The organism is Micromonospora sp. NPDC049645 (assembly GCF_040675155.1).
Classification (GTDB): Bacteria; Actinomycetota; Actinomycetes; order Mycobacteriales; family Micromonosporaceae; genus Micromonospora.
In genome coordinates, this window is the sequence record NZ_JBFAOI010000007.1 from 172,036 (window position 1) to 227,440 (window position 55,405).

Consider the following 55,405-nt stretch of genomic DNA (forward strand, 5'->3'; position numbering starts at 1 on the left):
AGCAGGTCGATCCAGGCCAGCCGTTTCACGGCGAGGTCGACGTCGGTCAGGTGCTCGCCGATCGCCGCCCGCTGGCCGTTCGGCAGCTCGGTGTAGAGCATTCGCCAGCGCAGCGAGCTGTCCCGCGCGTGGATGGTCCGGGGTTTGCCGTCCTGGGCCTTCTCCTGCTCCTCGAATCCGGCCGCGTCGCTCGGCCACGGCGGCAGGTCCGCCGTGGAGAAGCGGGAGCTGTCGTACGCGAACTGCTTCACCTGGCCGGTGGTCGTGCTGGTCAGCACGACCACGTAGTCGCTGGGCAGGGAGACGACGTTCGACGAAGGCATCATGGACTGGATCCGGCCCGCCGAGTCGCGCAGCTCAAGATCAATCTGGTCGACCAGGTAGTTGTGCAGGAAGTACGCGGTCGAAACGCTGATCACCACCAGCGCCCCGGAGACCAGCGCCAACACCGAGGCGACCAGCTTGATCCGCAACGGAACGCTGCGCACCCGTCCCTTCGCCTGCTGGACCGGGTTCACGCCGCCGGCTTGCGCAGGACGTACCCGACGCCACGAAGGGTGTGGATCAGCCGGGGTTGGGTGGTGTCGACCTTGCGGCGCAGGTACGAGATGTAGGACTCGACGATGTTGTCGTCGCCCCGGAAGTCGTAGTTCCAGACGTGGTCGAGGATCTGCGCCTTGGACAGCACCCGGTTGGCGTTGAGCATCAGGTAGCGCAGCAGCTTGAACTCGGTCGGCGAGAGCTGCACGCGCTGGCCGGCCCGGTGCACCTCGTGGGTCTCCTCGTCCAACTCCAGGTCGGCGAAGGTGAGCCGGGACGGGGCCTGCTCGCCGGTCGTCGTGCGGCGCAGCACGGCGCGGATCCGGGCGGTCAACTCCTCCAGGCTGAACGGCTTGGTGACGTAGTCGTCGCCGCCCAGGGTCAACCCGCGGATCTTGTCGTCGGTGGCGTCCCGGGCGGTCAGGAACACCACCGGGGTACGCGTGCCGCCCTCGCGGAGCATCCGGATGACCTCGAAGCCGTCCAGGTCGGGAAGCATCACGTCGAGCACCACCAGGTCGGGCCGGTGGTCCTTGGCGGCGTTCAGCGCGGCGCTCCCGCTGGTCGCGGTGGCCACGTCGAAGCCCGCGAACCGCAGGCTCGCGGAGAGCAGCTCGAGGATGTTGGGGTCGTCCTCGACGACGAGAAGTCGCGCCTCGGTCTGGGTAGCGGGCATGGGCCCATCATCGGTGACCTCACTGCGTCAGCGCTGGACGCTTCCTGGAAAAAGGCTGTGAGTCGCCGTCGGTCAGCGCAGCAGCCGGCGCAACCCGTCCAGGGCGCCGTCGAGCAGCCGGATCGCGGTGCGCAGCTGGGTGTCGCTGAACTGTCGGGCACGCATCAGTCGGCCCACCTCGGCGGTGAACGCGGCCAGCCGCTTGTCGAGTTCGTCGAACAGCTCGGCCTGCGGCCCGGGTGGCGACGCCGGCCGGGGTGGCGGTGCGGGCGCCTCCCACCGGGGGGCCCGCCGGGTCTGCCGGGTGGCCTCGCTCAGCTCCCGCTTGAGGTCGCGGACCGAGCCGCGTACCTCGCTGCGGATCTCGCCGGCCAGGCTGGAGAGATCCGCCACGGAGGCCGCGATGTCCGTCTCCAGCGCGGTCAACTCGCTGGCCCGCTGGCGCAGCTCCGCCCGTCCGGCGTCGGTGATGTCGTACGTCTTGCGGCCACCGGCCGCGGTGTGGCTGACCAGACCCTCGGCCTCCAGCCGTTGCAGCCGGGGGTAGATGGTGCCCGCGCTGGGCGCGTAGAGGCCGAGGAAACGGTCCTCCAGCAGGCGGATCAGCTCGTAGCCGTGCTTCGGGCCGTCGTCGAGGAGCTTGAGCAGGTAGAGCCGGAGCCGCCCGTGGCTGAACACGGCGGTCACGGCAGCTCCTCCCCGTCGTGGTCGACCGCTCGGGCGAGCAGGGCGATGCTCCCCGAGGTCGCGGAAGCCCAGAGCTTACCTTCGCCGGCGCCGAGCACTCCCGCGCTGCTGGGCAGTGGGAACCTCGAGGTGCGCACCTGCGGAAAGCCGCTGGTGATCCGGCCGGAGGCGGTGTTCAGCTGGACGGCGAGGTCGCTGTCCTCGCGGATCCGGACGGTGATGCTGCCCGAGATGGTGGTCAACCTGATCTCGCTGCCCCGGGGGTTGTCCAGGTCGCAGGTGATGGCGCCGGAGACGGTCTGTGCGCGCACCCGGTCGGCGGCGCTGTCGGCGAGGATCACCTCGCCGGAGACCGTCTCCAGCGCGAGGTCCCCCCGGACGCCGAGCGCCTCCACCGGCCCCGACGTGATCGTCGCGGAGGTGCTGCCGCGCAACCCCATCAGGGTGATCTGGCCGGCGACGACGTTGACGGTGGTCTGCCGGCGCAGGCCGGAGGCGACCAGGGAGCCCGCGACCAGGCCCAGGTCGGCGAGGACGTCGGCGGGCACGGCGATGGAGACGTCCACCCGGGGATAGCGGTGGATCATCCGGAACCAGCGCAGGACGTCCGACCAGCCCCGACCGCGCTCCTGGCGGATGTTGAGCCGACCGTCGGTGTGGTCGATCAGGACCGGCCGACGGCCGACCTGGGTCACGTCGATCCGGGTCGGCCCGTCGGTGGCGACCACGTTGAGCCGCCCACTGATCAGTCGAACGTCCAGCCGGACGACCGCAGCGTCCAGGGTGAGCCGTTGCGGGCTCTCGACCGTCCAGCCGGCCATGGCGTCCCCCTCTCGACGACGCGCGGGAGGCACGCCGATCAGGAGGAGACTGTAACGCGATACATCGCGACACCACAAGACAGGTCGCGAGTTGGTCGCCGACCCGGCGTAGCTCCCCTCAGGCCGCCAGGTCCAACTCCTGTTCGGCGACCGGCGGCGGCGCCGCAACGGCCGGGGTGGCGGTGGGCACCGGGCGCAGCCGGGCCCGCGTCACGGCACCCACCGTGGGCACCAGGTGTACGGCCGACTCGGCGGCACGGGCCAGCAACCGCCGATCGGCGTCCCGGGCCGGGTGCAGCGCGGCGGCGATCGTCACCGACACCACCAGGTCCCGCGCCGCGACCACCCGTGCCACCGACCGCAGCAGGGTGTCCGCGCCGAGAAAGGCGGTCGCCGTGGTGGTCGTCCCGGTGGCGTCGCAGCGGTAACTGAGTCGCAACGGCACCACCGGGCTGCCCGTGTCGATGGCCGCCTGGAACGTCGCGGGCCGGAAGCCGCCGCCGGGGCGGCAGTCGGCGGCGCTGTCGCCCGCGCACCACGTCGTACCCTCCGGAAAGACCGCCACCGACCGGCCGGCGCGCAACGCGTCGGCCACCCGCCCGACGGTGGTCGGCAGCGCCCGCGGCCGGTCGCGGTCCACGAAGACCGTGCCCGCCGCCGCGGCCAGCAGACCGACGAGCGGCCAGGCGCGGATCTCCCGCTTCGCCACCATCCGGGTGGGCGCTACCGCCAGCACCGCGAGGACGTCCAGCCAGGAGACGTGGTTGGCGACCAGCAGCGCCCGCCGCCGGGGCAGCCGACCCCGGACCACGAGACGGACGCCGAAGGCGCGCGCGGTGGCCCGCGCCCAGCCGCTGACCAGCGCCTGCCGCTCCCGGGTGGGCAGCACCGGCAGCAGCAGCACCACCGCGATCCCGGCCAGCAACATGCCGAGCGCGGCGACCAACCGCAGCACCCGGCGGGCCACCGACACCGTGGGTACCTCGCCGGCCGCCGGTAGGCAGCCGTCGTCGCAGCCCGAGGAGGGCCGCCACAGGTCGTGCGGCACGGCGGTCACCGCTGCTCCTCGCCCAGGAAGTGCCGCAGGTAACGGGGGTTCATCCGGTCCAGCGAGAAGAGGACGTAGAAGTCCGCGCAGCCGAAATCCGGGTCGTACGACGGCTCACCGCAGATCCACGCGCCGAGCCGGAGGTAGCCCCGCAGCAGCGGCGGCATCACGACCCGTCCGGCCGGGCCGGCGGCGGTCGGGCCGGCGGCGGCCGCCGGCTCGCTGAACCAGGGCCGCAACGGGCGGACCCGCAGCGGCGGCGGCGACAGGTGCCGGGTCTGGGCCTGGGCCCACACCTCGGCGACCGTACGCCCACCGTCGGCGACCGGCACCGACGCGCAGCCGCCGAGCCAGCGGGAGCCACGCAGGTGCAGGTAGCGGGTGAGACCGGCCCACATCAGGTTGATCACCGCACCGGAGCGGTGGTCCGGGTGCACACACGACCGGCCCGTCTCGACCAGGTCGTCCCGGAGCGGGTCGAGCGCGCCGAGGTCGAACTCGTCCTCGGCGTAGCGCCGACTGGTGCGTCCCGGCGGCAGCAGCCGGTACGTGCCGACCACCTCGCCGGTGCTGTCCTCGCGGACGATCAGGTGGTCGCAGTACGCGTCGAAGGGGTCCACGTCCAGCCCGGCCTCGCCGGGGCGGAGGGTGGCGCCGAGCTCGGTGGCGAACACCTCGTGGCGCAGGCGTTGCGCGGCCGCGACCTGGGTGGGGTCGTCGGCGATCAGCAGGGTGTATCCGCTGGTCGTCAGGGGTGCGCCAGCGGCATGCAGAACGGCCATGGGATCTGTGTAAGGGCCCGGGTTGCCATCCACGGGGACCACCGGTGTCGATCGGATGAACGCATGCCGGCGGATGCGCCCCACGCCGGCCGTGCGAGGCTCGCGGGACGAACCGGCGACGGCGCCGGGGCGCCCCCACCGGAGGTCGACGATGCGCATCGAGTCCCGCTACAACGGCCCGCCCAGCTCGGGCAACGGCGGCTGGAGCGCGGGGATCTTCGCCGCCGCGGCGGGCGGCGACGCGCCGGTCGAGGTGACCCTGCGCCGACCGCCGCCGCTGGAGACCGAGCTGACCCTGACCGACGGCGAGGTCCGGGACCCGGCTGGCGACCTGGTGGCCGAGGTACGCCCGGCCGGGGCGATCGACGCCGTCGTACCCCCGGTCGACCTGGCTGCGGCGGTGGCCGCCGCGGCCCACTACCCGGGCCTGGTCGAGCATCCGTTCCCCAGCTGTTACGTCTGCGGGCCGCAGCGGACCGACGGGCTGCGGATCTTTCCCGGCCGGCTGCCGGACGGGCGGACCGCCGCGCCGTTCCGGGTGCCCGAGCGGGTCAGCCAGGCCACGGTCTGGGCGGCGCTGGACTGTCCCGGCGGGTGGGCGGTGCTCGCGCCCGGCCGCCCGTACCTGCTGGGCCGGATCGGCGCCGTGGTCGCCGCGCTGCCGGAGCCCGGCGACGAGTGCGTGGTGACCGGCGCGCTGGTGCGCGTCGATGGCCGCAAGGCGCTGGTGCACACCAGCCTGTACGGGCCGGACGGGGTGTTGCTCGGCGCGGCTCGGGCCACCTGGATCGCCCGCTGAACCCGGCCGGGAGCCCCCGCTGAGCCCGGCAGTCGTTCGCAGGGAGGAGTCGCCTCCACCGCGCGACGGAGGCGAACGTACGGACCGCGCCTGATTGACCTTGTTGCCACGGACCGTCACGCTGTGCCACGGCGTACTCGACGCCACACGGGAGGAGAATGATGACTGACGGGCAGCGAAGCCCCACCAGCGACGGTCAGATCGTGGTGTCCGGTCTGACGAAGCAGTACAAGAGCGTCCGGGCGGTGAACAACCTGTCCTTCACCGTGGCGCCGGGACGGGTGACCGGCTTCCTCGGCCCGAACGGCGCCGGCAAGACCACCACGCTGCGCATGCTGCTGAACCTGGTCACGCCGAGCGCCGGCACGGCCACCATCAGCGGCCACCGGTACGCCGACCTCACCGACCCGCTGCGGCAGGTCGGCGCGGTGCTGGAGGCGTCCAGCGCGCACAAGGGGCGCACCGGCATCAACCACCTCCGGGTCATCTGCGCGGCGGCCGGGCTGCCCAAGCAGCGGGCCGACGAGGCGCTGGCCCTGGTGGGGCTCAGCCCGGCGGCGAAGCGCAAGTTCAAGGGTTACTCACTGGGCATGAAGCAGCGGCTCGGCATCGCCGCCGCGATGCTCGGTGACCCCCGGGTGCTGATCCTCGACGAGCCGGCCAACGGGCTCGACCCGGAGGGCATCCGGTGGATGCGCGGGTTCCTCAAGAACCTCGCCCACGAGGGCCGCACGGTGCTGGTCTCCAGTCACCTGCTGTCGGAGATGCAGCTGCTCGCCGACGACGTGGTGATCATCGCGGCCGGTCAGCTGGTTCGGCAGGGTCCGGTCGACCAGGTGCTCGGGTCGATGGCGCAGGGTGCCCGGGTCCGGGTCCGCACCCCGCAGGCCGAGGCGCTGACCGCCGCCCTGAAGGCGCAGTCGGCGACCGTCGACGTCGACGTCGACGACCAGGGTGTCCTGCTGGTCGGCGGGGTGGACGCCCCGACGATCGGCCGCGCCGCCCTCACCGCCGGGGTCGAGCTGCACGAACTGACCACCGAACGGCCCGATCTGGAACGGGTCTTCCTGGAGCTGACGGCCGGAAAGGCGGGCATCCGATGAACCTGGTCCGATCCGAGCTACTCAAGATCCGCACCACCAACACCTGGTGGATCTTCGCGCTGATCAGCCTGCCGCTCTGGGCGCTCACCCTGCTCATCAACTGGTTGCAGGCCGACGCCCTGACCAGCAACACCATCGGCGATCTGTCGGCCGAACAGTCCGCCCAGTTCGAGGCGGCGGCCAGTCCGGACGCGCTGTCGTCGAACCTCTTCACCACCGGGCAGTTCTTCGGCCTGCTGATCGTGATGCTGCTCGGCATCATCGTGGTGACCAGCGAGTTCTTCCACCAGACGGTCACCACGACGTTCCTCACCAACCCGCACCGCACCGCCGTGATGACCGCCAAGCTGGTCGCGGCGGGCGTGCTGGCGCTGCTGTTCTGGCTGGTCACCACCGCGCTCAACCTGGTCGCCGGTTCGGCGGTGTTGAGCGCGGTCGGGATGGACTCCCAACTGGGCAACGACGCCGCCTGGCGGGCGATCGGGCTGAACCTGCTCGCGTACCTGCTCTGGGCGGTCTTCGGCGTCGGCATCGGTGTGCTGATCCGCAGCCAGATCGGCGCCACGGTGACCGGCATCCTGCTCTACCTGGGCGGCTCGATCGGCGCGATCTTCGTGATCGCCATCCTGGCCGAACGTTGGGGCGACTGGATCAACAACCTGCAACTGCTGGTGCCCTCGCTGGCCTCGTCACTGATGGTCACCGGGGCGGACATCCCCGGCAACCCGCCCCGCTGGGCCGGCGCCGCCGTGCTCATCGGGTACGCGGTGGTGACCGGCGTGGTCGGCACCCTGCTGATGCGTCGACGCGACATCTCCTGACGGACGGTCCGGGGTGGCGGCGGCACGGCCCGCCACCCCGGGCGATCCCTTAGCAGTCGTCGATCGGGCACGCAGGCGTTGCTGAACTTCTGGCATCTTCTGTGAAACCGGCCACGGGACCGAGGCGGAAATGCCTGCGGGATCGGTACGGCGTAGCCTGGAACCCGTCCTGTCCGCGCTCGTTAACGGGCGCGGCGGACACACCGCGTGACACACAACCCGCGTGAAAGAGGCGATTACCGGCCGTGTCGACCCAGCAGACTTCGCAGGAGAACCCACTGGCGGGTTTCGGCCCGAATGAGTGGATCGTCGAGGAGATGTACCAGCGTTACCTCGCCGACCCATCGAGCGTCGATTCGGCCTGGCACGACTTCTTCGCCGACTACCGGCCGGCCCCCGGTGCGGGCACCCCGCGCGCGGCCGAGTCCACGGACAAGCCGGCCGCGGCTCCCGAGCCGGACGGTCAGCCGGAGGCAGCCGCCAGCGTCACCCAGCCGAGCGCCCCGGCCAAGCCGGCGACCGCGAGCAAGCCGGCCGCCGCCCAGTCGACGCCGGCCAAGCCGGCCGCGCCGGCCGCGACCAAGGCCACCCCGGAGAAGGCCGCCCCGGCCAAGCCGGCCGCCAAGGCCGCCGCACCGGCCGCCGACGGCCCGCAGACCACGCCGTTGCGGGGTGTCGCGGCGAAGATCGTCCAGAACATGGACGCCTCGCTCAGCGTGCCCACCGCGACCAGCGTGCGCGCGGTCCCGGCCAAGCTGCTGGTCGACAACCGCATCGTGATCAACAACCACCTCGCCCGCGGCCGGGGCGGCAAGGTCAGCTTCACCCACCTGGTCGGCTACGCGATGGTCCGGGCGCTGGTCCAGCACCCCGAGATGAACAACTCCTTCGCCGAGGCCAACGGCAAGCCGGCGGTGGTCCGCCCGGCGCACGTCAACCTCGGCATCGCGATCGACCTGGCCAAGCCGGACGGCAGCCGCAACCTGGTGGTCCCCTCCATCAAGGGCTGCGAGCAGATGGACTTCCGGCAGTTCTGGCAGGCGTACGAGGACGTGGTCCGCCGGGCGCGGCGCAACGAGCTGACCATGGAGGACTACTCCGGCACCACGATCTCGCTGACCAACCCCGGCGGCATCGGCACGGTGCACTCGATGCCGCGGCTCATGCAGGGGCAGAGCGCGATCATCGGCGTCGGCGCGATGGAATACCCGGCCCCCTACCAGGGGATGTCCGAGGCCACCCTCGCCGAGCTGGCGGTCAGCAAGATCATCACGCTGACCAGCACGTACGACCACCGGATCATCCAGGGCGCGCAGTCCGGCGAGTTCCTCAAGGTGATGCACGAGCTGATCCTGGGCGAGCACGGCTTCTACGACCAGATCTTCACCGCGCTGCGCATCCCGTACGAGCCGGTGCGCTGGATGCGCGACGTGGCGGTCAACTCCGAGGGTCAGATCAACAAGACCGCCCGGGTGCACGAGCTGATCCACGCGTACCGGGTGCGCGGTCACCTGATGGCCGACACCGACCCGCTGGAATTCAAGATCCGCAAGCACCCCGACCTGGACGTCCTCCAGCACGGGCTGACCCTGTGGGACCTGGACCGGGAGTTCCCGGTCAACGGCTTCGCCGGCCGGCAGCGGATGAAGCTGCGCGAGATCCTCGGCGTGCTGCGCGACTCGTACTGCCGCCGGGTCGGCATCGAGTACATGCACATCCAGGACCCGGAGGAGCGGCGCTGGGTCCAGGAGCGGATCGAGCGCAAGTACGAGAAGCCGTCCGCCGACGAGCAGAAGCACGTGCTCAACCGGCTCAACGCCGCCGAGGCGTTCGAGACCTTCCTGCAGACCAAGTACGTCGGCCAGAAGCGCTTCTCGCTGGAGGGCGGCGAGTCGCTGATCCCGCTGCTCGGCGAGGTGCTGGAGTCGTCCGCCGAGAGCGGGCTGGACGAGGTCGTCATCGGCATGGCCCACCGGGGTCGGCTCAACGTGCTGGCCAACATCGTCGGCAAGCCGTACGAGAAGATCTTCTCGGAGTTCGAGGGTCACCTGGACCCGCGCTCGACGCAGGGCTCCGGCGACGTGAAGTACCACCTGGGCCAGAACGGCAAGTTCACCACCCCCGACGGCGAGCACGCGGTCAAGGTGTCGGTGGTGGCCAACCCGTCGCACCTGGAGGCCGTCGACCCGGTGCTGGAGGGCATCGTCCGGGCCAAGCAGGACCGGATCGACCTCAAGCTGGAGGGTTACACCGTGCTGCCGCTGGCGGTGCACGGTGACGCCGCCTTCGCCGGGCAGGGCGTGGTCGCCGAGACGCTCAACCTGTCGCAGCTGCGCGGCTACCGCACCGGCGGCACCGTGCACGTGGTGGTCAACAACCAGGTCGGCTTCACCACCGCCCCGGAGTACAGCCGGTCCAGCCTCTACAGCACCGACGTGGCCCGGATGATCCAGGCGCCGATCTTCCACGTCAACGGCGACGACCCGGAGGCCGTGGTCCGGGTGGCCCGGCTGGCCTTCGAGTACCGGCAGACGTTCAACAAGGACGTCGTGATCGACATGGTCTGCTACCGCCGGCGCGGGCACAACGAGGGCGACGACCCGTCGATGTCCAACCCACAGATGTACAAGATCATTGACTCGAAGCGCTCGGTCCGCAAGCTCTACACCGAGGAGCTGATCGGTCGCGGTGACATCACCGTGGAGGACGCGGAGGAGCTGCTGCGCGACTACCAGGCGCAGCTGGAGAAGGTCTTCAAGGCCACCCGGGACGCCGCCTCGGCGCCGCGCCAGCTCAACCGGCCGCGCCGCGAGGAGGAGCCGGAGCCGCAGGTCGACACCGCCACCGACGCGTCCGTGGTCAAGGCGATCGGCGAGGCGCACATCAACCTGCCGGAGGGCTTCACCCCGCACAAGCGGATCCAGCAACTGCTGGACCGGCGGGCCAAGATGTCCGTCGAGGGCAACATCGACTGGGGCTTCGGCGAGATCATCGCGCTCGGGGCGCTGCTGCACGACGGGGTCACCGTCCGGCTCGCCGGGCAGGACTCGCGTCGTGGCACGTTCGTCCAGCGGCACGCCTCGGTGGTCGACTCCCGCACCGGGGAGGACTACCTCCCGCTGAAGTCACTCACCGGCGACGGCGAGCGGTCCCGGTTCTTCGTGCACGACTCGCTGCTCAGCGAGTACGCGGCGATGGGCTTCGAGTACGGCTACTCGGTGGAGAACATCAACGCCCTGGTCGCCTGGGAGGCCCAGTTCGGCGACTTCGTCAACGGCGCCCAGTCGGTGATCGACGAGTTCATCTCGTCCGGTGAGGTGAAGTGGGGCCAGCGCTCCGCCGTCACCCTGCTGCTGCCGCACGGCCACGAGGGTCAGGGCCCGGACCACACCTCCGGCCGACCGGAGCGGTTCCTGCAGATGTGCGCCGAGGACAACATGCGGGTGTCCATCCCGACGACCCCGGCGAACTACTTCCACCTGCTGCGCCGCCAGGCCCTGTCGCCCAAGCGCAAGCCGCTTGTGGTGTTCACGCCGAAGTCGCTGCTGCGGCACAAGCTCTGCGTGTCCCCGGTGGAGGACTTCACCACCGGCACCTTCCAGCCGGTGCTGCGCGACACGGCCGCCCCGGCACCGGAGGCGGTGAAGCGGGTGCTGCTCTGCTCCGGCAAGGTCTACTACGACCTGTTCCAGGCCCGGCAGGAGCGCGGCGTCACCGACACCGCGATCATCCGGATCGAGCAGCTGTACCCGCTGCCGGTCGAGGAGATCCGGGCCGCCCTGGCGCAGTACCCGAACGCGGACGACTTCGCCTGGGTGCAGGAGGAGCCGGCCAACCAGGGTGCCTGGTCGTTCGTCGCGCTCAACCTGCTGGAGCACCTCACGGACGTCCGGCTGCGGCGGATCTCCCGCCCGGCCGCGGCTGCCCCGGCGGTCGGCTCGGCCAAGACCCACGAGGTCGAGCAGACCGCGCTGATCGAGGCGGCTCTCCCGCGACCGTGACCTGACCTGCGCGTGAGAGCCGGGGCAGGGCCGTTTCACCACGGTCCTGCCCCGGCTCTCGTAGGTCCCGTCGGCTGACCCACCCAACCCGCCCGGTCCGACCCGGGCCGAGCACGAGGACGTACCCATGTACTTCACCGACCGTGGCATCGAGGAGCTGGTCGAGCGCCGGGGCGACGAGCAGGTCACCCTGGAGTGGCTGGGCGAGCGCCTGCGCGACTTCGTCGACCTCAACCCCGACTTCGAAACCCCCATCGAACGCCTGGCCACCTACCTGGCCCGCCTGGACGACCCCGACGACGAAGACGCCTAACCCACCCCCACCCCACCCCGGCGCGTTGATCATGACGTTGTCCGCGGGTGTCGTCGGCGTGTCGGTCGACAACCTCATGATCACCGGGGCGAGGGCGGGCCGGCAGGTTGGGACGGCCGGCGAGGGGTCGGACCCGCAGGGTCGGACGGCCCGGGTGCGGGGCCTCGCGACCTTCTAGGGTGGGGCTGTGGCCCGAAGTGTGTATCTGACGAGCGTGGGGTCCGGCGGGGGCAAGTCGACGGTCGCGCTCGGGTTGGCGGAGTTGCTGTCCCGGCAGGTCGGGCGGATCGGCGTGTTTCGGCCGCTGGTCGCCGACCGGGGCCAGGACGCGATCCTCGCCCTGCTCAGTGAGCGTTACCGGGTCGAGGTGCCGCTGTCCGAGCTGGCCGGGGCGAGCTACGCCGAGGCCGCGGCGCTGGTCGCCGACGGCCGTCGGGAAGAGCTGATCTCCGCGATCGTCGAGCGGTACCGGGCGGTGGAGCGACAGTGCCCGGCGGTGGTCGTGGTGGGCAGCGACTTCGACGACCCCGGCGACCCGGCCCGCCCCCGTGAGCTGGCCTTCAACGCCCGGCTGGCCACCGAGTTCGGCAGTGTCGTGGTGCCGGTGGTGGACGGCTTCGGGCAGGAGCCGGCGGCGGTCGCGTCGGCCGTGCGGGGGGCGTACCACGATCTGGCCGACCTGGGCGCAACCGTGCTCGCGGTGATCGCCAACCGGGTGGCCGAGCCGATGACGCTGCCCGACCTGCCGGTTCCCGCGTACGCCATCCCGGAGGTGCCGAGCGTGTCGGCGCCGACGGTGGCCGAGGTGGCGGCGGCGCTCGGCGCCACCCTGCTGGCCGGGGACGACGCCGCGCTCGGCCGCGACGTGCTGGACTTCGTGGTCGGCGCGGCACATGTGCCGACCCTGCTGGACCACCTCACCGAGGGCGCCCTGGTGATCACCCCCGGGGACCGGGCCGACCTGCTCGTCGCCGCGAGCGCCGCGCACGTGGCCGGGCAGGTGTCGGTGGCCGGGCTGGTGCTCACCCTCGGCGAGCAGCCCGACCCCCGGGTGATGCGGCTGGTGGAGGGGCTGAACACCGGGCTGGCGGTGCTCTCGGTGCGTCTCGACAGCTACGACACGGTGGCCGCGTCCAGCCGCATCGAGGGCCGACCCAGCGCGGCCAATCCCCGCAAGGTGGAGGCCGCGCTCGGCGCGTTCGAACGCTGTGTGGACACCGACGACCTGGCCCGCCGGCTACGGGTCAGCCGGTCGACGCGGGTCACCCCACTGATGTTCGAGAACGAGCTGATCGACCGGGCCCGCTCGAAGCCCCGGCACCTGGTGCTGCCGGAGGGCACCGACGAGCGGATACTGCGCGCGGCGGAGATCCTGTTGCGCCGCGGAGTGGCCGAGCTGACGGTGCTCGGCCGGCCGGACGACATCGCCCGACGCACCCGCGAGCTGGGCATCGACCTCGGCGACGCGAACGTGGTCGACCCGGTCACCAGCGGGTGGCGCGACGACTTCGCCGCCGAGTACGCCCGGCTGCGCGCCCACCGGGGCGTCACCGCCGAGTTGGCGCACGACGTCGTGGCGCAGCCCAACTACTTCGGGACGCTGATGGTGGCCACCGGTCGAGCGGACGGCATGGTCTCCGGCGCGACCCACACCACCGCCGCGACCATCCGGCCGGCATTCGAGATCATCCGTACCCTGCCGGACGTGTCGGTGGCCTCCAGCGTCTTCTTCATGCTGCTCGCCGACCGGGTGCTGGTCTACGGCGACTGCGCCGTCAACCGCGACCCGGACGCGACCCAGCTCGCCGACATCGCCATCTCGTCGGCCGACACCGCCGCCCGGTTCGGCATCGAACCCCGGGTGGCCATGCTGTCCTACTCCACCGGTAGCTCCGGCGCCGGCGCGGACGTGGAGAAGGTCGCGGCGGCCACCGCGCTGGTCCGGGAGCGCCGGCCCGACCTGCTGGTCGACGGGCCCATCCAGTACGACGCGGCGATCGACCCGGCGGTGGCGGCGACGAAGCTGCCGGGGAGCCCGGTCGCCGGCCACGCCACCGTCTTCATCTTTCCCGACCTGAACACCGGCAACAACACGTACAAGGCGGTGCAGCGCTCCGCCGGGGCGGTCGCCGTCGGCCCGGTCATGCAGGGCCTGCGCCGGCCGGTGAACGACCTGTCCCGGGGCGCGGGAGTGCCGGACATCGTCAACACGGTGGCGATCACCGCCATCCAGGCGGCCACCGAGGAGGCGTCATGAGCCACGTGCTGGTGCTCAACTGCGGGTCGTCGTCGGTGAAGTGGCGCCGCTACGACGGTGACCGGGCACTCGACCATGGCACCGTCGAGCGGATCGGTGAGCCCGGCGGCGGCCCGAAGAACCACACCGATGCGGTCCGGCAGATCCTGGACGGGCTGGACCTCACCGGGCTGGTCGCGGTCGGGCACCGGGTGGTGCACGGCGGCCGGACGTTCAGCGCGCCGGTGCTGGTCGACGACGCCGTGCTGGCCGCGATCAAGGACCTGGTGCCGCTCGCTCCGCTGCACAACCCGGCCAACCTGGCCGGCATCGAGGTGGCCCGCGCGGCGCTGCCGGACGTACCGCAGGTCGCCGTCTTCGACACCGCGTTCCACCACACGCTGCCGGAGGCAGCCGCGACGTACGCGATCGACCGGGACACCGCCGAGCGGTACGACATCCGCCGGTACGGCTTCCACGGCACCTCGCACGCGTACGTGTCCCGCCGCACCGCCGAGCTGCTGGGCCGCCCGTACGAGCAGATCAACACGATCACCCTGCACCTGGGTAACGGGGCCAGCGCCTGCGCGGTGGAGAACGGTCGCAGCGTCGCCACCTCGATGGGTATGTCCCCGTTGGAAGGGCTGGTGATGGGCACCCGCAGCGGTGACCTGGACCCCACCGTGATCTTCCACCTGCGCCGGGAGGGCGGGTTGTCGGTGGACGACATCGACGACCTGCTCAACCACCGCAGCGGCCTGCTCGGGCTGACCGGCGCCAACGACATGCGCGAGGTGCTCCAGCGCCGGGCGGCCGGTGACCGGGCGGCACAGCTGGCCTTCGACGTGTACTGCCGGCGGATCACCGGGTACGTCGGGGCGTACTACGCGCTGCTCGGCCGGGTCGACGCGATCACCTTCACCGCCGGCGTCGGTGAACACGCGGCACCCGTCCGGGCCACCTCGCTGGCTGGCCTGCAACGGCTCGGCATCGCCGTGGACGACGCCCGCAACGACGGCGACGGCGACCGGGTGATCTCGCCCGCCGGCACCGAGGTGAGCGTCTGCGTCATCCACACCGACGAGGAGCGGGAGATCGCCCGGCAGACCCGGGACGCGGTCGGAGCCGCCTGAACGCACGCAGTCGCGCACCCCCGGGAGGCCCGGGGGTGCGCGACGCGATCAGTTGCTCGCCAGCCAGGCGACTCGACTAGTTGGCCGCCAGCCAGGCGACGAGTGCCACCAGCACGACGACGACCACCGCCACACCGATGATGAGCGGCAGGCGGGATGGCGCCTCCGTCTGTGCGGCGGCCTCCGGCGTGTGGGTGAAGGCGCGGAACGCCTCGGTGTTGCCGCTGGGGTCCGTGTAGTTCTCAGGCATGTCGGTGACCCTAGCGAAGCTGGTCACGCGGCACCGTCCCCGGCCCGCGACGTCCCAGGGGTGGGCCCGGCCGGCGGAGCCGACCCGACCGGGTGGCGGGTGCACCCGAGCCGGACGGCGGGGTCGCTACGCCCTCCCGGGCACCTACCGTGAAACGATGGGGGCGGGCCGGCTGATCGCCGTACTGGTGACAGCGCTGCTGGCCGGCTGCGCGCCGGCCACGGCGGTGGCCGGCGGGGCCACCGGGCCGGTGTCGGCGCGTCGGGCGCCCGAGGGGTCGTACGCCGTCGGCGTGCGTACGCTCACCCTCGATCCGCGCTCGGCGCGCCCCCTGCGGGTGACGATCTGGTACCCGGCGTCGACCGACCAGGTGGCGACCGGACGGTTCCCGGTGGTGATCTACAGCCACGGGTTGAACAGCCTGCCCGAGCTGCACGCCGGTCTGACCACCCGCTGGGCGGCGGCCGGTTTCGTGGTGGCCGCACCCGCCTACCCGCACACCCGGCAGGGTGCCGCGCACTTCACCCGGGCCGACGTACGCCACCAGCCGGCCGACGCCTGGCGACTGATCCGGTATCTGGGCGGCCTCGACCGCGACCGGGGCGACCCGCTCGCCGGGCACCTCGACCTGACCTCGATCGCCGCCGCCGGGCACTCGGCGGGCGGCTTCACCACCTCCGGAATGTTCAGCGCCGGACATTCCGCCCGGTTACGCGCCGGGATCGTCATCGCCGGCGGCGGGCTGCCGGGCAGCTTCGCCGGGCCGGCCGCACCGGTGCTCTTCGTGCACGGTACGAACGATCCGGTGGTGCCGGTGACGGTCGGCCGGGCCGCGTACGCGCGTACCCCCGGACCGGCCGCGTTCCTCAGCCTGCTCGGCCAGGACCACGGGGCGTACCTCACGCCGGGACACCCGGGCTTCACCCCGGTCCTCGCCACCACCACCGACTTTCTGCGCTGGACCCTCTACGGCGACCGGGCCGCCGGTGCCCGCCTCCCCGCCGACGCCCGCTCCCCCACCCTGACCCGTTACGAGTTTCGCCCGGCCCCCTGACGCTCGGAGTGTCCGATGCCCGCCGAGCACGCCGGCCGGACAGGGCACAATCGGATTCATGTCGCGTCGTGTTCCTCCCGCACTGCTGGCCAGCACCGTGCTCCTGGCCGGCCTGGTCGGCTGCTCAGCAGACGCCCGCCCGAGCGGGCAGGCGCCGCCGGTCGAGCCGAAGCCCGCCGCCACGCCGACACCGCAGGTCCCCGCCGGCAAGGCCCCGGAACGCGCCTTCGCGGTCGGCGTACGCCAGCTGAAGCTGACCCGGGACGGCCGCGCGCTGCCGACGACGCTCTGGTACCCGGCGTCCGGGCAGGCCGGCGGCGCGGCCAAGCGGTCGGCGACGGCGGCCGAGGGCCGGTTCCCGGTGGTGATGTTCAGTCACGGTCTGGGTGGACGACCGGACGACTACGCGACCCTGCTGACCCGCTGGGCGGCGGCAGGTTTCGTGGTGGCCGCGCCGACGTTCCCGCACACCTCCCGGGGCGCCGACAACAACGTGCTCGACGTGCTCAACCAGCCGGCCGACGTGTCGTACGCGTTGGATCAGGTGTTGGCGTTGGACGGCAAGGCCGGCGACGGGTTGCGCGGCCGGCTGGACGGCGAGCGGGTGGCCGCGGCCGGGCACTCGGCGGGCGGGGTGACCACCATCGGCCTGTTCACCGCGAGCCGGGACGAGCGGCTGGACGCGGGGGTGGTGTTCGCCGGCACGGCGCTCGGCGTGGGCACCGCGTTCGCCGGCGCGGCGGCGCCGCAGCTGTTCGTGCACGGGAAGTTGGACGAGGTGGTGGAGTACGCGGCGGGCAAGGCCGCGTACGACAAGGTGCCCTGGCCGAAGGCGATGCTCAGCCTGCCCAAGGGCGACCACGGGCGGGCGCTGCTCAGCGACGGCGCGACGCTGCGGGTCGTCTCGGACACGTCGGTCGAGTTTTTGCGCTGGTCGCTCTACGGCGACCCGGACGCCAAGAAACGCATCTCCACCGACGCGACGCGCGGCGACATCGCCACCTTCGACGACCACCTCTGAGCCGCCCGCCCCGCCCCGCCCCAGCCCGCAGCGGCGCGGAGGTCGCGCGGGTCAGGCGGTGTGGTCGATGACGACCTTGCCGAAGGCGTCGCCGGAGTGCAGTCGGGCGAAGGCGTCCTCCACCCGGCTGAACGGAACGACGCTGTCCACCACCGGGCGCACCTCGTTCTCCGAACAGAAGGCCAGCAGCTCGTACAGCTCGCCTGGGGTGCCCATCGAGGTGCCCAGGATCTCCAGCTGCATCGCGAAGACCCGGCGCAGGTTGACCGACGGCTCGTGCCCGGCCGTCGCGCCGGAGACCACGATCCGGGCCATCGGCGCGGCCGACTTCAGCGAGTGGTCGAAGGTGGCCGCGCCGACCGTTTCGATCACCACGTCGACCCGTTCCGGCAGCCGGGCACCGGGTTCCACGGCGGTGGCGCCGAGGGCCGAGATCCGGTCCCGCTTGACGGCGTCGCGGCTGGTCGCGTACACCCGTTTGCCCATCGCGACGGCGAGCGCGACGGCCGCGGTGGCGACACCACCGCCCGCGCCCTGCACCAGGACGCTGTCCGCGTCCGCGACGCGGCCCTTGGTGGTCAGCATCCGCCAGGCGGTCAGCCAGGCCGTGGGCAGGCACGCCGCGTCGGTGGCCGCCATGCCGTCGGGCAGCGGGATCAGGTTCGACCGGGGTACGGCCACCCGCTCGGCGAGCGTCCCGGGGAAGTGCTCGGAGAGGATGGAAACTCCGCGCGGGTCACCCGGGGTGACGACCACCGGGTACACCACCACCGGGTGCCCCTCCGGGTCCAGCCCGACGGCGTCGCAGCCGAGGATCATCGGCAGCTGGGCCGCGGTGAGACCCACCCCGCGCAGGGACCAGAGGTCGTGGTGGTTGAGCGAGGTGGCCCGCAACCGCACGGTCACCCAGTCGTCGGCCGGAGGGGTCGGCTCGGGCCGCTCGCCGACGGTGAGCGCGGCGAGCGGGTCGGCGTCGTCGAAGCGGGAGGCGAAGGCAGCACGCATGATCGGCACGGTAACAAGCTGAGCGCTCGTTAAGAAGCCGCCCGGCGGGCTAGCGGCGGGCGACGCCGTCGCGGCGGGCGGCTTCGGCGACCGCCTCGGCCACGGCCGGCGCGACCCGCGGGTCGAGCGGCGACGGCACGATCGCGTCGGCGGTGAGGGACTCCGCCACCACCCCGGCGATGGCGTCCGCGGCGGCGACCTTCATCGCCTCGGTGATCCGGGTGGCACCGGCGTCCAGCGCACCGCGGAACACCCCCGGGAAGGCGAGCACGTTGTTGATCTGGTTGGGGTAGTCGCTGCGCCCGGTGGCGACCACCGCGACGTGCCGGGCGGCCACCTCGGGGTGCACCTCCGGGGTCGGGTTCGCCAGCGCGAACACGATCCCGCCGGGCGCCATCCCGGCGACCGCCGCCTCGGGGATCTGCCCGCCGGAGACCCCGACCAGCACGTCCGCGTCGCGCAGCGCCTCGGTGATGTCGCCGTGCCGGCCGTCGGCGTTGGTGCTCGCCGCCAGCTCGGCCTTGGCGCCGGTCAGCTCGGTGCGGTGCCGGCCGATGATCCCCTTCGAGTCGCAGACCACCACCTGGTCGGGGTTGACGCCCCCGGCGATCAGCATCTTCGTCACGGCCACGCCGGCCGCGCCCGCGCCGCAGACCGCCACCCGCAGGTCACCGAGCTTGCGGTCGAGCAACGTCGCGGCGTTACGCAGCGCGGCGAGCACCACGATCGCGGTGCCGTGCTGGTCGTCGTGGAACACCGGGATGTCCAGCGCCTCGTCGAGCCGGCGCTCGATCTCGAAGCAGCGCGGCGCGCTGATGTCCTCCAGGTTGATCCCACCGAACGACGGCGCCAGCGCGCGCACCACGGCGACGATCTCGTCCACGTCCTGGGTGTCCAGGCAGACCGGCACCGCGTCCACCCCGGCGAACTGCTTGAACAGCACCGCCTTGCCCTCCATCACCGGCATCGCGGCGCGGGGGCCGATGTTGCCCAGCCCGAGCACCGCCGAGCCGTCGGTGACCACCGCGACCGTGTGCGAAACCCAGGTGTAGTCGTCCACCAGGGCGGGGTCGGCGGCGATCGCCTCACACACCCGGGCCACCCCCGGGGTGTACGCCAGGGAGAGGTCCTCCCGGCTGGTGAGCGGCACGGTCGAGGCGACGGCCATCTTGCCGCCCCGGTGCAGCAGGAAGACGGGATCAGCGGGGTCCACGGTGGACGAAGACATGGTGGTGACTCCAGGATCTGTCGAGCAGATGTGAGGCGGCCGGCCCCGCCGCGAGGTGGGCGGCGGGCGGTGGCACGCGGTGCGGGGGGTCACCCGGGCACTTTCCGAGCATAGTGTCGGCACCACCCCTCGGATGTGAGCAGGGTCATAACCGACGACGAGGCACCCGTCCGGGGCGTGGCCAGTAGCGGGCCAGCACCCGTCCGCGTACGTCGGCCACCCCGTAGGCCCGGGAGTCGTCGGTGATCAGGTCGTTGTCGCCCCGCAGCCACCAGCCGCCGTCCTGGGGCCGGACCGCACGCTTCACCACCAGCAGATCGGGCCGGGTCCGGAAGACCGCGACCACCACGTCGCCGGCTCGGATCGGGCGTCCCCCGGGGCGGACGAGTACCGCGTCGCCGTGCCGCAGGGTGGGCGCCATGGACGGGCCGGTCACCAGAACCGCGGTCAGCGGTCCGCGCAACCGGGGCGCCTCAGCCGGGTGATCGGTGGCCACTGGTTTCACCTCCACCCGGTTCGGGGAGCATTCCCAGGAGTAATGTCGCCTTTGATCATCGCAAACTTCCCATGGAGGATCCCGATGCGACTTCCGCGCATCCTTGCGCCCCGCGTCACCGCGAGCGCTCACTGCGACCTACCGTGCGGTGTCTACGACCCGGCCCAGGCCCGGATCGAGGCCGAGTCGGTCAAAATGATCTGCGAGAAGTACCAGTCGAACACCGACCCGGAGTTCCGCACCCGCGCCATCATCATCAAGGAGCAGCGCGCCGAGCTGGTCAAGCACCACCTGTGGGTGCTCTGGACCGACTACTTCAAGCCGCCGCACTTCGAGAAGTACCCGAACCTGCACAGCCTGTTCAACGAGGCCACCAAGCTCGCCGGCGCCGGTGGCGTCAAGGGCAGCCTCGACCCGGCCACCGCCGACAAGCTGCTCGCGAAGATCGACGAAATCTCGAAGATCTTCTGGGAGACCAAGAAGGCGTGACCTCTCCGGTCATCCCGACGATCCGGCCGGCACGTCCCGAGGACGTGCCGGCCGTCGTCGCCATGGTGCACGAGCTGGCCGAGTACGAACGTGCCCCGGAGCAGTGCCACCTGACCACCGAGCAGCTGACCTCGGCGCTGTTCACCAGCGCTCCGGCGCTGTTCGGTCACGTCGCGGTCGACGAGCACGACGAGCCGGTCGGCTTCGCGCTGTGGTTCCTGAACTTTTCCACCTGGGCCGGCGTGCACGGCATCCATCTGGAGGACCTCTACGTCCGGCCGGCCGCGCGGGGCACCGGGGCCGGCCGACTGCTGCTCGCCGCGCTGGCCGACATCTGCGTACGGCGCGGCTACCAGCGGCTGGAGTGGTGGATGATCGACTGGAATCCGGCGGCCGGTTTCTACGCCTCGATCGGCGCCGAGCAGATGAGCGAGTGGCTTCCCTATCGGCTCAGCGGCGACGCGCTCCGCGAGTTGGCCGATCACGCCACCACCGCCGGCACGCGTACGGGCGACTGACCGGGTAGAGTCCCCGACCGGGGGGATGAGGCGTGACTCAACTGACTGGCCAGCCAGTGACCGACGACGACGTGGTGCACCTCACGGTGCCCGCCGACGGCGGTTACCTCGGCGTGCTCCGCACCGCCACCGCCGGTCTCGCGGCCCGGTTGCAGTTCGCGCTCGACGAGATCGAGGATCTGCGGATCGCGGTCGACGAGGCGTGCGCCATGCTGCTCGCCATCGCCACCCGCGACGCCGAGTTGGAGTGCCGCTTCGCGGTCACCGAGGACGCGTTGACCGTGGAGGTGACGGTGCCGACCGTGCGCGGCGCCACCCTGCCCGCCGAGTCGTCCTTCGCCTGGAAGGTGCTCACCGCGCTGACCACCTCGGCGTCGGCCTCGTCGGCCGACGGTCGGGCCACGATCGCGCTGCTCACCCGACGCTCCGGCGGCTACTGACCGACCCGGCGCGGCGCGGGCCGGCACGGGTCACTCGAAGCCGAGGGCGCGGGTCGTCGGTGGGCTGATCAGCAGCCAACCCACGCCCAGCCCGAGCACCATCAGTGGCACGCCCAGCCAGCCCAGCCCAGCCTGGATCATGAACCACCCGATCGGCAGCAGCATCAGCTGGAGCACGATCGCGGGGGCGCGTGCGCCCGCCTGACGGCGCAGCAGCGCCCGGCCCAGCGCCCAGAGCACGACCGCCGCCCCGATGGCGAACGCGGTCACCAGCAACGCCGCCAGCAGGTCTGTGCGGGTGGCCGTGAGGTCGGCCCAGACCAGCCAGACGGCGACCAGCCCGACGACGGCCGCCTCCGCCCACAGCAGCCGGACCGCCCAGCGGAGCGTGACGGGGATCGGGTCCGAGTCGATGGTCACGCGCGCCACGATACCCGGGCTGCCGAGAGGTACAGTGCCGCCCATGCGGGCCGTCCTGGTGGTCAATCCGAAGGCCACCACCACCAGCGAACGCAGCCGGGACGTGCTTGTCCGGGCGCTGCGCAGCGAAGTCGACCTCAGTGTGCGCTACACCCGTCGGCGGGGTCACGCCGTGGCGCTGGCCCGGGAGGCAGCCGCGGAGGGGGTCGACCTGGTCGTCACCCTGGGTGGCGACGGCACGGTGAACGAGGTGGTGAACGGCCTGATGACGGCCGAACCGCCGGCTCTCGCCGTCGATGCCCCGATGGCCGAGCGGCTGCCCGCGCTGGCGACGGTTCCCGGCGGCTCGACCAACGTGTTCGCCCGCGCGGTGGGCCTGCCCCGGGAGTGGCCGGAGGCGACCAGCATGATCCTGGAGGGACTGCGGTTGGGCCGGAGCCGGACGGTTGGGCTGGGCCGCGCCGACGACCGCTACTTCACCTTCTGCGCGGGGTTCGGCCTGGACGCCGCGGTGATCCACCGGGTGGAGCAGGCTCGGCGCAAGGGCCGGGTGTCCACTCCGTCGCTCTATCTGCGCTCGATCATGAACCAGTACTTCTTCGCCTCGGACCGGCGGCACCCGGCGATCGTCCTGGAGCGTCCGGGTGAGCCGGCGGAGGCCGAACTGGCCACCGTCATCATCCAGAACACGGCGCCCTGGACGTATCTGGGCGACCGTGAGGTCAACCCGAACCCGGCCGCGTCGTTCGACCTCGGGCTGGATGTCCTGGCGTTGCGTCAGCTCCGGGTGGCTAGCACAACACGGACAGTGACGCAGTTCCTGGGTCGACAGCCGAATCCTCGCGGCCGGCAGGTGTTACGTCTTCATGACACAGCGGAGTTCACGCTGGTCTCCAGCCGTCCGCAGGCGTTCCAGCTGGACGGGGACTATCTCGGCGAGCGGGAGAAAGTCAGATTTACCTCCGTTCCCGCCGCACTGAGAGTAATCTGCTAGGTCTCGGGTACCGCCCTAGGTCGACACGGTGGCCACAACCGATCGACATGGTCGCCGCCACACCGAGGGGCAGGTGCCGGAAATGTCAGCAATGTCACGCGGACTGTACTATATTGATCCTCGACTGTGGCACGGCGGGTAACCAGGAAAGCACTGGAACCCGGACAAATGGGTTGTGGGCTTGCTCACCGCCCGGAGTTTTTCCGAGCGTCACCCTTGACATCACGACTGTTCGTGAAAGTATTCACAAGCGAACTTGAGTTACCGAGACATGGCCTGGATATGCTCGTCAGGTTGAGCTGTTCCAGCAGGTCCCCGGTGCTAACAGCCTGCTCACGCACTGCCGAATGGACGAACGCTAACTGTCACATCGGCACTGCGGATGCATATAGGAAAAGCACGACAAGCAATATTTGCCACCCATCCAGAATGAGGAGTGTTGCCGCCATGGACTGGCGTCACCATGCTGTCTGCCGCGACGAGGACCCGGAGCTGTTCTTCCCGATTGGGACGTCCGGACCGGCTCTCCTGCAGGTCGAGCAGGCCAAGGCCGTCTGCAGGCGCTGCTCCGTGACCGACCAGTGCCTGCAGTGGGCGCTCGAGTCCGGTCAGGACGCCGGCGTCTGGGGCGGAATGAGCGAGGAAGAGCGGCGCGCTGTCAAGCGGCGCGGCGGTCTCCGGGTGCTGCGCGCTCACTCCGCCTGATCCCCAACGACACAGCCGTACGCCCCGGTGGGTTCGCCCGCCGGGGCGTTCTGCTGTCCCGGCACCACGGATCACCACCGTGCCGACACGGTCACCCCGTCGACGCCAGCACCGGCCGGTCGTCGACCCGACGCAACACCAACTCGACCAGCTCCGGCGCGTCGGTCAACGGGGCGGCGACCGCCACCGCGCCCGCCGCCCGAGCCGCCTCCGCCACCGCGTCGTGGAACAGCCCCGGCGCCAGGAAGTACGCCGACACCGCCACCCGGCGCGCGCCGGACGCCCGCAGCCGGGACACCGCCACGCCGGCCGCCGGTGGAGCCGCCGACGCGTACGCCACCCGGCAGGGCACCCCGAACTCCACGCCCAGCGCGTCGGCGACCCGGCCCACCGAGCGACGCGCTCGCGCGTCCCGGGTGCCCGCGGCGGCCAGCACCAACGCGTCGAGGCGGCCCGGGTGCGTCTCCGCCAGCCGACGGCACAGCCCGGCCAGCAGCCCCGGATCGGGCGTCCCGCCCGTCGGGCCGAGCACATCGGTCACCCGTACCGCCAGCGGCGGGCCGGCCTGCGCCGCCGCGGCGACCGCCGCCGGGATGTCCACCCGGTGGTGGTACGCGGCGGTCAGCAGCAACGGCACCAGCACCGCCCGGCGGTGACCGGCCACGGCCAGGTCGCGCAGCACGGCGGTCGGCCCCGGCTCGGTGTGGTCCAGCCAGCTCGCCCACACCGGTGTGCCCGGTCGGGCGGCCGACACCGCCCGAGCCAGTGCCCGGGTGGCGTCGGCCGCTCGCGGATCACGACTGCCGTGCGCGACCAACACCACCGGATCCGCCCCGCCGGCCGCACCGGGGCCGGTCAGGGTCGTCGCCGGGGAGGTCAGACGTGCAGCCCGCACTCGGTCTTCTCGAACATGGCCCACCGGCCGGCCCGCGCGTCCTCGCCGGCCTTCGTACGGCGGGTGCACGGCCAGCAGCCGATCGACCCGTAACCCTGCTTGAACAACTCGTTGACCGGCACGTTGAAGCGGGCGATGTAGGCGTCCACATCTCCCTGCGACCACGCCGCGATCGGGTTGACCTTGACCTTGCCGCGTCGCGCGTCGAAGGTCACCACCGGCGTGTTGGCCCGGGTCGGCGACTCGTCCCGACGCAGCCCGGCGGCCCAGGCGTCGTACCCGGTCAGCGCCCGCTCCAGCGGCTCCACCTTGCGCAGCTGGCAGCAGTCGTCCGGCGACTTGTTGAACAGCCGGGGGCCGTACTGACCGTCCTGCTGGCCGACGGTGAGTCGGGGCCGGATCGACCGGACGTTCACCGGCAGCGTCCGGGCGACCTCGTCGCGGACCCGCAGCGTCTCGGGGAAGTGCAGACCGGTGTCGAGGAAGACCACGTCCACCCCCGGGGCCACCCGGGACACCAGGTGGGCCAGCACGGCGTCGGCCATCGAGCTGGTGACGCAGAACCGCTCGCCGAAGGTCTCCGCGGCCCAGCGGGCGATCTCCAGCGCCGGGGCGCCCTCCAGGTCCCGAGCGGCCTGCTCGGCAAGCGTCCGCAGCTCGTCCGGGTCGCGCCGGGTCGGGTCGGCCGGCGTCGCGCCGCCCGGGCCGACCAGGCGCAGGCTCGCGGCCGAGACGAGACTCACCCGAGCTGGCTTCTTTTCGCTCGCGGCTGCGGGGCTGGCAAGCTCACTCCTCGCGCTCACCGGGTCACCGTCCGACTGAGCAGCCCGGTGAACTTCACCGAGAAGACCCGGGTGCAGGCGTGGCACTCCCAGGCGCCGTGCCCCGCCTCGTGCGGCCGCAGGTCTTCCTCCCCGCAGTAGGGGCAGTACAGAGGTGCCGCTCGGTTCTCGCTGCTCACCGCAGTTCCTCCTCGTCGACTCTGATCACCCAGTTGGCGAACGTCTCGCCCTCGCTGCGGCCGGCCAGGTAGCGGAGGGCCAGCCGTTCCACGTACTCCGGAAGCTCCTCGGCGGTGGTCTTCAGGCCGCGCAGCTTGCGACCGAACCCGGCGGTCTGCCCCTGGGCCATGCCCAGCCCGCCGCCCAGGTGCACCTGGAAGCCCTCGACCTGCCGGCCGTCCGGGCCGACCACCAGTTGACCCTTCAGCCCGATGTCGGCCACCTGGGTACGCGCGCAGGCGTTCGGGCAGCCGTTGATGTGAATCGAGATGTCCGCGTCGAAGTCGCGCAGCCGCTGCTCCAGCCGGGCCACCAACTCCTCGCCGCGGGCCTTCGTCTCGACGATGGCGAGCTTGCAGTACTCGATGCCGGTGCACGCCATGGTGCCGCGCCGCCAGGCCGACGGTCGGGCCTCCAGACCGATCCCGCGCAGCGCGTCGACCAGCGACTCCGTCCGCTCCGACGGCACGTCGAGCACCAGCAGCTTCTGGTACGGGGTGAGTCGCACCCGGTCGCTGCCGTGCGCCTCGACCACGTCGGCCAGCTGACTGAGCTGCGCCCCGGAGACCCGCCCGACGACCGGAGCGGCGCCCACGTAGTGCCGCCCGTCGGCCTGCTCGTGCACGCCCACGTGGTCGACCGGCTTGGACGGCAGGATCGGCGCCGGACCGTCGAGCAGCGTACGGCCGAGGTAGTCCTTCTCCAGCACCTCGCGGAAGCGCTCCACGCCCCAGTCGGCGACCAGGAACTTCAACCGGGCCCGGTTGCGCAGGCGACGGTAGCCGTAGTCGCGGAAGATCCCGACCACGCCGGCCCACACGTCGGGCACCTCGGCCAGCGGCACCCAGACACCGAGCCGCTTGGCGAGCATCGGGTTGGTGGAGAGACCCCCGCCGACCCAGACGTCGAAGCCGGGCCCGTGCTCGGGGTGGTCGACACCGAGGAAGGCGATGTCGTTCGACTCGTACGGAGTGTCCACCAGCCACGAGATCGAGGTCTTGAACTTGCGGGGCAGGTTGGAGTACTGCTTGTCCCCCACGTACCGGGAGACGATCTCGTCGATCGCCGGGGTCGGGTCGAGCAGCTCGTCGCGGGCCACCCCGGCGACCGGGCTGCCCAGCACGATCCGCGGGCAGTCGCCGCACGCCTCGGTGGTCTGCAGGCCGACCGACTCCAGCCGGCGCCAGATCTCCGGCATGTCCTCGACCCGGATCCAGTGGTACTGGATGTTCTGCCGGTCGGTGATGTCGGCGGTGTCCCGCGCGAACTCCCGGGAGATGTCCGCGATCACCCGCAGCTGGGCCAGGCTGAGCTGGCCGCCGTCGATGCGGACCCGGAGCATGAAGAACTCGTCCTCCAGCTCGTGCGGCTCCAGCACGGCGGTGCGCCCGCCGTCGATGCCCGCCTTGCGCTGGGTGTAGAGGCCCCACCAGCGGAACCGGCCGCGCAGGTCCTGCGGGTCGATCGAGGCGAAGCCGCGGTGCGCGTAGATGGTCTCGATGCGAGCCCGGACGTTGAGCGGGTCGTCGTCCTTCTTGATCCGCTCGTTGGGGTTCAGCGGCTCGCGGTGGCCGAGCGCCCACTGACCCTCACCCCGCAGCCGGCGCGGCGCTCGGGCCGGGCGAGCCGTCGGGTCCTCGGATCGGGCCGGGGTGCTGCTGACCGCCATCGCGGCGTCCTCCGTTGTCTGCTGTGCCTCGGTGTACGCGGGGCGCGGCGGCCGGCCCGCCGAAGCGGGCGGGGACAACGGTGTCTTCAGACAGCCGGCGCGAGCGCGCCCGAGACGGATTGGTCGGGCGTCGTCAGTAGGCCGGACAGATCGCGCTGCGCACGCGGCCGTAATCAACGTGGCGACGTGCCACGAAGCGGCGGACGACTGCGGCGGTCATGGGCTCATGCTGCCACACCCCATGGGGGCCGGCCAATGTCTGCGTGCTGGATCCCACATCACGGGCCCAGAGGTCAGCCGACCAGCTGGTCACCAAGGACAGTTCGGGCATAACGCACAACCCGCCCCTGCCGTACGCCGGCGACCAGGCCGTTGTCCCGCAGTGTGGTGAGGTGGTGCGACGCGGTCGCCGGTGCGAGACCCAGCATCGCGGCCAGTTCGCCGGTACTCAGCGGCGTGTCGAGCAGGGCGAGCGCCGCCGCCCGCGTACCGCCGAGGAGAGCGCTCAGCGCCGCGCTGGGCGGCGGCGAATCCCACAGCCCGCCCAGCCCGGTGGGCGGGTAGCAGAGGGCGGGCCCGGCGTCGCCCTCCATGATCGCGTGCACCGTCGGCCCGGAGAACGCGGTGGGCAGCAGCGTCCACGGGCGGCCGTCCAGGCCGGCCGGCCGGGTCGCGCCGACGGCGACCCGCAGCGCCGCGCCGTCCCACCGGATCAACGGGTGCAGCTCGCGGAGCAGGGTACGCCCGCCCTGCTCGGCGGCGAGCAGCGTCCGCCGCCGGATGTCGGCCAGCGCGAGCGCCCGCAGTCGGGGCCAGTCCGGTGCGATCAGCAGGGTGAAGTACCGGTGCAGCTGCGCGACCAGTTCGTCCGGGGACAGCCGGGGTGCGCCGGCGCGTTCCAGTTGCCGCCGCACCCGGGACGGGTCGGTCCCGGCGACCGCCCGCAACTCGGCGGCCAGGTTCGGTGCCACCCCGATCGGGGTGAGGAAATCCGGCACGTAACCGTTTGACGACCTGAGCACCGCCAACAACGGCTCCAGGCCGGCATCCGGTAGCAGTTGCTCCGCGCGCTCCCTCCACGGACGGTGCATCCAGTACTTCGCCGGCTTGCGCAACGCCCAGGAGCTGGCCACCAGCTCGGCCAGGGGCGAGTGCACGAACCGCACCCGGCTCAGGTCGTCGGGCGAGAACCGAACCTCGATCACCGACGGATTCGACCACGCTCGAACGGTTCGGCGACAGCGCGGAGCGGCCCGAGGATCCTCACATGGAGTACAGACAACTGGGACGGTCGGGCCTGCGCGTCAGCGCGGTCGCGTACGGCAACTGGGTCACCCACGGCAACCAGCTCGACGACGACACGGCGGCAGCGTGCGTGGCCGCCGCCCTGGACGCGGGCATCACCACGTTCGACACCGCCGACCGGTACGCGCAGGGGCGGGCCGAGGAGGCGCTGGGCAAGGCGTTGAGCGGCGTCCGGCGCAGCTCGATCGAGCTGTGCACGAAGGTGTGCCTGCCGGTCGGGCCGGGGGCCAACGACGCCGGGCTGTCCCGCAAGCACGTCATCGAAGGCTGCCACGCCTCGCTGAGCCGGCTGGGCACCGACTACATCGACCTCTACCAGGCGCACCGGTACGACGACACCGTGCCGCTGGAGGAGACGATGCTCGCCTTCGCCGACCTGGTCCGTCAGGGCAAGGTGCTCTACGTCGGCGCCTCCGAGTGGACCGCCCCGCAGCTGCGCGCGGGTGCGCGGCTCGCCGCCGAACTGCACATCCCGTTCATCGCCAACCAGCCGCAGTACTCGATGCTGTGGCGGGTGGTGGAGGCCGAGGTGTCGCCGGCCTGCGCTGACCTCGGCCTGGGCCAGCTCGCCTGGGCGCCCCTCGCGATGGGCGTGCTGACCGGCCGGTACGAACCGGGTGGCCGTCCGCCCGCCGGCTCCCGGGCCGCCGACGGTTTCGGTGGCCCGTTCATCGCCCGCTACTCCTCGGATCTGCTGCTCTCCCGGGTACGCCAGCTCCGGCCGGTCGCCGAGGCCGCCGGCTGCACGATGGCCCAGTTGGCGGTGGCGTGGGTGCTGCGCCGTCCCACCGTGGCGGGCGCGATCGTCGGCGCGTCACGGCCCGCGCAACTCGCCGAGACGGCCGGGACCGCCACGGTACGGCTCGACGACGAGCTGATGGCCCGGGTCGACGCCGTCCTCGACGAGCTCGTGGAGCGTGATCCGGCGAAGACCGCCCGACCGAACGACGTGATGCCCGCCTGGCGCCCACCGCCTGCCGTCGGCTGACGCCCACGGAAGGGACGGCCGTGGCAGGCTCGGAGCGTGGGGCAATTGTCCGAGAAGTCGGCCGGGGCGGCGTGGGAGCGGCTGCGCCGCCTGCCGGTCTGGCTTGCCCCGGCGCTGTTGACCCTGGCGGTGACCCTGACCGGGCTGGGCTCCGCCCAACTCTGGCGCGACGAGCTGGCGACGTGGAGCGCGGCGACGCGCTCACCCACCGAGCTGGCCCGACTGGCCGGCACCATCGACGCCGCCACCGGGCCGTACTACCTGCTGATGCACGGTTGGACCAGGGTCGTCGGCGACTCCACGGTCGCCCTTCGGGTGCCGGCCGTGTTGGCGATGACGGTGGCCGCCGGGCTGCTCGCCGTGCTCGGCGCGCGGCTCGTCGACCGACGCGGCGGCCTGCTCGCCGGGCTGCTGTTCGCGGTACTCCCCAGCACCTCCCGCTACGGGCAGGAGGCCCGCCCGTACGCGTTGGCCACCATGCTCGCCGTGCTCGCCACCCTGGTGCTGGTGGCCGCGCTGCGTCGACCGGGCTGGGCCCGTTGGGCCGGGTACGCCGTCGCCGTCGCCGCTCTCGGGCTCATCCACCTGATCGCGCTCACCCTGCTCGCCGCACACGCGCTGGTCGTCCTCGTCGCCTGGTGGCGCGGCCCGGCCGTGGCCGGCGTCGCCACGCCGCCTCACCTGGACGCCGGGCGGGATCGGCGGGTGTGGCGGTGGCTGGTCGCCGTGCTGCCGGTCGCGCTGTTGGCCGGCCCACTGTTGGTCAAGGCCCGGACCCAGCAGTCCCGGCAGTTGAACTGGGTCCACCTGGCTCGCCTGGACGACCTGAGCGCGCTGCCCGGCGGCGTGACCCAGAGCGGTGTGGTGGGTGGCCTGCTGGTCGGGGTCGCCGCGCTTGGTGCGGCCCGACTCGGGCGGCGCGCCCTGCTGCCGGTCGGCGCGGTGCTGCTGCCCGTACTGCTGCTCTTCGTCGCCGGCACGGTCGTTCCGCTGTGGGTGCCCCGGTACCTGGTCTTCGTGGTGCCGTTCGCGTGTCTGCTGGCGGGCGCGGCGCTGGCCGCCGTGCCCGCGCCGGCCGCGCTGGTGGTGGTGGTCCTGGCCGGGCTGCTCGGCCTGCCCGACCAGGCCGCGCTGCGCCGGACCCACGAGTGGCCGCGCAGCGCGCCGGTGGACTACGCGGGGGCGGCGCGGGTGATCGCCGACGGCCAGCGGCCGGGTGACGCGGTGGTCTACTCGCCCCGGCACAGCTGGCTCTTCCTCGACCTGGGCATCGAGTACCACCTCGGCGACCCACCCCGGGACGTGTTGGTCACCGAGGACGAGGTCCGCCGCGGCGACCTGTGGGCCGCCGAGTGTCCGCAGCCGGCGCAGTGCCTGGCCGGCACGACACGGGTGTGGCTCGTCGTCTCCGGCCGGCACGCCGAGCCGCTGGCCGCCGTGCCGGACGCGAAGGGTGCCGCGCTGCGCGCGGACTTCACCGTCGCCCAGGTCTGGCAGCGCCCCGGCCTGACCGTCGCCCTGCTGACCCGCCGCCCCGGCGGCTGACCCAGCTCGGCGCCGTGCCCGACGCCACGCCACCCGGTGCCGCAGCTCGACCGGACAGGGCTGCTCGGGCGCGACACGTCGGCACCGCCGGCCTGCGAACGCGGTGGTCAGGCTTGTGCGCGGCCGTCCGGGGCGGTGCGGGCCAGCGGCACGACAAGCATCGCCTCGGTGCCGCCGTTGGCGCCGGCACGCAGCTCGATAGTGCCCCGCAGTTCACCGGTGACCAGGGCCCGGACGATCTGGAGGCCGAGCCGACTGCCGCGTTCGGCGTCGAAGTCCGGTGGTAGGCCGCGCCCGTTGTCGGTCACCGAGACGTGCAACATCTTGCGGAACCGGTGCGCCGAGACCACCACCTCGGGTCGCTGCGACGGGTCGACCTCGGCAGGTGCGACCGGCACCAGGCCCGACGCGGTGGGCGTGAGAGCCTGCTCCTCCGCGTCGTCGGCCGGCGGAAAGCCGTGCTCGACGGCGTTGAGCAGCAACTCGTTGAGGACCATCACCAGCGAGGTGGCGATCTCCGCCGGCAGCACGCCGAAGCTGCCCCGCCGCCGCATGCCGACGCTCACCTCGGTCGCCGCGACCTCGGTCGCCGCGCTGGCCACCCGGTCGACGATGCCGTCGAACTCGACCGCCTCGTCGCTGGACATGGAGAGCGTCTCGTGCACCAGAGCGATCGAGGCGACCCGCCGGACCGACTCCTCCAGCGCGACCCGGGCTTCCGGCATGGCCACCCGGCGGGCCTGTAGGCGCAGCAGCGCGGCCACCGTCTGGAGGTTGTTCTTCACCCGGTGGTGGATCTCCCGGATGGTGGCGTCCTTGGTGATCAGCGCCCGGTCCCGGCGCCGGACCTCGGTGATGTCCCGGACCAGCACCAGCGCGCCGATGGGCACTCCGGCCGGCATCAGCGGCAGCGCCCGGGTGAGCATCGTGGCGCCGCGGGCGTCGATCTCCCGGCGGGGCGGGGCCTCGCCGCGCAACGCGGCCAGGATGCCGTTCGCCGCCTCGGTGCCGTCCAGCGGGTCACCGGCCAGCCGGCGGTGCAGCGCGGCCAGGTCCTCGCCGACGAGGTGGGAGGCGTAACCCAGCCGGCGGTACGCGGACTGCGCGTTCGGGCTGGCGTAGGTGACCTTGCCGCCGGCGTCGAGCCGGACCAGGCCGTCGCCGACCCGGGGCGCCGAGGTGGTCTCGCCCGGGTGCCGCGGCGGCGGGAAGGTGCCATCCGCGATCATCTGCGCCAGGTCGTCGGCCGTGGTCAGGTAGTTGAGCTCCAGCTGGCTGGGGGTACGCGCGGTGGAGAGGTTGGTGTCCCGCCCCACCACGGCGATCACCTCGCCGGCCTCCCCCTCGGCGGTACGCAGCCGGACCGGGATCGCCTCGTGTCGGGCCGGCACGTCGCCGTACCAGACCGGGTCGCCCTCGCGCCAGATCCGGGCCTGGGAGTACGCCACCCCCAGGTGGGCCACCTCCGGCCCGCCGACGATCCGACCCACCTGATCGTCCTGATAGGCGGTGGGCGCGGTGGTCGGCCGGACCTGGGCGACGCAGAGGAACGTGCCGTCGGCGTCGACCGGCACCCAGAGCAGCAAGTCAGCGAAGGACAGATCGGAGAGCAGCTGCCAGTCGCCGGCGATCCGGTGCAGGTGGTCGATGTCGGCCGGACGGAGATGGGTGTGCTCCTCGGCGAGGTCGCGCAGCGTGGACACGGTGACCAGGGTGCCACGCCGCGCCTCACATCGTCGCGGTGACCTTCTTCAACCCGCGCGGCGCGTCCGGGTCCTCGCCCCGGGTGAGCGCCAGGGCCAGCGCCAGCCGCTGCATCGGCAGGATGTCCAGCAGCGGGGCGTACCGCTCGTCGACCTCGGGGACGGCCAGCCGGGTGGCGCCCGGCACGTCGGCGGAGCCGACCACCACGACGTCGGCGCGGCGTTCGCCGAGGCGGGGCAGCACCTCCCCCATCGACCTGCCGCCAGGGCCGGAGCCGACCACGGCGAGCACCGGGACCTCCGGGTCGGTCATCGCGAGCGGGCCGTGCAGCAGGTCGGCGCCGGAGAAGGCGAGCGCCGGCAGGTACGAGGTCTCCATCAGCTTCAGCGCGGCCTCCCGGGCGGTCGGGTAGGCGTACCCCCGGCCGGTGGTGACCAGCTGGCGGGCGAACCGGTAGCGCGGGGCGAGCCGGGCCGGGGTGTCGTCGGCCAGGGTGCGCTCGGCCAGCTCGGGCAGCGCGGCGAGCGCCTCCCGTTCGGCTGCCGGGAGCACGCCGTCACCGGCCCGGATCCCCTCCACAAGCATCAGCAGGGCGAGCAGCTCGGCGGTGTACGTCTTGGTGGCGGCCACCGCCCGCTCGTGCCCGGCGGCGATGTCGACGCTCAACTCGGCCACGTCGACAAGCGGTGAGTCGGGGGCGTTGGTCACCGCGAGGGTCAGCGCCCCGGAGGCTCGGGCGGCGCGCAGCACCTCGGCCAGGTCGGGCGAGCCACCGCTCTGGCTGACCCCGACGACAAGCGCGTCGGACAGGTCGGGGCGGGCCCCGAACAGGGTGACGACGCTGGGCGAGGCGAGCCCGGCGGGCAGGCCGAGCCGGATCTCGGTCAGGTAGGCCCCGTAGAGGGCAGCGTGATCGGAGGTGCCCCGCGCGGTGAAGACCACGTGCCGTGGCCGACGTTCGGCGATGACCGCCGCCACCCGGGCGATCTCCGTGGCGTTGGCGGCGGAGAGCAGGCGCGCGTAGCCAGCCGGCTGCTCGTTGATGTCGGCGGCCATTCCAGCCCCTGCACGAGTCACGGACACTCCTCCCTTGCGCGGTTCCCGCGCGGTTCCTGCTCAGTCTTGCACTTTTAGGCGCATCCGAGCAATCTAGCGAGCACGAGTGCGCAGATGATCACCTAATGATCTCAATATCAACTACGCTTTCCCCGATGTATCCGGTCTAGCCCCGCGACGAGAGGACGACGTGCCCGAGGGAACGGACGACCCCGCGCTCTCCGTGACGGAGGAGCTGGCGCTGGCCCGGCTGGCACTCGACGAGGGCGACCTGCACCACGCCGCCGGCCACCTCGCCGGCGCTTTGGCACGGGCCCCCACCCTCCCGGAGGTGCACGAGACGCTGGCCCGGCTCGCCGCGACCAGCGGCGGTGGCGTCGACCTCTTCCCGATCAACCACCACACCTTCGTCGGCGCGGTCGTCGCCCGCGCCCACCTCCTCGCCACCGCCGGCCGTCCCGCCGAGGGGCTGGAACTGCTCGCCGCGGCGACGACCTACGCGCCCGGCACCGAGTGGGCCGGCGTGCCCTGGGTCACCGCGCCCGAGCTGGCCGAACGGCTGGACCCGGAACACATCGCCCGGGTCCTCATGCAGGTCTGCGCCGCGCTGCCCGACCCGGTGCCGCGGGTCGGCCGGGCCCCTCTCACGCCGTACCTCACGCTGGCCTGCAACGCGGCCACCGTGCACCCCGAGCACGGCCTGCTGCTGGGCGCGGCGTCCGCGCTGGCCCGGCGCCTCGGCGAGGTCGAGCTGGCGGTCCGCTGGGCCAGCCGAGGGGTACGCGCACAGCCCTCGAAGATGGGCGAGGTGTGGCTCGGGTACGCGTACCGCAGCTCGGGCCGGACCCGCGACGGCCTCGCGGCCCTCGGTCGGGCCGTCGAGCTGGACCCCGACGACCTGGCGATCTACGCGGACATCGCCGGCACGCTGGCGGAGATCGGCCGGCTGGACGAGGCGCTGGAGTGGACCGAGCGGGCGCTGGCGCGCGATCCGTCGTTCGACTGCGCCGTGCACACCGCGCACCGCCTGCGGCACCTGCGCGACGGTGACCTGGCCCACCTGGTCGCGCTCGCCGACTTCGTGCGGGACCACCCGGACGACAGCCACGAGCACGGCGACCTGGCCCAGTGCTGCCGAGGTCGGCCCTGGCTCGGCCAACTCACCCCGGCCGGCGGGCCACTTGTCGACGCGCTGCGGCAGGCGGTGGCCGCTGACGACAACGGGCTCGGCGGTGCCGTCCGGCTACCCGCCGCCGCCCCGCCGAGCGCGGTCGGTACCGCGATCTCCACCGCCCCCGGGTTGCGCATCGAGGTCGTCGGCGCACCGGAGCCCGACCCGCGCGAGCCCCGACGGGCGTCGGCGCAGCGGTTGTGGCACTACGCGGACGCCGTCCCGACGCCCGCGCTGCCGGCGCCCTCGGCTACGGCGGTCGAACGGATCGGGCAGATCGCCCACCCGGCCTGGGCGCACCCACCGGCGGCGTACGACGCGGCGGTGGGCCTGGCCGGGCTCGACCTGGCCGACCTGCTCGGCCTGTTGGTGCATCCGCCGGCGGCGCCGGCCAACGCGGTGGGTCGGCTGCTGGCCGCCCACGACCCGTCGGTCTGGGTCCGCGGCGTGCAGGTGTGGGCCTGCCTGGGGCTGCTGCACCATCGCACCGACGAGCCGTGGGAGGGTTCCACCCGGCGTGCGGTGCTGCTCGACCTGATCTGGGGCGTCGAGGACTGGGTCACCGAGGCGGCGCTGTTCGCACTGGTCACCGCCGCCTGGGTGGACCCCTCGGTGCGGGCCGACGTGGCACGGGTGGTGGCGGAGCGGCTGGCCGACGCCGCTGCCGTGGCCCGCACCCGACCGGTCCCGATCGCCGCCTCGCTGGCCCACCTGGCGCTCGCCGCCCCGCAACTCGACCCGGCGACCGCGGCGCTGGCCACCGAACTGCTGGGTACGCGTTCGCCGAGGCTCCCCCGCCCCCGCAACCCGCTGCGCCGCCTCTGGCAGCGTCTGAACAGGAGCGCGCCGCGCCGACCGTGACGGTCGGCGCGGCGCGTCTCGCGGTGGATTCAGGCGACCGGGGCCTTGCCGAGGGCGACCTCGGCCTCCTCCTCCGGGGTGGCCTGCGGGGGTGCCTCGTTCGCGGTACGCAGCGGGATCTCCTTGATGAACCAGGCGAGCACCGGGATCACGATGGTGAACAGCACCGCCCAGAGGAAGACGTGCGAGATGGCGTCGGAGAGACCACCGAGCACCGCCTCGCGCGCCTGGGCGGGCAGTTCCTTGAGCTTCGCCAGGTCCATCCCGGCGCCGGTGTCGCCGCCGCCGAAGGCCCGACCGCCCTCCGAGTTGGCCAGCCGGTTGGCGAAGATCGCGCCGAACAGCGAGATGCCGAACGAACCGCCGATCGACCGGAAGAAGGTGGCCGCGCCGCTGGCCGCGCCGAGGTCCTTCTGCTCCACGCTGTTCTGCGCGATCAGCATCGACGTCTGCATGAGGAAGCCCATGCCGACACCGAGCACGATCATGTAGAGCGAGGACGTCAGCTTGCTGGTGTTGGTGTCGAGCATGGACAGCAGCGCCATGCCCCCCGTCATCACCACACCACCGATGATCGGGTACGCCCGGTACTTGCCGTTGCGGGTGATCGCCCGACCGATGACGAGCGAGACGACCAGCATGCCGAACATCAGGGGCAGCAGCAGCAGGCCGCTGTTGGTCGCCGACGCCCCCTGCACGGTCTGCTGGTAGAGCGGCAGGAAGTTCATCGCGCCGAACATCGCGAAGCCGAGCAGGAAGCCGATCACCGAGATCAGCGCGAAGTTGCGGTTGGCGAAGAGCGCCAACGGCAGGATCGGCTCCTGGACCCGGCGCTCCACCAGGCCGAACGCCGCCAACGCGAGCACGGCCAGCACGGCCAGGCCGAGGATCTGCGGTGACGTCCAGTCGTACTCGTTGCCGCCCCAGGTGGTGATGAGCACGATCGCGGTGATGCCGACCGAGAGCAGCCCGGCGCCGAGCCAGTCGATCCGGTGCTCGGTGCGGTACTTCGGCAGGTGCATGGTGCTGATCAGCACGAGCAGCGCGACCCCGCCCAGCGGCAGGTTCACGTAGAACGCCCAGCGCCAGGAGAGGTGATCGGTGATGAAGCCGCCGACCAGCGGACCGGCGACCATGGCGATGGCCATGATGCCGGCGATCATGCCCTGGTAGCGCCCACGCTCGCGGGGCGGGACCAGGTCACCGATGATCGCCATAACGCCGACCATGAGGCCGCCGGCGCCGAGGCCCTGCACGGCCCGGAAGGCGATGAGCTGGACCATGCCGTCCTGCGGGCCACCGAACATTCCGGAGCCGGCCATGCCGCAGAGGGCGGAGCCGACGAGGAAGATGACGACCGAGGTCAGGAAGACCGACTTGCGGCCGTAGAGGTCACCGAGCTTGCCCCAGATCGGGGTGGAGACGGTGGTGCCCAGGACGTACGCGGTGACCACCCAGGTGAAGTGGTTGAGCCCGCCGAACTCGTTCACGATCCGCGGTAACGCGGTGCTGACGATCATGTTGTCGAGCATCGCGAGCATCATCGCGATCATCAGCCCGAACAGCACGACCCGGATGTTGTTGGGTCGTGTGCCGGCCTGGGTTGCCTGAGTCATGGGTAAGCTCCCCCCGAGAATTGCCTTACTTACTTGCCGCCCGGCTAGTCACCTTACTAGCCGCACGGTAAGTTGGGTACGAGCGACGGTCAAGTCATTTGGGGGGCGTGGGTGAGCGAGAGCACAGGCGGCGGAACGCGGGAACGGATCAAGGCCGTCGCGCTCGAACTCTTCACCGAGCAGGGGTACGAGAAGACCTCCCTGCGGGAGATCGCCGAGCGCCTGAACGTCACCAAGGCCGCGCTCTACTACCACTTCAAGAGCAAGGACGACATCGTCGCCAGCTTCGTCGAGGACCGGCTGGAGCGGATGGACGCGTTGACCGCCTGGGCCGCCACCCAACCCGCGACCCTGGCCACCCGACGCGAGCTGATCTCCCGCTACGCCGACACGATGTTCGACGGCACCCAACCGTCGGTGATGCGCTTCTTCGAGCAGAACCAGACCGCCCTCAAGAGCCTCTCCTCCGGCCAGAAGATGCGCGGTCGGATGTTGGAGCTGGCCGACGCGCTCTGCCGGGGCGACGACTCGCCCGCCGCCCAACTGCGTGCCGCGCTGTCGCTGTTCGCGGTGCACACCAGCTGGTTCGCGGTGCGCGCACCGCACATCAGCGACGACGAACGTCGCAAGCTCGCCCTGGAGGTGGCCGACGAGCTGCTGGCCGCCATCGGCACCCAGCCCGACGCCTGACCCGACCGCGCTCGCGGCCCACCTGAGCTGATCGGTCGACGACTCAGCCGCGGGTCAGGGCCAGGCGCAGGCCCAGCAGGTCCACGCCCGGCGCCGGCGTCCAGTCCTTCTCCGGCCAGCGGACGAAACCCCGCCGCGCGTAGAGCCGGTGCGCCGGATCGGCCATCCCGGCCCGCACACAGATCACCACCGCCGTGCACCCCAGCTCGGCCGCCCGGTCGACACACGCCTCGACCAACGCCGCACCGACACCGCGCCCCTGGGCGCCCGGGTCGACCGCGAGCATCCGGAACTCCGCCTCGCCCGGCCCGGACAGCTCGGCGAACGGGGTGCCGGGCAGCACGAACGTGACCGAGCCGAGCACCGCGTCGGTCAGCTCGTCGACCGCCACCAGCACCTCGCCGCTGGCGGCCCGGGTCGACACGTCGGCCAACACCTCGCCGTACCCGTGTTCGCCCTTGAGCTGGCCGTCCGCCTCGTACGCGGCCACGGTCAGCCGGGCCACCGCCGGGAAGTCGGCCGGTTCGGCCGGACGGACCCGCAACCCGGTCAAGCGATCACCGCGATCAGGTCACCGTCCTGCACCACGTCACCCTCGTGCACGGCGAGCTGCTGGAGCACACCATCGGACTCGGCGACGACCGGGATCTCCATCTTCATCGACTCGAGGATCACCAGGGTGTCGCCCTCGGCCACGGTGTCACCCGCGGTCGCGACGACCTTCCAGACGTTGGCCACCATCTCGGCGCGGATCTCCTCGGCCATGTCCAGGCCCTCCCTCTTAGCGATGTGCCTGCCGACGTATCCAATCATGCGTCGATCGGCGGTGGGGGCGCAGCGGCTCGGCCGGGATGGCAGGCCCGCCCTGGGGAAGGCGGCGGGTGCCGACCGCACTACCATCAGCGGGTCGGACCCGCCGCCGGACCGCCGGTGGGTGCATCGGCGCCGAGGTCGTGCGCAGGACGGATCCGACCCATCACGAGGAGGTCAGCCATGGCGAAGAAGTCCCGGAAGAAGAAGGCCCGTAAGAAGAGCGCCGCCAACCACGGCAAGCGTCCCAACTCCTGAACGGATCGACGGGCCGGCGGCCCGTCGCCGATCAGCCCGACCCGGCCGAGGCCGGGAACACCGGTGGCCCGGGTCGACATCGACCCGGGCCACCGGTCTTGCCAGCTGCCGACGCTCAGTCGGCCAACTCACGGGAGTCGCTGGTCTCGAAGACCACCAACTCGGTGAGCTTGACCCGCAGCCGCTCACGTAGCTCGTCCGGCGCGGTCTCGTTGCCACAGCAGCGAGCCACCAGCGCGCGCACCTCCTGCTCGAGCCCGTACTCGCGCAGGCAGGGTCCGCACTCGTCCAGGTGGTGCCGGATCAGCGAACGCCGCTCGTCGGCGCACTCCAGATCCAGGTACAGATAGACCTCGGCGAGCACTTCGCGGCAGTCCGTCTCGTGCGGCTTCCCACAGCTCACGTCACACCTCCCGGCCGGCAGCGGCGGCGGTCGAGCCCTTCGATGAGCGGGCCGCACTGAAGCCCCGCTCCCCGGCGTAGCGCTCGAGCAGCTTGCGCAGATTACGACGGCCCCGGTGCAGACGCGACATCACGGTGCCGATCGGCGTGCCCATGATGTCCGCGACCTCCTTGTAGGAGAAGCCCTCGACATCGGTGAGGTAGACAGCCAGCCGGAACTCCTCCGGCAACTGCTGGAGGGCCTCCTTGACGTCGCTGTCCGGCAGCCGGTCCAGTGCCTCCGTCTCAGCGGAACGCAGCCCGCTGGAGGTGTGCGACTCGGCCTCGGCGAGCTGCCAGTCGGTGATCTCCTCGGTGGGCGCCTGGATCGGCTGGCGCTGCCGCTTGCGGTAGGAGTTGATGTAGGTGTTGGTCAGGATCCGGTAGAGCCAGGCCTTCAGGTTCGTGCCCTGCTCAAACTGGTGGAAGGCCGCGTACGCCTTCAGGTAGGTCTCCTGGACCAGGTCCTCGGCATCCGCCGGGTTGCGCGTCATCCGCAGCCCAGCAGCGTAGAGCTGATCGACGAATGGCATCGCGTCCCGCTCGAATCGGGCCCTGCGCTCGTCCGTCTTCTCGGTGGTCAACCGCACATCCCCTCGCGTCGGATGCTTTCCCGCCGAGGATACGCGCACGGACGTGCCCGCAGATTCACTTCCGGCCGGTGTGCCCGTGCTCACCGCACCCACCCCGCCCGGTCCCGCCGTGGCGGGCCACTCCGGGCCATCCAGCAGCCGCTTCAGCTGCCGGGCGTCCCGCTCGTCCCGTTCCAGGCTTCGTGTCTCGGTTGGCACCGGTCACCCCCTCGCAGAAAGTCGTCCGGGGGTAGTAACGCGAGATGACCACTGGGGCATTCCGGCCGGCTCTCCCCGTTCCTGGTCCCGGCCCCGACGGCGGCCGGCGCTGGGACCAGGAAGGGCCTGGGAGGACTGGTGTCACCTGTCCGGATCGGGCCGGCGGCACCACCGGATGCAACGACCCGTGCCCGGCACCGGAAACGGTCGCGCGGTCGAGCCGGCGCGACGGGTCAGTCGCTCGCCCAGCCCTGGGCGTACAGCCAGGCCCGGACGACGGCCGCGCTGCCGGCCGGATCCCGGCGCAGGTCGTGCGTCTCGCCCGGACGGCTCACCACCTGCACGGTCCGCCCCGGCTCGGGCGTCCCGAACGGGTCCCGGTCGCCGTTGACGACGAGTGTTGGCAGGCCGGTGGCCAGCTCGTCGGCCCGCGAACGTTCCGGCCGGCCGGGCGGGTGCAGCGGGAAGGCCAACGCGACCACGCCCAGCGCACCCACCGCACGGGCGGTCCGGCAGGCCACCCGTGCGCCGCTGGACCGGCCACCGACGAGCACCACCGGCACGTCCGCGTGCCGGACACGCAGCACGGCGAGCACCGCGGCCCAGGCCTCGTCGAGGTGGGCGGCCGGCGCCGGCGCACGTCGACCGGCGACCCGGTAGGGCTGAGTCACCCGGACCACCGCCAGGCCGGCCGCGACCGACGCGTCCCGGACCGCGAGCAGGTCGGGCGCGTCGACGCTGCCGCCCGCACCGTGCCCGAGCACGAGCAGGGCGGTGGCCGGGCGGACCGGCAGGTCGGTGTCGACCCGCGCCGGACCGCGCGGGGTGTCGATCTCGTCGCTGGGTGGCACCGACCCATTCTGCGCCGCCGGACGGGCGACGGGTGCGAACCGGGCCGCCGATCAGCTCAGCGGGACCAGGGCGAGCAGGCGGTCCCGCACCGGCGGACCGGCGTCGTCGATGGCATCCGGGTCGGGGTCGACCTCGCCACGCCAGGCGACCAGCATCGCCCGTCGTTCGCGCGGTGTGGTGCCTCCCCACACGCCGTGACAGTCACCGACGTCGAGGGCCCAGGCCAGACAGGACCCCTGCACGTCGCAGGTGCGGCACAGCGCGACGGCGGCGTCCGCCGGCTCGTTCGGTGCCGGAAAGAATGTCTCCGGATCGACGCTCTGACAGGTGCCCCTGGTGCGCCACGCGTCGTCCTGTCGCCGTTCCCGCACGGCCCGCAGCAGTCGCGGGTCCCGCCGCGCCGCCGCCACCTCGTGCGGGCGCGGCATCCGTGCCCGTGTCATCCACCCACCTCCCCCGTGGGACCGGCAAGATCGGTGGACGTCGTCCGCCCCGTGCGGATCGACAGCCACTACCGGCGCTGTGTTCTATCGCACTTCGCGACACCGGGACAAGTGTCTGCCGGGAACATGACTGAACATTCAGGCGACGAATTGCGCGGAACCCTGGCAAATCGGTGGTCGACGATGCGCCGACCTCAGAACAGGGTCAACTCCTGCGGTGCCACCGTCGGCGGCAACGCCACCCGGGCGGTCAGGTGCGGCCCGTCGTTGCGAACGTCACCCACCGCCGCGCCCACCGGGCGGATCTCCAACCCCGCCAACTGCTCCGCCGAGGCCGGTGCGAGCAGCCGTCCCGGCTCGTCGGTCGGCGCCAGCCACGCCGACCAGCGCTCCGGCGCCAACAGCACCGGCATCCGGTCGTGCACCTCGGCGAGGTCGCCGAGCGCCGCGGTGGTCAGCACGCTGAAGGTGAGCCGGGCGTCGGCCCCGGACTCCCACATCGACCAGATGCCGGCCAGCGCGAGCACCGACCCGTCCCGGGGAGTCATGAAGTACGCCTGCCGTCCACCGTCGGGCAGACGGACCCACTCGTACCAGCCGTCGGCCGGGACCAGGCAGCGCCGACGGGCGAAGGAACCGGCGTACGCCCGGCTGGTGGCCACCGTCTCCGCCCGTGCGTTGATCATGCGGGCGGCTCCGGAGGCGGAACGGGACCAGTGCGGCAGCAGACCCCAGCGGCCGACACTGAGGCTGCGGTGACCCTCCGGGCTCACCCGGACCAGCGGCACCGGATCGGTCGGCGCGACGTTGTGATCGGCTCGGACCAGGCCGTCGGTGTCGTCGGACGACTCGAACAGCGCGCTCAGCTCGCCGGAGCTCCGGGTCGTCGCGTACCTGCCGCACATGAGGCACACGCTAACGCGTCGGAGGCCCGGTCGGCTGTCCCGCCAACCGGGAGTACGAACGCCGGTCGCCGCCGCACACCGGCCGACACGGCAGAATGTAACCGTGGGGAACCTGACCGCGACCCGGCCGCCGCAGCCGTGGACCGCTCCGACCGCATCCGACCCGGTGGCGGCGACGCTGCGCCTGCCCGGTTCCAAATCGATGACCGCGCGCGCTCTGGTGCTCAGCGCGCTGGCCGCCGGCCCGTCGACGCTGGCCGGGCCACTGCGCGCCCGCGACACCGAGCTGATGGCCGCCGGCCTGCGCGGGATGGGCGCGCACGTCTCGATCAGCGACGACGAGCGCTGGCTGGTCCGACCGCACCCGCTGGTCGGTCCCGCGCACGTCGACGTGGGGCTGGCCGGCACCGTGATGCGATTCCTGCCGCCGGTGGCCGGGTTGGCCGACGGGCAGGTCACCTTCGACGGCGACCCGCAGGCCCGCACCCGCCCGCTCGGGCCGCTGATCGAGGCGCTGCGCTCGCTCGGGGTCCGGATCGACGTCAGCGGCACGGACAGCCTGCCGCTGACCGTGCTCGGCGCCGGCCGGGTCACCGGCGGCGAGGTGGTGATCGACGCGTCCGCGTCCAGCCAACTCGTCTCCGGGTTGCTGCTGGCCGCCCCGCGCTTCGACCGGGGTGTCGTGGTGCGCCACGTCGGCCCGCCGGTGCCCTCCGCCCCGCATCTTCGGATGACCGTGCAGATGCTGCGCGCCGCCGGCGCGGCCGTCGACGACACCACCCCCGACGTCTGGACCGTCGAGCCGGGCCCCCTCACCGGGCGCGGCTGGAACATCGAGCCGGACCTGTCCGGCGCGGTGCCGTTCTTCGCCGCCGCCCTGGTCACCGGCGGCGAGGTGACCCTGCAGGGCTGGCCGCACAGCAGCGCCCAGCCGGTCGAGCAACTCCGCTCGCTGCTGCACCGGATGGGCGGCGAGGTCACCCTCTCCACCAGCGGGCTGACCGTTCGGGGCACCGGTGTGGTGCACGGCCTGACCGCCGACCTCTCCGACGTCAGCGAGTTGACCCCGGCGCTGACGGCACTGGCCATGCTGGCCGACTCGCCGTCGGTCTTCACCGGCGTCGGGCACATCCGGGGCCACGAGACCGACCGGCTGAGCGCGCTCGCGCACGAGTTCACCGCGCTCGGGGCGGACGTCACCGAGGCACCGGACGGGCTGGAGATCCGGCCCCGGCCACTGCGCGGCGGGGTCTTCCGCACCTACCACGACCACCGGATGGCGCACGCCGCGGCGGTGGCCGGGCTGGCCGTTCCCGGCATCGAGGTGGACGACGTGGGGTGTACCTCGAAGACCATGCCGGAGTTCCCGGCACTATGGTCAGCGATGGTGACCGGCAAGAGCTGACGAGAAGAGGACAGGTCCTGGCGACCAGACGGCGGGAGTACGACGAGGACGACGTACGGGTCCGGCCCGGAAAGTCGTCGCGCCCGCGTACGCGCACCCGCCCGCAGCACGCCGACGCGGTCGACGGGTTCGTCATCGCGGTCGACCGGGGGCGCTACCAGTGCGTCCTGTCCGGCGCCGAGCGCGGCGTGGTCGGTGCCGAGCTACCCACGGTCACCGCCATGCGGGCCCGCGAGCTGGGCCGCAAGTCGGTGGTGGTCGGTGACCGGGTCAGCCTGGTCGGCGACACGTCCGGCGCGGAGGGCGCCCTCGCCCGGATCGTCCGGATCGCCGAGCGCCGCTCGGTGCTGCGCCGCACCGCCGACGACGACGAGACCACCGCCGAGGGTCGGCTGGAACGCGTGGTGGTGGCGAACGCCGACCAGTTGGTGATCGTCAGCGCGTTGGCCGACCCGCCGCCGCGCACCGGGTTCATCGACCGTTGCCTGGTGGCCGCGTACGACGCGGACGTCGAGCCGCTGCTCTGCCTCACGAAGGCCGACCTGGCCGGGCCGGAGGAGGTGCTCGGTTACTACACCGAGTTGGAGCTGCCGTACGTGCTCAACCGCCCCGACTCCGACCTGGGCGCGCTGCGCGCGCTACTCGGCGGCCGGGTCTCGGTGCTGGTCGGGCACTCCGGCGTGGGCAAGTCGACGCTGGTCAACCGACTCGTTCCGGACGCCGCCCGCGCGGTCGGCGTGGTCAGCGCGATCGGCCGGGGACGGCACACGTCCACCAGCGCGGTGGCGCTGCGGCTGCCACCGGTGCCCGGCGTCGACACCGACCCGGGCTGGATCATCGACACTCCCGGCATCCGCAGCTTCGGTCTGGCGCACGTCTCCGCCGACAGCCTGCTGCACGGCTTTCCGGACCTGGTCGAGGGCACCGTCGACTGCCCGCCGAACTGCCCGCACACGGCCGACGAGGCCGACTGCAGGCTGGACGCCTGGGTGGCCGCCGGTAAGGCCGACCCGCGCCGGCTGGCGTCGTACCGTCGGTTGCTCGCCTCGCGGGCCGGCGACGGTGACGCGCGCGGCGACGGCGACCAGCGCGGGCCGGGCGAGGGTGACCGGCGCGGGCCCGACGAGTGACCCGGTGGGCGTCCGCTAGGTTGCCGGCATGACCGGGTACGCCGACGACCTCGCCCTCGCCCACCTGCTCGCCGACCGGGCCGACGCCATCGCCACGGACCGGTTCCGCGCGCTCGACCTGCGGGTCGAGGCGAAGCCCGACCTGACGCCGGTCTCCGACGCGGACACCGCGGTGGAGCGGGAGATCCGCGCCCTGCTGGCCGAGCACCGGCCGGCCGACGGGCTGCTCGGTGAGGAGTACGGCGCGGGGCCGTCCACCGACCCGGACGGCCGTCGGTGGATCATCGACCCGATCGACGGCACCAAGAACTTCGTCCGTGGCGTGCCGATCTGGGCCACCCTGATCGCGCTCTACGACGGCGACCGGCCGGCGGTCGGCGTGGTGTCCGCGCCGGCGCTCGGGCGGCGCTGGTGGGCCAGCGCGGGCGCGGGCGCGTACGCCGGGCCGGGCCCCGCGGCCGGCGAGCGGATCGGCGTGTCCGCGGTCCGCGAGGTCGCCGACGCCAGCTTCTGCTACTCGTCGCTGACCGGGTGGGAACGCGCCGGGCGGCTCGACGCGGTGCTCGACCTCATGCGGGCCGGCTGGCGCAGCCGGGCGTACGGCGACTTCTACGGCTACATGCTGTTGGCCGAGGGAGCACTCGACGTGATGGCCGAGCCGGAGCTGTCCCTGTGGGACGTGGCGGCGCTCGTCCCGATCGTCACCGAGGCGGGTGGCACGATCACGGATCTGGCCGGTCGACCGGCGCCCGCCGGCCCCGCGGGCACCGACAGCAGCGCGGTGGCCACCAACGGTGTGCTGCACGCCGACATCCTCGGCCGCCTCACTCGACCAGCCGAGCGCTGACCCCCGGCAACCTCTATCCTCGCCAGGTGGTCTCCTCCGGCTGGTGCTTCCTCGCGGCGATGATCGTCGCGTACGGCTTCGCCAACCTGCTCCAGTCGGTCGCGGCGGCCCGCACCACGGTCCACCACACCTTCGACCCGGGCCTGCTGCTGCGCCTCGCCGGGCACCGGACGTACCTGGTCGGCCTCGGCTGCCAGATCGGCGGCTTCGTACTCGCCTTCCTGGCCCGCCGGGACCTGCCGCTGTTCCTCGTGCAGGCCAGCGTGGCCGCCGGGCTCGGGGTGACCGCCATCCTCGGCGTGCTGGTGTTGAAGTGGCGGCTACCGGCGGCGGAGGTGGTGTTGCTGGCGCTGCTCTTCGCGGGGATCACCGCGCTGGTGCTGTCCGCCCGGCCGGCGCCGTCGAAGCAGCTCGGCACCGCCGGCTCGATCGCCCTGCTGGTGGCGCTCGGCGTGATCGCGGTGCTCGGCGTCTTCGCCGTCCGACTGCACGGGGCACCTGGCTCGGTGGCCCTCGGCGCACTGGCCGGGCTGGCGTTCAGCTCGGCCGCGGTCGCCGCCCGGCCACTGGCATCCGCGCCCTCCGCCGAGGCGTTCCTCGCCGACCCGCTGTTCTATCTGTTGATCGCCCACTCGATCGTCGGTCAGCTGTTGCTCGGTCTGGCCATGCAGCGCGGCTCGACGACCGCCGCGGTCGCCGCGATGGACGCCGCGGGCGCGGTGCCGGCCGCGATCGTCGGCCTGCTGCTGCTCAACGACAAGATCTGGCCGGGGCGGGAATGGCTGGCCGCGGTCGGCTTCCTGGTCACCCTGGCCGCGGTGATCGGCCTGACCCGGTACGCCGAACCGCAGCAGCAACGCTCGGTGGCCCGCCGTCGGGACCCCGCCATGGTCGGTGCCGGCCGGCCAGGCTGACCGACCGGCACCGGAGACGGATCACGTCCTCAGGCTTCGACCGGCTTGCGGCGGCTCACCACCCGCTCGTAGAGGCGCTCCAACGCGCCGGCGGTGCGTTCCCACGTGTAGCTGCTGCGCACCCGGTCCACCGCGGCGTGCCCGTACGCGAAACGGCCGGCGTTGTCGGCCAGCAGCCGGCGCAGCGACACTCCGAGGGCCCGTACGTCGCCGGGCGGCACCAGGCGGCCGGTGACCTCGTCGACGACGGCGTCGGCCAGGCCGCCCATCGCGTAGCCGATCACCGGCACGCCGCAGGCCATCGCCTCCAGTGAGACCCGCCCGGCCGAGGAGTAGCGCGGCGTGCAGGCGACCACGTCCGCCGACCGGTACCAGGTGGCCATCTGGTCGTGCGGCACCGCCCCGACGAGCCGTACCTGGTCGAGGACACCGACCTGCTCGGCGAGCCCACGCAGTCGTCGCGCCTCGGTGTGGTTGACCAGCTGGTCGACCGGCGGCCCGCCGGCGATCACCAGTTCGGCGTCACCGACCAGCCGCATCGCCCGGATCAGGTCCTCCTGGCCGTGCCCCGGGGCGAGCGAGCCCACCGAGAGGATGCGGGGGCGCTGTTCGCGCGGCGCCGCCTCGCCGTCGGGATGGAACTGCTCGATGTCGACCCCGGCCGGCACCAGCGCGACCGAGCTGCGTTGCAGACCCATCCGGGTCAGCTCGTCGACCTCGTCGTTCGACTGGGCCACGGCGATGTCGACCGCGCGGGTCAGCGCACGCTCCAGCGTGATCCGCTCCCCCGGCCCGTCGTAGTGGCCGCCCAGATGACGCAGCTGCTCGACGCCGAGCGAGTGGAATGTCTGCACCACCGGAATGTCGGTCTCCCGAACCGCGTGCGCGGCGGCCAGGCCACCCACCCAGTAGTGCCCGTGCACCACCTCGGGCCGCCAGGCACCGGACCACTCGTCCGCCAACCAGCGGCCGACCTCGGTCACGTACGGGATCAGCTCGGCGGTGGGTAGTGGGCTGGGCGGGCCTGCGGGCACCTGATGCACCTGGTAGCCGTCGATCTCCGTCGTCGCCGGCGGCCCCGGGTCGTCCCGACGCTCGTAGAGCCGGACGTCGTGGCCTCGACCGGCCAGCTCGGCGGCGACCCTCGCGATGTGCTGTCGGGTGCCGACCGGTGGGCCGTCGGCGTGGCGGTACGAACTGGCGTGCGCGCAGACGAGGCCGACGCGCATGGGTCACCTCCCTGCGATCTTTCCTCGGCAGTGGTCCTCCCGGTCAGAGCGTCCCATTAACCCCGTGACGCGGAGCCGAAACCTGGCAGATCAGGAAGAGTCCCCGCGAGTACCACCGACGCTTGCGCCACAGCAACCACTTGCGCGCACCCGCGCGGGCATTTCGACGATGATCGACAACCCGTTGTTGGTATGACCAGGCCCGGGTGGGGGTACCGCTGAAGAATGCCGTTGACCCGCAGCCTCGACGATTCGACCGTGGTGATCACCGGCGCGTCCAGCGGGATCGGCACGGCCACCGCGTACGCGTTGGCCCGCCGGGGTGCCGCCGTCGTGCTGGCCGCCCGCAGCGAGCCGGCCCTGCGACAGGTCGCCCAGCGGTGCCGGGAGTTGGGCGGCCGGGCACTGGCCGTACCGACCGACGTGACCGACCTGGAGTCGGTACGACGGCTGGCCGACCAGGCGGCGGCCGAGTTCGGCCGGATCGACGCCTGGGTGAACAACGCGGCGGTGAGCGCGGTGGGTCTGTTCGACGAGATCCCGGTCGCCGAGTTCCGCCGGGTGCTGGAGGTCAACCTGCTCGGGGCGGTGCACGGCATCAAGGCCGCCCTGCCCTACCTGGGCGCGGCCGGCGGCGGCGTGTTGGTCAACAACGCCTCGGTGCTGGCCGAGGTGGCCATGCCGTACCAGTCGGCGTACAACGCCACCAAGCACGGCATCCGGGGCCTGGCCGACACGGTCCGGCAGGAGCTACGGGTCACCGGTCGCGGTCAGATCTCCGTCTGCACCGTTCTGCCGGCCACGATCGACACCCCGTTCTTCCGGCACGCGGCCAACCACAGCGGCCGGGAGCTGATGCCACCGCCTCCGATCTACCCGCCGGAGGTGGTCGCCGAGACCATCGTCCGGCTGCTGCGCCGACCCCGCCGCGAGGCGTACGCCGGTGGCGCGGCCCGACTGATGGGCCTGCAGTGGCGGCTGGCGCCGGCACTGGTGGAGCGCACCCTCGGCTGGTACGCGCAGCGCACCCAGTTCGGTCCGGGCGCCCGGGTGGACAGCAGCGGCAACGTGTTCCAGGCCGACGGCCAGGCCCGCCGGGACGGGGGCTGGCACGGTCGGCGGCGACAGCTGGTGCGGATGACCGCCGCGTTCGGTCTCGCCGCCGCCGGCACCGCCGTCGGCACCATGGCCGCCATCAACCGCCGCACCCGGTCGGAACGCTGATGGCCGACGTCAGACGCCCAAATGCGCTCAGCGTCACCAGCGCGCACAATGGGGCGATCATGTCGAGCTGCCGGGTGGAAGTCGACGAGTCGTCGGCGGTGGTGCGGCTGACCGGTGTGCTCGACGCCGCCGCAGCCGAGGCGGTACGCGGCGCGCTGCTCGCCCGCCTCACCGACCGGCCCGGTCCGGTCGTGGCCGACGTGACCGGTCTGCGGGTCGCCGACGCGGTCGGGCGGAGCGTCTTCGCCGAGATTCGCCGGGAGGTCGCCGACTGGCCCGCCGCGGATCTGCTGGTGTGCGACCCGGCGGTCGACCGGACCACCCAGTCGGACGCCGGGCCGACCATGGTGGCCGGCGTGCCGACCTGGTCGACGGTGGACGGCGCACTGGCCGCGGTCGCGACGGCACCGTTGGCGGCGGTGCTCACCGCCGAGCTGGCCCCGGCGGTGGGGGCCGCCCGACAGGCCCGCGAGCTGGTCGGCGCCGCTTGCGAGCGGTGGGACATGGCGGTGCTCAACGACCCGGCGTGCATCGCGATCACCGAGATGGTCAACAACGTGGTGGCTCATGCCCGCACCCCGATGACGGTGCGGCTGGCACCCCACGAGAGCACCCTGCACCTGGCGGTTCGTGACCACTCCCCGCATCGGCTGACGTTCGCCGGGATCTCGCCGCCGAACCGGGCCGGCGGCCGGGGGCTGCTGCTGATCGACACGGTGACCCGCCGCTGGGGCAGCAGCGCCGTGCCGGACGGCAAGGTCGTCTGGTGCGTGCTGCATCCGGACGACGAGGCGACCTGACGGGCTTTCGCCCTCGGCGCCCGGTTCGGTGCCGCATCGGCGAAGGTCGCCCGGTTATGGCGGGAGGGCAGCGGGTAGTGATCAGACATGCGCGACAACGAGTACCCGACCCCCGTGTCCGACACCGAGGCGCAAGGGCTGCCCGACACCGCCGATGACGACTCGTCCGCCAACGACGACGTTCTCACCGGACGCGAGGCGGACGGCCCCGACCCGGCCCAACTGCCCGGCGACCGGACACCGGTGGCGGTGGACCGGTTCGGGACGACCGCCGAGGAGCAGCTCGACGGTGAGTCGTTGGACTACAAGCTCGACCGTGAGGTCTACGAGCGCCCGGCGGACGATCCGCTGGCCGGAACGATCGACCCGAAGATCGCGTTCGAGGCGGACAACCTGGAGGCGGCGGCGGAGGCCCAGCTGGACGCCGACGTGATGGATCCGGGTCCGACCTCGGACCCGAACTCGCCGGTCTCCCTCTACGACCACGGTCAGCTCGGCACGGTGGCCGACGCCACCGTGGGTCGGCTGGTCGAACCGGACGAGGGGTCGCACACCGACCAGGAGACCGACTCGGTGGCGTACGACGCGGGGTCCGCCGGGGGCGGGGCGACCGCCGAGGAGCTGGCCATCCACGAGACGGAGCCGCCGCGCTCGGTCTGACTCCGCTCAGTCGTCCAGACCACGCTCGATGGCGTACCGGGTCAGCTCGACCCGGTTGTGCAGTTGCAGCTTGCCCAGGGTGTTCTGCACGTGGTTCTGCACCGTGCGGTGCGACAACCCGAGGCGCTGCGCGATCTGCTTGTACGACATCCCCTTCGCCACGAGCCGCAGCACCTCGGTCTCCCGTTCGGTGAGCTGGGGCGTGGCGGATCCGGCGTCGCCGGCCGGGCCGGTCGCCCGCCCCGGCCCGGCGGCCAGCCGGCGGTACTCGCCGAGCACGAGCCCGGCCAGGCCGGGGGTGAAGACCGCGTCGCCGGCCGCGGTGCGGTGCACCGCCTCCAGGAACTCGGCGGGCGCGGTCGACTTCACCAGGTAACCGGTCGCTCCGGCCTTGACCGCGTCCAGCACGCTCTGCTGTTCGCCGCTGGCGCTGAGCATCAGCACCCGCACGTCGGGCAGCGCCGCGCGCAGCCCCAGGATCACCTCGACGCCGGAGATGTCCGGCAGTTGCAGGTCGAGGACGACGACGTCGGGCCGGGCGGCGGCGGCGACCCGGATGGCCTGTCGCCCCTCGCCGCTGGTCGCCACCACCAGGAACCCGGCCTCGGTCAGGTCGCGGGCCACGCCCTCCCGCCACATCGGGTGGTCGTCGACCACCATCACGCGCGTCGGGTTCACCGCGCCGACCTCGGCACGGTCAGCTCGATCTCGGTGCCCGCGTCGGGGGCGGACACGATCCGGACCGTCCCGCCCAGGTCGGCGACCCGGCCGCGGATCGACTGGGTCACGCCCAGCCGGCCCTGGGCCGCAGCCTCGGTCAGCCGACCGTCCGGGATGCCCGGCCCCTCGTCGCGGATCGACACGGTCACCGTCTCCCCCTCGTCCTCGATCAGCACCCAGGCCCGCCCACCGGCGTGCCGCCCCACGTTGTCCAGGGCCGCGCCGGTCGCGGCGGCCAGCTCACCGGCCACCCGCCGGGGCAGCGGCACCGGGGTGGCCGGGGCGGAGAGCGCCACCGCCGCCGAGGCGTACCGGCCGAGCAGGGTCCGCAGGTCCACCGCCTCGGCGAGGTCGGGAATGCTGGTGCCGGCCGGGCCGACGCCGGCGATCAGCGCCCGCAGCGCGGCCTCCTGCTCGCCGGCCAGTCGGGCCAGCTCGCCGGCCTCGCCGGGCAGGTCGGCGCCGCGCCGCTGCACCAGCGCCAGCACCTGGAGCACCGAGTCGTGGATGCCGCGGGCCAGCCGCTCCCGCTCCCGGGTGGCGGCTTCCAACTCCACCGCGCGTTGCAGCCGCTCCTCGGCGCTCGCCGCGAGCCGGGCCACGTGTCCGACCACCACTCCGGCGAGCAGCATCAGGATCACGCCGGTGAACGAGGACTGGCCGATCCGCTCCCGGGTGGCCAGGTCCGCGCCGGCGACCAGCACCGCCGCGACCGTGCCGCGCCGACGCCCGCCGGCGACGGCCCAGGCCAGCACCGGGCCGGCCATCCAGGCCACCCCCATGGTGGGTACGCCGTGGCCGAGCGCCGCCCGACCGACCACCCACGGGGTTGCCAGCACGACGGCCAGCACCACTACCAGGTCGGCCAGCAGCAGTGGCCAGCGCCGCCAGTCCGGTCGGGCGTAGCCGATCGCGGTCACCCCGGTCCAGGCCATCATCACCAGGATCAGGGCGCCGACGGCGTACGGGTGGGCGTACCGGTCTGCGTCGCGCACCGCGAGCGCGCAGACGTACGCCAGCGAGGCCAGCCTGAACACGGTGAGCGCACGCCACAGCGGCACCTCGAATCCACCTGGCGGTGACGGCATGGCGGTCAGGATGCCACAACCGGGCCAGCGGCACGGCGAGCGGCGAGTGCGGTTCGGGAAACCCTGACGTACGGTGGAAAAGCCGCGAAATACTCCGAGATCCGCCGCCGGGACGGGCCCATGACGAACGCAGATCCGCACGCACCGCGTACGGTTGTGCCCATCGAACCTGCCCTCCTGATCGCCAAAGCCTTCGACCAGGCTCAGGTGACCGAGATTCGACACTCGGTCACCTCCTGCGCGCATGCCTCCGGCCTCCGCGGTCAGCGGCTGGACGACTTCGTGCTGGCGATCAACGAATTGATCACCAACGCGGTCCGGCACGGCGGCGGGCACGGCTGGCTGCGGCTCTGGCAGGAGTCGGGCCTGCTGGTCTGCGAGGTCGCCGACCACGGCAACGGGATCAGCCCGCAGCGGTTGGGCGACCGCACCCGGCCAGCCCCGGACACCGCCGGTGGCTGGGGCCTCTGGCTGGCCCGCGAGCTGACCGACGTGATGGAGGTCGCCACCGGCACCGCCGGCACCACCGTCCGCGTCGCCAACAGCCTCGTCAACCACAACCACACCCCGCGCTAACCCCCCCCACCCCGCCCCCGCCCCCGCCCCCGCCCCCGCGATCTTGCACTTTCTGTCCCGACGAGCCACGCAAAACCGCTCTTTACGGCAACAGAAAACGCAAGATCGCGCGAGTCGGGGGGCGCGGGTCAGGCGAAGAGGGCCGAGACGGATTCTCCGTTGTGGATCCGGCGCGTTGCCTCGGCCAGGGCCGGGGCCACCGACAGGACCTGCAACTTGGGGACCCGCTTGGCGGCCGGAATGGGCACCGTGTTGGTGCAGACGATCTCCAGGACGCCGTCCTGGTCGCTGAGCCGCTGCAACGCGTCGCCGGAGAAGAGGCCGTGCGTGCAGGCGAGGCGGATCGAACGGACCTTCAGACCACGCAGGTGCTCCATCAGCTCGACCACCGTGCTGCCCTTGGCGATCTCGTCGTCGAGCACGATGACGTCCCGGTCGGTCACGTCACCGATCACCGCGCTGATCTTGACCAGGTCGTCACTGAACCGCTGCTTCGCCCCGGCCGCGACCGGTGTGCCGAGCAGCCGGGCGAAGGCCGCGGCCTCCTTGGCGTTGCCGAGGTCGGGTGAGACCACCACGGTGTTGCTGAGGTCGTAGCGCCGAAAGTGGGTGGCCAACTCCCGCAGCGCGTGCAGGTGATCCACCGGGACGCTGAAGAAGCCGTGCACCTGCGGCGAGTGCAGGGTCATCGCGAGCACCCGGTCCGCCCCGGCCGAGGTGAGCAGGTCGGCGACGAGCCGCGCGCCGATCGAGATCCGCGGCGCGTCCTTCTTGTCGGACCGGGCGTACGCGTAGTGCGGCAGCACCACCGTGATCCGACCGGCGGAGGCACCCCGGGCGGCGTCGATCATCAGCAGCAGCTCGACCAGGTTCTCCTGCACGGGCGGCACCAGCGGCTGGATCAGGAAGACGTCGCGCTCCCGGCAGTTGGCCTGCAACTGCACTTCCAGACAGTCGTTCGCGAACCGGGAGACCCGCACCGGGTGCAGCGGCACCCCCAGGTGGGCGCAGATCTCGGCAGCCAGATCGGGATGGGCGGTTCCACTGAAAACTGCGATGTCGCGCACGTTCGCACATCGTAGGCGACGCGAACGGTCGCGGACGGCGGTGGGCCGGAACCCACAGTGACGCCTGTCGCACCCGCCGCCGGTCCGGGTACGGTGCTGCGGTGACCCCCCAGTACGTCGCCGCCATCGACCAGGGCACCACCTCCTCGCGGTGCTTAGTCTTCGACCGGGCCGGGGACGTCGTCGCCGTGGCCCAACGCGAGCACCGGCAGCTCTTCCCCCGACCGGGGTGGGTCGAGCACGACGCCGAGGAGATTTGGGACAACGTCCAGCAGGTGGTCGCCGAGGCGCTGCGGGCCGCCGGCACCGACGCGGCCGGGTTGGCCGCCGTCGGCATCACCAACCAGCGGGAGACCACCGTCGTGTGGGACCGGGCCACCGGCCGCCCGGTGGCCAACGCCATCGTCTGGCAGGACACCCGCACCGGGCCGCTGCTGCGCGAGCTGGCCTCGGGGTACGGCGAGGAGCGGTTCCGGGCCCGTACGGGCCTGCCGCTGGCCACCTACTTCGCCGGGCCGAAGCTGCGTTGGCTGCTCGACGAGGTCGACGGTCTGCGCGAGCGCGCCGAGCGCGGCGAGGTGCTCTTCGGCACCATGGACAGCTGGCTGATCTGGAAACTGACCGGCGAGCACGTCACCGACGTGACCAACGCCAGCCGAACCATGCTGATGGACCTCACGACCCTGGACTGGGCGCCGGAGCTACTGGACGCGATGGGGGTTCCGGCGGCGATGCTGCCGGAGATCCGCTGCTCCGCCGAGGTGTACGGCACGGCCAGCGGGGTGCTCGCCGGGGTGCCGGTGGCCAGTGCGCTCGGCGACCAGCAGGCGGCCCTGTTCGGGCAGACCTGCTTCCAACCGGGCGAGGCCAAGTGCACCTACGGCACCGGCAGCTTCCTGCTGCTCAACACCGGCGTCAGCCCGGTTCCGTCGACACACGGCCTGCTCACCACGGTCGCCTACCGGATCGAGGGGCAACCACCGGCGTACGCCCTCGAAGGCGCGATCGCGGTCACCGGCTCGCTGGTGCAGTGGCTGCGGGACAATCTCGGGCTGATCTCCACGGCCGCCGAGGTGGAGGACTTGGCCCGCACCGTGGACGACAACGGCGGCTGTTACGTGGTGCCGGCGTTCTCGGGTCTGTTCGCCCCGCACTGGCGCAGTG

The 55,405-nt window shown here is 72.5% G+C and carries 58 protein-coding genes (2 of these 58 running past the window's edge); 27 read left to right on the plus strand and 31 right to left on the minus strand.

The genetic code is table 11. The features are described from left to right. The 6 genes from AB0J33_RS18140 to AB0J33_RS18165 all read right to left on the minus strand — a co-directional run. Positions 1-518: the 5' end (the start) of an ATP-binding protein gene (locus AB0J33_RS18140; RefSeq protein WP_363614898.1), read on the minus strand. Its footprint begins 1,045 nt before the window's first position; 518 of the gene's 1,563 nt are visible here — the first part of the coding sequence; its start codon is at positions 516-518; its stop codon lies beyond the left edge, outside the window. After that, complete coding sequence (locus tag AB0J33_RS18145; RefSeq protein WP_030336721.1) at positions 515-1,216, minus strand: response regulator transcription factor; 702 nt, start codon at positions 1,214-1,216, stop codon at positions 515-517. Before AB0J33_RS18145 ends, AB0J33_RS18140 begins: the two co-directional genes overlap by 4 nt. Before the next feature lie 72 nt (positions 1,217-1,288). Beyond that, positions 1,289-1,903 (minus strand): PadR family transcriptional regulator, encoded by a 615-nt coding sequence (locus AB0J33_RS18150; RefSeq protein WP_363614901.1) that lies wholly within the window; start codon positions 1,901-1,903, stop codon positions 1,289-1,291. Further along, entirely contained in the window at positions 1,900-2,724 is an 825-nt protein-coding gene (locus AB0J33_RS18155) for a DUF4097 family beta strand repeat-containing protein (protein WP_363614903.1), read from the minus strand. The genes AB0J33_RS18150 and AB0J33_RS18155 overlap by 4 nt, the downstream gene beginning before the upstream one ends. Before the next feature lie 118 nt (positions 2,725-2,842). Continuing rightward, positions 2,843-3,781: a lysophospholipid acyltransferase family protein gene (locus AB0J33_RS18160; RefSeq protein WP_363614905.1), complete on the minus strand. Its 939-nt coding sequence runs from the start codon at positions 3,779-3,781 to the stop codon at positions 2,843-2,845. Then, positions 3,778-4,554 carry a GNAT family N-acyltransferase gene (locus tag AB0J33_RS18165; protein ID WP_363614907.1) on the minus strand — a complete coding sequence of 259 codons (777 nt, stop codon included), beginning with the start codon at positions 4,552-4,554 and terminating at the stop codon, positions 3,778-3,780. The genes AB0J33_RS18160 and AB0J33_RS18165 overlap by 4 nt, the downstream gene beginning before the upstream one ends. Positions 4,555-4,705: 151 nt before the next feature. Between AB0J33_RS18165 and AB0J33_RS18170 the strand changes: the two genes are divergently transcribed. The 7 genes from AB0J33_RS18170 (at position 4,706) to AB0J33_RS18200 (ending at position 14,960) form a co-directional block, all read left to right on the plus strand. Next, the gene (locus AB0J33_RS18170; RefSeq protein WP_363614909.1) at positions 4,706-5,353 is read left to right on the plus strand and encodes a hypothetical protein; all 648 of its coding nucleotides are present in this window, start codon (positions 4,706-4,708) and stop codon (positions 5,351-5,353) included. A 161-nt stretch (positions 5,354-5,514) separates the two neighbouring features. After that, positions 5,515-6,456, plus strand: a complete 942-nt coding sequence (locus AB0J33_RS18175; RefSeq protein ID WP_363614911.1) for an ATP-binding cassette domain-containing protein — start codon at positions 5,515-5,517, stop codon at positions 6,454-6,456. Then, on the plus strand, positions 6,453-7,277 hold the full coding sequence (locus AB0J33_RS18180) for an ABC transporter permease (RefSeq protein WP_363614913.1): 825 nt from the start codon (positions 6,453-6,455) through the stop codon (positions 7,275-7,277). The genes AB0J33_RS18175 and AB0J33_RS18180 overlap by 4 nt, the downstream gene beginning before the upstream one ends. A gap of 245 nt (positions 7,278-7,522) precedes the next feature. After that, entirely contained in the window at positions 7,523-11,278 is a 3,756-nt protein-coding gene (locus AB0J33_RS18185; protein WP_363614916.1) for a multifunctional oxoglutarate decarboxylase/oxoglutarate dehydrogenase thiamine pyrophosphate-binding subunit/dihydrolipoyllysine-residue succinyltransferase subunit, read from the plus strand. Between the two features lie 127 nt (positions 11,279-11,405). Next, positions 11,406-11,591: a DUF6104 family protein gene (locus AB0J33_RS18190; RefSeq protein ID WP_007464679.1), complete on the plus strand. Its 186-nt coding sequence runs from the start codon at positions 11,406-11,408 to the stop codon at positions 11,589-11,591. Between the two features lie 187 nt (positions 11,592-11,778). Then, positions 11,779-13,848 (plus strand): phosphate acetyltransferase, encoded by a 2,070-nt coding sequence (gene pta, locus AB0J33_RS18195; protein WP_363614918.1) that lies wholly within the window; start codon positions 11,779-11,781, stop codon positions 13,846-13,848. After that, complete coding sequence (locus tag AB0J33_RS18200; RefSeq protein WP_363614920.1) at positions 13,845-14,960, plus strand: acetate kinase; 1,116 nt, start codon at positions 13,845-13,847, stop codon at positions 14,958-14,960. The genes pta and AB0J33_RS18200 overlap by 4 nt, the downstream gene beginning before the upstream one ends. A gap of 76 nt (positions 14,961-15,036) precedes the next feature. Here the strand turns inward: AB0J33_RS18200 and AB0J33_RS18205 are convergent, their stop codons facing one another. After that, a complete protein-coding gene (locus AB0J33_RS18205; protein ID WP_363614922.1) occupies positions 15,037-15,210 on the minus strand; it encodes a hypothetical protein in 174 nt (57 codons plus the stop codon). A gap of 157 nt (positions 15,211-15,367) precedes the next feature. On the opposite strand from AB0J33_RS18205, the gene AB0J33_RS18210 reads away from it, so the two are divergent. Together AB0J33_RS18210 and AB0J33_RS18215 are read left to right on the plus strand one after the other, a co-directional pair. Beyond that, on the plus strand, positions 15,368-16,264 hold the full coding sequence (locus AB0J33_RS18210; protein WP_363614924.1) for an alpha/beta hydrolase: 897 nt from the start codon (positions 15,368-15,370) through the stop codon (positions 16,262-16,264). 58 nt (positions 16,265-16,322) lie between these two features. Continuing rightward, positions 16,323-17,285 (plus strand): chlorophyllase, encoded by a 963-nt coding sequence (locus AB0J33_RS18215; protein ID WP_363614926.1) that lies wholly within the window; start codon positions 16,323-16,325, stop codon positions 17,283-17,285. Between the two features lie 51 nt (positions 17,286-17,336). Here the strand turns inward: AB0J33_RS18215 and AB0J33_RS18220 are convergent, their stop codons facing one another. The 3 genes from AB0J33_RS18220 to AB0J33_RS18230 form a co-directional block, all read right to left on the minus strand. After that, positions 17,337-18,299 carry a zinc-binding dehydrogenase gene (locus AB0J33_RS18220; RefSeq protein ID WP_363614928.1) on the minus strand — a complete coding sequence of 321 codons (963 nt, stop codon included), beginning with the start codon at positions 18,297-18,299 and terminating at the stop codon, positions 17,337-17,339. A 40-nt stretch (positions 18,300-18,339) separates the two neighbouring features. Further along, positions 18,340-19,518, minus strand: a complete 1,179-nt coding sequence (locus AB0J33_RS18225) for an NADP-dependent malic enzyme (RefSeq protein WP_363614930.1) — start codon at positions 19,516-19,518, stop codon at positions 18,340-18,342. A 145-nt stretch (positions 19,519-19,663) separates the two neighbouring features. Beyond that, positions 19,664-20,014, minus strand: coding sequence for a S24/S26 family peptidase (locus tag AB0J33_RS18230; RefSeq protein ID WP_363614932.1), 351 nt, complete (start codon positions 20,012-20,014; stop codon positions 19,664-19,666). 84 nt (positions 20,015-20,098) lie between these two features. On the opposite strand from AB0J33_RS18230, the gene sodN reads away from it, so the two are divergent. The 3 genes from sodN to AB0J33_RS18245 are packed head-to-tail and all read left to right on the plus strand — an operon-like array spanning position 20,099 to position 21,461. After that, on the plus strand, positions 20,099-20,503 hold the full coding sequence (gene sodN / locus AB0J33_RS18235; RefSeq protein ID WP_030336684.1) for a superoxide dismutase, Ni: 405 nt from the start codon (positions 20,099-20,101) through the stop codon (positions 20,501-20,503). Beyond that, positions 20,500-21,021 carry a GNAT family N-acetyltransferase gene (locus tag AB0J33_RS18240; protein WP_363614934.1) on the plus strand — a complete coding sequence of 174 codons (522 nt, stop codon included), beginning with the start codon at positions 20,500-20,502 and terminating at the stop codon, positions 21,019-21,021. The genes sodN and AB0J33_RS18240 overlap by 4 nt, the downstream gene beginning before the upstream one ends. Before the next feature lie 32 nt (positions 21,022-21,053). Next, positions 21,054-21,461: an ATP-binding protein gene (locus tag AB0J33_RS18245; protein ID WP_363614936.1), complete on the plus strand. Its 408-nt coding sequence runs from the start codon at positions 21,054-21,056 to the stop codon at positions 21,459-21,461. Between the two features lie 30 nt (positions 21,462-21,491). Here AB0J33_RS18245 and AB0J33_RS18250 read toward each other — a convergent pair whose 3' ends face one another. Further along, a complete protein-coding gene (locus AB0J33_RS18250) occupies positions 21,492-21,881 on the minus strand; it encodes a hypothetical protein (RefSeq protein WP_363614938.1) in 390 nt (129 codons plus the stop codon). Positions 21,882-21,924: 43 nt separating this feature from the next. Here AB0J33_RS18250 and AB0J33_RS18255 point away from each other — a divergent pair, with 43 nt between their 5' ends. Both AB0J33_RS18255 and AB0J33_RS18260 read left to right on the plus strand, forming a co-directional pair. Continuing rightward, positions 21,925-22,875, plus strand: coding sequence for a diacylglycerol kinase family protein (locus AB0J33_RS18255; protein ID WP_363614940.1), 951 nt, complete (start codon positions 21,925-21,927; stop codon positions 22,873-22,875). A gap of 447 nt (positions 22,876-23,322) precedes the next feature. Further along, entirely contained in the window at positions 23,323-23,580 is a 258-nt protein-coding gene (locus tag AB0J33_RS18260) for a WhiB family transcriptional regulator (RefSeq protein ID WP_007072794.1), read from the plus strand. Positions 23,581-23,671: 91 nt separating this feature from the next. Here AB0J33_RS18260 and AB0J33_RS18265 read toward each other — a convergent pair whose 3' ends face one another. The 5 genes from AB0J33_RS18265 to AB0J33_RS18285 form a co-directional block, all read right to left on the minus strand. Beyond that, positions 23,672-24,439 carry a CbiX/SirB N-terminal domain-containing protein gene (locus AB0J33_RS18265; RefSeq protein ID WP_363615204.1) on the minus strand — a complete coding sequence of 256 codons (768 nt, stop codon included), beginning with the start codon at positions 24,437-24,439 and terminating at the stop codon, positions 23,672-23,674. 17 nt (positions 24,440-24,456) lie between these two features. After that, positions 24,457-25,218: a phosphoadenylyl-sulfate reductase gene (locus AB0J33_RS18270; protein WP_363614943.1), complete on the minus strand. Its 762-nt coding sequence runs from the start codon at positions 25,216-25,218 to the stop codon at positions 24,457-24,459. 56 nt (positions 25,219-25,274) lie between these two features. Further along, a complete protein-coding gene (locus AB0J33_RS18275; protein ID WP_334503463.1) occupies positions 25,275-25,436 on the minus strand; it encodes a hypothetical protein in 162 nt (53 codons plus the stop codon). Continuing rightward, on the minus strand, positions 25,433-27,145 hold the full coding sequence (locus tag AB0J33_RS18280; protein ID WP_363614946.1) for a nitrite/sulfite reductase: 1,713 nt from the start codon (positions 27,143-27,145) through the stop codon (positions 25,433-25,435). The genes AB0J33_RS18275 and AB0J33_RS18280 overlap by 4 nt, the downstream gene beginning before the upstream one ends. 293 nt (positions 27,146-27,438) lie before the next feature. Then, positions 27,439-28,350, minus strand: a complete 912-nt coding sequence (locus tag AB0J33_RS18285; protein WP_363614948.1) for an ArsR family transcriptional regulator — start codon at positions 28,348-28,350, stop codon at positions 27,439-27,441. Positions 28,351-28,412: 62 nt separating this feature from the next. On the opposite strand from AB0J33_RS18285, the gene AB0J33_RS18290 reads away from it, so the two are divergent. Next, a complete protein-coding gene (locus AB0J33_RS18290) occupies positions 28,413-29,438 on the plus strand; it encodes an aldo/keto reductase family protein (protein ID WP_363614950.1) in 1,026 nt (341 codons plus the stop codon). A 36-nt stretch (positions 29,439-29,474) separates the two neighbouring features. Then, positions 29,475-30,983, plus strand: a complete 1,509-nt coding sequence (locus tag AB0J33_RS18295; RefSeq protein ID WP_363614952.1) for a glycosyltransferase family 39 protein — start codon at positions 29,475-29,477, stop codon at positions 30,981-30,983. A gap of 107 nt (positions 30,984-31,090) precedes the next feature. On the opposite strand, the gene AB0J33_RS18300 is transcribed toward AB0J33_RS18295, so the two are convergent. Beyond that, a complete protein-coding gene (locus AB0J33_RS18300; protein WP_363614954.1) occupies positions 31,091-32,686 on the minus strand; it encodes a histidine kinase N-terminal domain-containing protein in 1,596 nt (531 codons plus the stop codon). A gap of 25 nt (positions 32,687-32,711) precedes the next feature. Then, entirely contained in the window at positions 32,712-33,743 is a 1,032-nt protein-coding gene (locus AB0J33_RS18305) for an SIS domain-containing protein (RefSeq protein WP_363615206.1), read from the minus strand. 190 nt (positions 33,744-33,933) lie between these two features. Between AB0J33_RS18305 and AB0J33_RS18310 the strand changes: the two genes are divergently transcribed. Beyond that, positions 33,934-35,775, plus strand: coding sequence for a tetratricopeptide repeat protein (locus tag AB0J33_RS18310; protein ID WP_363614956.1), 1,842 nt, complete (start codon positions 33,934-33,936; stop codon positions 35,773-35,775). Between the two features lie 29 nt (positions 35,776-35,804). On the opposite strand, the gene AB0J33_RS18315 is transcribed toward AB0J33_RS18310, so the two are convergent. Then, on the minus strand, positions 35,805-37,391 hold the full coding sequence (locus AB0J33_RS18315) for an MDR family MFS transporter (RefSeq protein ID WP_363614958.1): 1,587 nt from the start codon (positions 37,389-37,391) through the stop codon (positions 35,805-35,807). Between the two features lie 111 nt (positions 37,392-37,502). Here AB0J33_RS18315 and AB0J33_RS18320 point away from each other — a divergent pair, with 111 nt between their 5' ends. Next, positions 37,503-38,081 (plus strand): helix-turn-helix domain-containing protein, encoded by a 579-nt coding sequence (locus AB0J33_RS18320; protein ID WP_363614960.1) that lies wholly within the window; start codon positions 37,503-37,505, stop codon positions 38,079-38,081. Positions 38,082-38,124: 43 nt separating this feature from the next. On the opposite strand, the gene AB0J33_RS18325 is transcribed toward AB0J33_RS18320, so the two are convergent. From AB0J33_RS18325 to AB0J33_RS18360, 8 genes are all read right to left on the minus strand, one after another. Further along, positions 38,125-38,634 carry a GNAT family N-acetyltransferase gene (locus tag AB0J33_RS18325; protein ID WP_363614962.1) on the minus strand — a complete coding sequence of 170 codons (510 nt, stop codon included), beginning with the start codon at positions 38,632-38,634 and terminating at the stop codon, positions 38,125-38,127. Then, a complete protein-coding gene (locus AB0J33_RS18330; protein ID WP_208648903.1) occupies positions 38,631-38,852 on the minus strand; it encodes a biotin/lipoyl-binding carrier protein in 222 nt (73 codons plus the stop codon). Before AB0J33_RS18330 ends, AB0J33_RS18325 begins: the two co-directional genes overlap by 4 nt. A 128-nt stretch (positions 38,853-38,980) precedes the next feature. Beyond that, positions 38,981-39,229: a hypothetical protein gene (locus tag AB0J33_RS18335; RefSeq protein WP_363614964.1), complete on the minus strand. Its 249-nt coding sequence runs from the start codon at positions 39,227-39,229 to the stop codon at positions 38,981-38,983. A 35-nt stretch (positions 39,230-39,264) separates the two neighbouring features. Then, positions 39,265-39,552 (minus strand): mycothiol system anti-sigma-R factor, encoded by a 288-nt coding sequence (rsrA, locus tag AB0J33_RS18340; RefSeq protein ID WP_328420042.1) that lies wholly within the window; start codon positions 39,550-39,552, stop codon positions 39,265-39,267. Between the two features lies 1 nt (position 39,553). Then, positions 39,554-40,381: a sigma-70 family RNA polymerase sigma factor gene (locus AB0J33_RS18345; protein ID WP_363614966.1), complete on the minus strand. Its 828-nt coding sequence runs from the start codon at positions 40,379-40,381 to the stop codon at positions 39,554-39,556. Positions 40,382-40,614: 233 nt separating this feature from the next. Next, the gene (locus AB0J33_RS18350) at positions 40,615-41,232 is read right to left on the minus strand and encodes an alpha/beta family hydrolase (protein WP_363614968.1); all 618 of its coding nucleotides are present in this window, start codon (positions 41,230-41,232) and stop codon (positions 40,615-40,617) included. Positions 41,233-41,283: 51 nt separating this feature from the next. Then, complete coding sequence (locus AB0J33_RS18355; protein ID WP_363614970.1) at positions 41,284-41,676, minus strand: WhiB family transcriptional regulator; 393 nt, start codon at positions 41,674-41,676, stop codon at positions 41,284-41,286. A gap of 194 nt (positions 41,677-41,870) precedes the next feature. Then, on the minus strand, positions 41,871-42,581 hold the full coding sequence (locus AB0J33_RS18360) for an SOS response-associated peptidase (RefSeq protein ID WP_363614972.1): 711 nt from the start codon (positions 42,579-42,581) through the stop codon (positions 41,871-41,873). A 103-nt stretch (positions 42,582-42,684) separates the two neighbouring features. Here AB0J33_RS18360 and aroA point away from each other — a divergent pair, with 103 nt between their 5' ends. From aroA to AB0J33_RS18380, 4 genes are read left to right on the plus strand one after another with little or no spacing between them, the layout of a single operon-like run. Beyond that, entirely contained in the window at positions 42,685-43,986 is a 1,302-nt protein-coding gene (gene aroA / locus AB0J33_RS18365) for a 3-phosphoshikimate 1-carboxyvinyltransferase (RefSeq protein WP_363614974.1), read from the plus strand. Further along, positions 43,956-45,116, plus strand: coding sequence for a ribosome small subunit-dependent GTPase A (rsgA, locus tag AB0J33_RS18370; RefSeq protein WP_363614976.1), 1,161 nt, complete (start codon positions 43,956-43,958; stop codon positions 45,114-45,116). Before aroA ends, rsgA begins: the two co-directional genes overlap by 31 nt. Positions 45,117-45,144: 28 nt before the next feature. Next, positions 45,145-45,963: a histidinol-phosphatase gene (gene hisN / locus AB0J33_RS18375; RefSeq protein WP_363614978.1), complete on the plus strand. Its 819-nt coding sequence runs from the start codon at positions 45,145-45,147 to the stop codon at positions 45,961-45,963. Between the two features lie 59 nt (positions 45,964-46,022). Then, the gene (locus AB0J33_RS18380) at positions 46,023-46,877 is read left to right on the plus strand and encodes a hypothetical protein (RefSeq protein ID WP_363615209.1); all 855 of its coding nucleotides are present in this window, start codon (positions 46,023-46,025) and stop codon (positions 46,875-46,877) included. 29 nt (positions 46,878-46,906) lie between these two features. Here the strand turns inward: AB0J33_RS18380 and AB0J33_RS18385 are convergent, their stop codons facing one another. Next, on the minus strand, positions 46,907-48,106 hold the full coding sequence (locus tag AB0J33_RS18385; RefSeq protein ID WP_363614980.1) for a glycosyltransferase: 1,200 nt from the start codon (positions 48,104-48,106) through the stop codon (positions 46,907-46,909). A gap of 225 nt (positions 48,107-48,331) precedes the next feature. Between AB0J33_RS18385 and AB0J33_RS18390 the strand changes: the two genes are divergently transcribed. From AB0J33_RS18390 to AB0J33_RS18400, 3 genes are all read left to right on the plus strand, one after another. Further along, positions 48,332-49,330: an SDR family oxidoreductase gene (locus tag AB0J33_RS18390; RefSeq protein WP_363614982.1), complete on the plus strand. Its 999-nt coding sequence runs from the start codon at positions 48,332-48,334 to the stop codon at positions 49,328-49,330. Next, positions 49,330-50,130 carry an ATP-binding protein gene (locus AB0J33_RS18395; RefSeq protein ID WP_363614984.1) on the plus strand — a complete coding sequence of 267 codons (801 nt, stop codon included), beginning with the start codon at positions 49,330-49,332 and terminating at the stop codon, positions 50,128-50,130. Before AB0J33_RS18390 ends, AB0J33_RS18395 begins: the two co-directional genes overlap by 1 nt. A gap of 87 nt (positions 50,131-50,217) precedes the next feature. Next, positions 50,218-50,790 carry a DUF5709 domain-containing protein gene (locus tag AB0J33_RS18400; RefSeq protein WP_363614986.1) on the plus strand — a complete coding sequence of 191 codons (573 nt, stop codon included), beginning with the start codon at positions 50,218-50,220 and terminating at the stop codon, positions 50,788-50,790. 6 nt (positions 50,791-50,796) lie between these two features. On the opposite strand, the gene AB0J33_RS18405 is transcribed toward AB0J33_RS18400, so the two are convergent. Both AB0J33_RS18405 and AB0J33_RS18410 read right to left on the minus strand, forming a co-directional pair. Continuing rightward, positions 50,797-51,450: a response regulator transcription factor gene (locus AB0J33_RS18405; RefSeq protein WP_363615212.1), complete on the minus strand. Its 654-nt coding sequence runs from the start codon at positions 51,448-51,450 to the stop codon at positions 50,797-50,799. Between the two features lie 14 nt (positions 51,451-51,464). Next, positions 51,465-52,598, minus strand: a complete 1,134-nt coding sequence (locus tag AB0J33_RS18410) for a DUF5931 domain-containing protein (RefSeq protein WP_363614988.1) — start codon at positions 52,596-52,598, stop codon at positions 51,465-51,467. A 120-nt stretch (positions 52,599-52,718) separates the two neighbouring features. On the opposite strand from AB0J33_RS18410, the gene AB0J33_RS18415 reads away from it, so the two are divergent. Continuing rightward, the gene (locus AB0J33_RS18415) at positions 52,719-53,174 is read left to right on the plus strand and encodes an ATP-binding protein (protein WP_363614990.1); all 456 of its coding nucleotides are present in this window, start codon (positions 52,719-52,721) and stop codon (positions 53,172-53,174) included. A gap of 128 nt (positions 53,175-53,302) precedes the next feature. On the opposite strand, the gene AB0J33_RS18420 is transcribed toward AB0J33_RS18415, so the two are convergent. Beyond that, positions 53,303-54,241 carry a ribose-phosphate pyrophosphokinase gene (locus tag AB0J33_RS18420; RefSeq protein WP_354969404.1) on the minus strand — a complete coding sequence of 313 codons (939 nt, stop codon included), beginning with the start codon at positions 54,239-54,241 and terminating at the stop codon, positions 53,303-53,305. Positions 54,242-54,342: 101 nt separating this feature from the next. On the opposite strand from AB0J33_RS18420, the gene glpK reads away from it, so the two are divergent. Next, positions 54,343-55,405: the 5' portion of a glycerol kinase GlpK gene (glpK, locus tag AB0J33_RS18425; protein WP_363614992.1), read on the plus strand. 422 nt of this gene lie beyond the right edge of the window; the window shows 1,063 of its 1,485 coding nt (coding positions 1-1,063); its start codon is at positions 54,343-54,345; its stop codon lies beyond the right edge, outside the window.

Coding starts and splice junctions, on each gene's coding strand:
- AB0J33_RS18145 (WP_030336721.1), bottom strand. CDS start 1,216: ATGCCCGCTACCCAGACCGAGGCGCGACTTCTCGTCGTCGAGGACGAC.
- AB0J33_RS18155 (WP_363614903.1), bottom strand. CDS start 2,724: ATGGCCGGCTGGACGGTCGAGAGCCCGCAACGGCTCACCCTGGACGCT.
- AB0J33_RS18165 (WP_363614907.1), bottom strand. CDS start 4,554: ATGGCCGTTCTGCATGCCGCTGGCGCACCCCTGACGACCAGCGGATAC.
- AB0J33_RS18170 (WP_363614909.1), top strand. CDS start 4,706: ATGCGCATCGAGTCCCGCTACAACGGCCCGCCCAGCTCGGGCAACGGC.
- AB0J33_RS18175 (WP_363614911.1), top strand. CDS start 5,515: ATGACTGACGGGCAGCGAAGCCCCACCAGCGACGGTCAGATCGTGGTG.
- AB0J33_RS18180 (WP_363614913.1), top strand. CDS start 6,453: ATGAACCTGGTCCGATCCGAGCTACTCAAGATCCGCACCACCAACACC.
- AB0J33_RS18190 (WP_007464679.1), top strand. CDS start 11,406: ATGTACTTCACCGACCGTGGCATCGAGGAGCTGGTCGAGCGCCGGGGC.
- AB0J33_RS18200 (WP_363614920.1), top strand. CDS start 13,845: ATGAGCCACGTGCTGGTGCTCAACTGCGGGTCGTCGTCGGTGAAGTGG.
- AB0J33_RS18205 (WP_363614922.1), bottom strand. CDS start 15,210: ATGCCTGAGAACTACACGGACCCCAGCGGCAACACCGAGGCGTTCCGC.
- AB0J33_RS18210 (WP_363614924.1), top strand. CDS start 15,368: ATGGGGGCGGGCCGGCTGATCGCCGTACTGGTGACAGCGCTGCTGGCC.
- AB0J33_RS18215 (WP_363614926.1), top strand. CDS start 16,323: ATGTCGCGTCGTGTTCCTCCCGCACTGCTGGCCAGCACCGTGCTCCTG.
- AB0J33_RS18225 (WP_363614930.1), bottom strand. CDS start 19,518: ATGTCTTCGTCCACCGTGGACCCCGCTGATCCCGTCTTCCTGCTGCAC.
- sodN (WP_030336684.1), top strand. CDS start 20,099: ATGCGACTTCCGCGCATCCTTGCGCCCCGCGTCACCGCGAGCGCTCAC.
- AB0J33_RS18255 (WP_363614940.1), top strand. CDS start 21,925: ATGCGGGCCGTCCTGGTGGTCAATCCGAAGGCCACCACCACCAGCGAA.
- AB0J33_RS18260 (WP_007072794.1), top strand. CDS start 23,323: ATGGACTGGCGTCACCATGCTGTCTGCCGCGACGAGGACCCGGAGCTG.
- AB0J33_RS18280 (WP_363614946.1), bottom strand. CDS start 27,145: ATGGCGGTCAGCAGCACCCCGGCCCGATCCGAGGACCCGACGGCTCGC.
- AB0J33_RS18290 (WP_363614950.1), top strand. CDS start 28,413: ATGGAGTACAGACAACTGGGACGGTCGGGCCTGCGCGTCAGCGCGGTC.
- AB0J33_RS18305 (WP_363615206.1), bottom strand. CDS start 33,743: ATGGCCGCCGACATCAACGAGCAGCCGGCTGGCTACGCGCGCCTGCTC.
- AB0J33_RS18315 (WP_363614958.1), bottom strand. CDS start 37,391: ATGACTCAGGCAACCCAGGCCGGCACACGACCCAACAACATCCGGGTC.
- AB0J33_RS18335 (WP_363614964.1), bottom strand. CDS start 39,229: ATGTCGACCCGGGCCACCGGTGTTCCCGGCCTCGGCCGGGTCGGGCTG.
- AB0J33_RS18355 (WP_363614970.1), bottom strand. CDS start 41,676: ATGACACGGGCACGGATGCCGCGCCCGCACGAGGTGGCGGCGGCGCGG.
- AB0J33_RS18360 (WP_363614972.1), bottom strand. CDS start 42,581: ATGTGCGGCAGGTACGCGACGACCCGGAGCTCCGGCGAGCTGAGCGCG.
- rsgA (WP_363614976.1), top strand. CDS start 43,956: ATGGTCAGCGATGGTGACCGGCAAGAGCTGACGAGAAGAGGACAGGTC.
- hisN (WP_363614978.1), top strand. CDS start 45,145: ATGACCGGGTACGCCGACGACCTCGCCCTCGCCCACCTGCTCGCCGAC.
- AB0J33_RS18380 (WP_363615209.1), top strand. CDS start 46,023: ATGATCGTCGCGTACGGCTTCGCCAACCTGCTCCAGTCGGTCGCGGCG.
- AB0J33_RS18385 (WP_363614980.1), bottom strand. CDS start 48,106: ATGCGCGTCGGCCTCGTCTGCGCGCACGCCAGTTCGTACCGCCACGCC.
- AB0J33_RS18390 (WP_363614982.1), top strand. CDS start 48,332: ATGCCGTTGACCCGCAGCCTCGACGATTCGACCGTGGTGATCACCGGC.
- AB0J33_RS18395 (WP_363614984.1), top strand. CDS start 49,330: ATGGCCGACGTCAGACGCCCAAATGCGCTCAGCGTCACCAGCGCGCAC.
- AB0J33_RS18400 (WP_363614986.1), top strand. CDS start 50,218: ATGCGCGACAACGAGTACCCGACCCCCGTGTCCGACACCGAGGCGCAA.
- AB0J33_RS18405 (WP_363615212.1), bottom strand. CDS start 51,450: ATGGTGGTCGACGACCACCCGATGTGGCGGGAGGGCGTGGCCCGCGAC.
- AB0J33_RS18410 (WP_363614988.1), bottom strand. CDS start 52,598: ATGCCGTCACCGCCAGGTGGATTCGAGGTGCCGCTGTGGCGTGCGCTC.
- AB0J33_RS18415 (WP_363614990.1), top strand. CDS start 52,719: ATGACGAACGCAGATCCGCACGCACCGCGTACGGTTGTGCCCATCGAA.